This window comes from Streptomyces sp. NPDC002669, from assembly GCF_042889165.1.
Lineage (GTDB): Bacteria > Actinomycetota > Actinomycetes > Streptomycetales > Streptomycetaceae > Streptomyces.
Genome location: NZ_JBIAQQ010000004.1, coordinates 172,208 through 229,113, shown reverse-complemented (window position 1 = coordinate 229,113; position 56,906 = coordinate 172,208). Strand labels below are relative to the sequence as shown.

51 protein-coding genes and 2 tRNA genes (1 of these 53 cut by a window edge) are annotated in these 56,906 nt (G+C 71.0%); 26 read left to right on the top strand and 27 right to left on the bottom strand.

Translation table 11 applies throughout. The features are described from left to right. Positions 1-346: 346 nt before the first annotated feature. The 7 genes from ACFYW1_RS07925 (at position 347) to ACFYW1_RS07895 (ending at position 8,683) form a co-directional block, all read left to right on the top strand. Positions 347-1,993, top strand: coding sequence for a protein kinase (locus ACFYW1_RS07925; RefSeq protein ID WP_388988699.1), 1,647 nt, complete (start codon positions 347-349; stop codon positions 1,991-1,993). A 112-nt stretch (positions 1,994-2,105) separates the two neighbouring features. Continuing rightward, positions 2,106-2,504: a hypothetical protein gene (locus ACFYW1_RS07920; RefSeq protein WP_388988696.1), complete on the top strand. Its 399-nt coding sequence runs from the start codon at positions 2,106-2,108 to the stop codon at positions 2,502-2,504. A gap of 584 nt (positions 2,505-3,088) precedes the next feature. Beyond that, positions 3,089-3,361 carry a hypothetical protein gene (locus tag ACFYW1_RS07915; protein WP_388988693.1) on the top strand — a complete coding sequence of 91 codons (273 nt, stop codon included), beginning with the start codon at positions 3,089-3,091 and terminating at the stop codon, positions 3,359-3,361. An 82-nt stretch (positions 3,362-3,443) separates the two neighbouring features. Further along, entirely contained in the window at positions 3,444-4,058 is a 615-nt protein-coding gene (locus ACFYW1_RS07910; RefSeq protein ID WP_388988690.1) for a PadR family transcriptional regulator, read from the top strand. A gap of 184 nt (positions 4,059-4,242) precedes the next feature. Then, complete coding sequence (locus tag ACFYW1_RS07905) at positions 4,243-5,103, top strand: ABC transporter ATP-binding protein (RefSeq protein WP_388988687.1); 861 nt, start codon at positions 4,243-4,245, stop codon at positions 5,101-5,103. After that, the gene (locus ACFYW1_RS07900) at positions 5,100-7,949 is read left to right on the top strand and encodes an FtsX-like permease family protein (protein ID WP_388988684.1); all 2,850 of its coding nucleotides are present in this window, start codon (positions 5,100-5,102) and stop codon (positions 7,947-7,949) included. The genes ACFYW1_RS07905 and ACFYW1_RS07900 overlap by 4 nt, the downstream gene beginning before the upstream one ends. Before the next feature lie 182 nt (positions 7,950-8,131). After that, on the top strand, positions 8,132-8,683 hold the full coding sequence (locus ACFYW1_RS07895; protein ID WP_388988680.1) for a bacterial proteasome activator family protein: 552 nt from the start codon (positions 8,132-8,134) through the stop codon (positions 8,681-8,683). Positions 8,684-8,876: 193 nt separating this feature from the next. Here the strand turns inward: ACFYW1_RS07895 and ACFYW1_RS07890 are convergent, their stop codons facing one another. The 7 genes from ACFYW1_RS07890 to pdhA all read right to left on the bottom strand — a co-directional run bounded on the left by ACFYW1_RS07890 (position 8,877) and on the right by pdhA (position 17,843). Continuing rightward, a complete protein-coding gene (locus ACFYW1_RS07890; RefSeq protein ID WP_388988677.1) occupies positions 8,877-9,863 on the bottom strand; it encodes an NAD(P)H-quinone oxidoreductase in 987 nt (328 codons plus the stop codon). 110 nt (positions 9,864-9,973) lie between these two features. Continuing rightward, positions 9,974-11,110, bottom strand: coding sequence for a potassium channel family protein (locus ACFYW1_RS07885; RefSeq protein ID WP_388988674.1), 1,137 nt, complete (start codon positions 11,108-11,110; stop codon positions 9,974-9,976). Then, on the bottom strand, positions 11,068-13,107 hold the full coding sequence (locus ACFYW1_RS07880; protein WP_388988671.1) for a molybdopterin-binding protein: 2,040 nt from the start codon (positions 13,105-13,107) through the stop codon (positions 11,068-11,070). Before ACFYW1_RS07880 ends, ACFYW1_RS07885 begins: the two co-directional genes overlap by 43 nt. Continuing rightward, positions 13,104-13,976 (bottom strand): NTP transferase domain-containing protein, encoded by an 873-nt coding sequence (locus ACFYW1_RS07875; RefSeq protein WP_388988668.1) that lies wholly within the window; start codon positions 13,974-13,976, stop codon positions 13,104-13,106. Before ACFYW1_RS07875 ends, ACFYW1_RS07880 begins: the two co-directional genes overlap by 4 nt. A 236-nt stretch (positions 13,977-14,212) precedes the next feature. Next, complete coding sequence (locus tag ACFYW1_RS07870) at positions 14,213-15,652, bottom strand: dihydrolipoamide acetyltransferase family protein (RefSeq protein ID WP_388988665.1); 1,440 nt, start codon at positions 15,650-15,652, stop codon at positions 14,213-14,215. After that, positions 15,652-16,683, bottom strand: a complete 1,032-nt coding sequence (locus tag ACFYW1_RS07865) for an alpha-ketoacid dehydrogenase subunit beta (RefSeq protein WP_388988662.1) — start codon at positions 16,681-16,683, stop codon at positions 15,652-15,654. The genes ACFYW1_RS07870 and ACFYW1_RS07865 overlap by 1 nt, the downstream gene beginning before the upstream one ends. Next, a complete protein-coding gene (gene pdhA, locus ACFYW1_RS07860) occupies positions 16,680-17,843 on the bottom strand; it encodes a pyruvate dehydrogenase (acetyl-transferring) E1 component subunit alpha (protein ID WP_388988659.1) in 1,164 nt (387 codons plus the stop codon). Before pdhA ends, ACFYW1_RS07865 begins: the two co-directional genes overlap by 4 nt. Before the next feature lie 264 nt (positions 17,844-18,107). On the opposite strand from pdhA, the gene ACFYW1_RS07855 reads away from it, so the two are divergent. Further along, positions 18,108-18,614 (top strand): Lrp/AsnC family transcriptional regulator, encoded by a 507-nt coding sequence (locus ACFYW1_RS07855; protein WP_388988656.1) that lies wholly within the window; start codon positions 18,108-18,110, stop codon positions 18,612-18,614. Positions 18,615-18,831: 217 nt separating this feature from the next. Here the strand turns inward: ACFYW1_RS07855 and ACFYW1_RS07850 are convergent, their stop codons facing one another. Further along, entirely contained in the window at positions 18,832-19,425 is a 594-nt protein-coding gene (locus tag ACFYW1_RS07850) for a TetR/AcrR family transcriptional regulator (RefSeq protein ID WP_388988653.1), read from the bottom strand. A 123-nt stretch (positions 19,426-19,548) separates the two neighbouring features. On the opposite strand from ACFYW1_RS07850, the gene paaN reads away from it, so the two are divergent. Then, the gene (gene paaN / locus ACFYW1_RS07845) at positions 19,549-21,249 is read left to right on the top strand and encodes a phenylacetic acid degradation protein PaaN (protein ID WP_388988650.1); all 1,701 of its coding nucleotides are present in this window, start codon (positions 19,549-19,551) and stop codon (positions 21,247-21,249) included. Between the two features lie 194 nt (positions 21,250-21,443). On the opposite strand, the gene ACFYW1_RS07840 is transcribed toward paaN, so the two are convergent. The 3 genes from ACFYW1_RS07840 to ACFYW1_RS07830 all read right to left on the bottom strand — a co-directional run bounded on the left by ACFYW1_RS07840 (position 21,444) and on the right by ACFYW1_RS07830 (position 24,288). Continuing rightward, positions 21,444-22,085 (bottom strand): TrmH family RNA methyltransferase, encoded by a 642-nt coding sequence (locus tag ACFYW1_RS07840; RefSeq protein ID WP_148836915.1) that lies wholly within the window; start codon positions 22,083-22,085, stop codon positions 21,444-21,446. 179 nt (positions 22,086-22,264) lie between these two features. Next, positions 22,265-23,533 (bottom strand): HTTM domain-containing protein, encoded by a 1,269-nt coding sequence (locus ACFYW1_RS07835; RefSeq protein ID WP_388988647.1) that lies wholly within the window; start codon positions 23,531-23,533, stop codon positions 22,265-22,267. Beyond that, positions 23,530-24,288, bottom strand: coding sequence for a DUF5819 family protein (locus ACFYW1_RS07830; RefSeq protein WP_388988643.1), 759 nt, complete (start codon positions 24,286-24,288; stop codon positions 23,530-23,532). The genes ACFYW1_RS07835 and ACFYW1_RS07830 overlap by 4 nt, the downstream gene beginning before the upstream one ends. Before the next feature lie 115 nt (positions 24,289-24,403). Between ACFYW1_RS07830 and paaA the strand changes: the two genes are divergently transcribed. The 6 genes from paaA (at position 24,404) to ACFYW1_RS07800 (ending at position 29,281) form a co-directional block, all read left to right on the top strand. Continuing rightward, positions 24,404-25,435 (top strand): 1,2-phenylacetyl-CoA epoxidase subunit PaaA, encoded by a 1,032-nt coding sequence (gene paaA / locus ACFYW1_RS07825; protein ID WP_388988639.1) that lies wholly within the window; start codon positions 24,404-24,406, stop codon positions 25,433-25,435. Continuing rightward, positions 25,432-25,722 (top strand): 1,2-phenylacetyl-CoA epoxidase subunit PaaB, encoded by a 291-nt coding sequence (paaB, locus tag ACFYW1_RS07820; RefSeq protein ID WP_093548044.1) that lies wholly within the window; start codon positions 25,432-25,434, stop codon positions 25,720-25,722. Before paaA ends, paaB begins: the two co-directional genes overlap by 4 nt. Continuing rightward, positions 25,719-26,420, top strand: coding sequence for a 1,2-phenylacetyl-CoA epoxidase subunit PaaC (gene paaC, locus ACFYW1_RS07815; RefSeq protein ID WP_388988635.1), 702 nt, complete (start codon positions 25,719-25,721; stop codon positions 26,418-26,420). The genes paaB and paaC overlap by 4 nt, the downstream gene beginning before the upstream one ends. After that, the gene (gene paaD / locus ACFYW1_RS07810) at positions 26,414-26,920 is read left to right on the top strand and encodes a 1,2-phenylacetyl-CoA epoxidase subunit PaaD (protein ID WP_388988632.1); all 507 of its coding nucleotides are present in this window, start codon (positions 26,414-26,416) and stop codon (positions 26,918-26,920) included. Before paaC ends, paaD begins: the two co-directional genes overlap by 7 nt. After that, a complete protein-coding gene (locus tag ACFYW1_RS07805; protein WP_388988629.1) occupies positions 26,921-27,979 on the top strand; it encodes a 2Fe-2S iron-sulfur cluster-binding protein in 1,059 nt (352 codons plus the stop codon). It abuts the gene before it with no gap. Positions 27,980-28,093: 114 nt separating this feature from the next. Continuing rightward, the gene (locus ACFYW1_RS07800; protein ID WP_388988626.1) at positions 28,094-29,281 is read left to right on the top strand and encodes an acyl-CoA dehydrogenase family protein; all 1,188 of its coding nucleotides are present in this window, start codon (positions 28,094-28,096) and stop codon (positions 29,279-29,281) included. Positions 29,282-29,440: 159 nt separating this feature from the next. Here the strand turns inward: ACFYW1_RS07800 and ACFYW1_RS07795 are convergent, their stop codons facing one another. The 4 genes from ACFYW1_RS07795 to ACFYW1_RS07780 all read right to left on the bottom strand — a co-directional run bounded on the left by ACFYW1_RS07795 (position 29,441) and on the right by ACFYW1_RS07780 (position 33,827). Next, complete coding sequence (locus ACFYW1_RS07795) at positions 29,441-29,785, bottom strand: rhodanese-like domain-containing protein (RefSeq protein ID WP_388988623.1); 345 nt, start codon at positions 29,783-29,785, stop codon at positions 29,441-29,443. A gap of 46 nt (positions 29,786-29,831) precedes the next feature. Then, positions 29,832-30,917: a J domain-containing protein gene (locus ACFYW1_RS07790; protein WP_388988620.1), complete on the bottom strand. Its 1,086-nt coding sequence runs from the start codon at positions 30,915-30,917 to the stop codon at positions 29,832-29,834. Between the two features lie 184 nt (positions 30,918-31,101). Further along, positions 31,102-32,553, bottom strand: coding sequence for a DUF2252 domain-containing protein (locus ACFYW1_RS07785; protein ID WP_388988617.1), 1,452 nt, complete (start codon positions 32,551-32,553; stop codon positions 31,102-31,104). Between the two features lie 146 nt (positions 32,554-32,699). Beyond that, entirely contained in the window at positions 32,700-33,827 is a 1,128-nt protein-coding gene (locus tag ACFYW1_RS07780) for a hypothetical protein (RefSeq protein ID WP_388988614.1), read from the bottom strand. A 92-nt stretch (positions 33,828-33,919) separates the two neighbouring features. On the opposite strand from ACFYW1_RS07780, the gene ACFYW1_RS07775 reads away from it, so the two are divergent. Next, positions 33,920-34,381: a MarR family winged helix-turn-helix transcriptional regulator gene (locus ACFYW1_RS07775; protein ID WP_388988611.1), complete on the top strand. Its 462-nt coding sequence runs from the start codon at positions 33,920-33,922 to the stop codon at positions 34,379-34,381. 123 nt (positions 34,382-34,504) lie between these two features. Here the strand turns inward: ACFYW1_RS07775 and ACFYW1_RS07770 are convergent. Further along, positions 34,505-34,587: transfer RNA gene (locus ACFYW1_RS07770), tRNA-Leu, on the bottom strand. Positions 34,588-34,902: 315 nt separating this feature from the next. Here ACFYW1_RS07770 and ACFYW1_RS07765 point away from each other — a divergent pair. The 6 genes from ACFYW1_RS07765 (at position 34,903) to pknB (ending at position 42,975) form a co-directional block, all read left to right on the top strand. Next, the gene (locus ACFYW1_RS07765) at positions 34,903-35,772 is read left to right on the top strand and encodes an FhaA domain-containing protein (protein ID WP_388988608.1); all 870 of its coding nucleotides are present in this window, start codon (positions 34,903-34,905) and stop codon (positions 35,770-35,772) included. Positions 35,773-35,782: 10 nt separating this feature from the next. Beyond that, positions 35,783-36,298, top strand: coding sequence for an FHA domain-containing protein (locus tag ACFYW1_RS07760; protein ID WP_148836929.1), 516 nt, complete (start codon positions 35,783-35,785; stop codon positions 36,296-36,298). Between the two features lie 129 nt (positions 36,299-36,427). Continuing rightward, positions 36,428-37,942: a Stp1/IreP family PP2C-type Ser/Thr phosphatase gene (locus tag ACFYW1_RS07755; protein ID WP_388988603.1), complete on the top strand. Its 1,515-nt coding sequence runs from the start codon at positions 36,428-36,430 to the stop codon at positions 37,940-37,942. 22 nt (positions 37,943-37,964) lie between these two features. Continuing rightward, the gene (locus ACFYW1_RS07750; RefSeq protein ID WP_388988600.1) at positions 37,965-39,374 is read left to right on the top strand and encodes an FtsW/RodA/SpoVE family cell cycle protein; all 1,410 of its coding nucleotides are present in this window, start codon (positions 37,965-37,967) and stop codon (positions 39,372-39,374) included. Then, the gene (locus ACFYW1_RS07745) at positions 39,371-40,828 is read left to right on the top strand and encodes a peptidoglycan D,D-transpeptidase FtsI family protein (RefSeq protein WP_388988597.1); all 1,458 of its coding nucleotides are present in this window, start codon (positions 39,371-39,373) and stop codon (positions 40,826-40,828) included. Before ACFYW1_RS07750 ends, ACFYW1_RS07745 begins: the two co-directional genes overlap by 4 nt. Before the next feature lie 167 nt (positions 40,829-40,995). Then, positions 40,996-42,975, top strand: a complete 1,980-nt coding sequence (gene pknB / locus ACFYW1_RS07740; protein WP_388988594.1) for a Stk1 family PASTA domain-containing Ser/Thr kinase — start codon at positions 40,996-40,998, stop codon at positions 42,973-42,975. A gap of 235 nt (positions 42,976-43,210) precedes the next feature. Here pknB and ACFYW1_RS07735 read toward each other — a convergent pair whose 3' ends face one another. From ACFYW1_RS07735 to ACFYW1_RS07710, 6 genes are read right to left on the bottom strand one after another with little or no spacing between them, the layout of a single operon-like run. After that, positions 43,211-43,939, bottom strand: a complete 729-nt coding sequence (locus tag ACFYW1_RS07735; protein WP_388988591.1) for a class E sortase — start codon at positions 43,937-43,939, stop codon at positions 43,211-43,213. 27 nt (positions 43,940-43,966) lie between these two features. After that, positions 43,967-45,457 (bottom strand): class E sortase, encoded by a 1,491-nt coding sequence (locus ACFYW1_RS07730; RefSeq protein WP_388988588.1) that lies wholly within the window; start codon positions 45,455-45,457, stop codon positions 43,967-43,969. Further along, on the bottom strand, positions 45,454-46,092 hold the full coding sequence (locus ACFYW1_RS07725; protein WP_388988585.1) for an aminodeoxychorismate/anthranilate synthase component II: 639 nt from the start codon (positions 46,090-46,092) through the stop codon (positions 45,454-45,456). Before ACFYW1_RS07725 ends, ACFYW1_RS07730 begins: the two co-directional genes overlap by 4 nt. After that, positions 46,089-46,271 (bottom strand): hypothetical protein, encoded by a 183-nt coding sequence (locus tag ACFYW1_RS07720; protein WP_148836937.1) that lies wholly within the window; start codon positions 46,269-46,271, stop codon positions 46,089-46,091. Before ACFYW1_RS07720 ends, ACFYW1_RS07725 begins: the two co-directional genes overlap by 4 nt. Positions 46,272-46,328: 57 nt before the next feature. Then, positions 46,329-47,024: a class E sortase gene (locus ACFYW1_RS07715; RefSeq protein ID WP_388988582.1), complete on the bottom strand. Its 696-nt coding sequence runs from the start codon at positions 47,022-47,024 to the stop codon at positions 46,329-46,331. A 45-nt stretch (positions 47,025-47,069) separates the two neighbouring features. After that, positions 47,070-47,837, bottom strand: coding sequence for a DUF881 domain-containing protein (locus ACFYW1_RS07710; protein WP_388988579.1), 768 nt, complete (start codon positions 47,835-47,837; stop codon positions 47,070-47,072). A 141-nt stretch (positions 47,838-47,978) separates the two neighbouring features. Between ACFYW1_RS07710 and crgA the strand changes: the two genes are divergently transcribed. Then, positions 47,979-48,233, top strand: coding sequence for a cell division protein CrgA (gene crgA / locus ACFYW1_RS07705; protein ID WP_148836940.1), 255 nt, complete (start codon positions 47,979-47,981; stop codon positions 48,231-48,233). 419 nt (positions 48,234-48,652) lie between these two features. Here the strand turns inward: crgA and ACFYW1_RS07700 are convergent, their stop codons facing one another. Beyond that, complete coding sequence (locus ACFYW1_RS07700) at positions 48,653-49,552, bottom strand: rhomboid family intramembrane serine protease (protein ID WP_388989302.1); 900 nt, start codon at positions 49,550-49,552, stop codon at positions 48,653-48,655. Positions 49,553-49,721: 169 nt separating this feature from the next. Further along, positions 49,722-50,249, bottom strand: a complete 528-nt coding sequence (locus ACFYW1_RS07695) for a peptidylprolyl isomerase (RefSeq protein WP_388988576.1) — start codon at positions 50,247-50,249, stop codon at positions 49,722-49,724. Between the two features lie 521 nt (positions 50,250-50,770). On the opposite strand from ACFYW1_RS07695, the gene ACFYW1_RS07690 reads away from it, so the two are divergent. Continuing rightward, the gene (locus ACFYW1_RS07690) at positions 50,771-51,481 is read left to right on the top strand and encodes a DUF5324 family protein (RefSeq protein ID WP_388988573.1); all 711 of its coding nucleotides are present in this window, start codon (positions 50,771-50,773) and stop codon (positions 51,479-51,481) included. Between the two features lie 200 nt (positions 51,482-51,681). Here the strand turns inward: ACFYW1_RS07690 and ACFYW1_RS07685 are convergent. After that, a tRNA-Ala gene (locus ACFYW1_RS07685) sits at positions 51,682-51,754 on the bottom strand. A gap of 170 nt (positions 51,755-51,924) precedes the next feature. Here ACFYW1_RS07685 and ACFYW1_RS07680 point away from each other — a divergent pair. Together ACFYW1_RS07680 and ACFYW1_RS07675 are read left to right on the top strand one after the other, a co-directional pair. After that, positions 51,925-52,473: a DNA-binding protein gene (locus ACFYW1_RS07680; protein WP_356930038.1), complete on the top strand. Its 549-nt coding sequence runs from the start codon at positions 51,925-51,927 to the stop codon at positions 52,471-52,473. A gap of 100 nt (positions 52,474-52,573) precedes the next feature. Then, on the top strand, positions 52,574-53,926 hold the full coding sequence (locus ACFYW1_RS07675) for a serine/threonine protein kinase (protein WP_388988570.1): 1,353 nt from the start codon (positions 52,574-52,576) through the stop codon (positions 53,924-53,926). 148 nt (positions 53,927-54,074) lie between these two features. Here the strand turns inward: ACFYW1_RS07675 and ACFYW1_RS07670 are convergent, their stop codons facing one another. Further along, on the bottom strand, positions 54,075-55,421 hold the full coding sequence (locus ACFYW1_RS07670; protein ID WP_388988568.1) for a hypothetical protein: 1,347 nt from the start codon (positions 55,419-55,421) through the stop codon (positions 54,075-54,077). Continuing rightward, positions 55,421-56,906: the 3' portion of a VWA domain-containing protein gene (locus ACFYW1_RS07665; protein ID WP_388989299.1), read on the bottom strand. It continues 392 nt past the right edge of the window; the window shows 1,486 of its 1,878 coding nt (coding positions 393-1,878); the start codon falls outside the window, past its right edge; its stop codon occupies positions 55,421-55,423. The genes ACFYW1_RS07670 and ACFYW1_RS07665 overlap by 1 nt, the downstream gene beginning before the upstream one ends.

Here is a 56,906-nt window from a genome sequence, read left to right as displayed (position 1 = left end):
CCTTTGGGGGGGGGGGGGGGGGGGGGGGGGGGGGGGGGGGGGGGGCGCGCCCCCCCCCCCCCCCCCCCCCCCCCCCCCCCCCCCCCCCCCCCCCCCCCCCCCCCAGCTGCATTGCCACGCCACGCTACAGCCTCCGCCGGACACCCCGTGGCCGACAGGGGCAGGTCATCCGGCCGCCCGGCGCGCCCTCCACAAAAAATCCATGGTGTTCCTGTAACGCTTCCGAGACGCTTCTTGTGCGTAGGGTCACGGAACGGGCACCTGGCTTGACGTGTCGTACCCCTGGGGCAGACTTGGCGCGTAAATAGGGATGATCGCGTCAGTCGCGCCGAGGGGGAAGCAAGTCATGAGCCAGGACGGCGCACACGGCGCTCAGGGTCGCTATGCGGGCGGTTCGGTCGCCGGTGGGCGCTACCAGCTGCGCGATCTGCTCGGTGAGGGCGGGATGGCGTCCGTGTACCTGGCGTACGACACCGCGCTGGACCGCCAGGTCGCGATCAAGACCCTGCACACGGAACTGGGCCGCGAGCAGTCCTTCCGCGAACGCTTCCGCCGCGAGGCCCAGGCTGTCGCAAAACTGCAGCACACCAACATCGTCTCGGTCTTCGACACCGGCGAGGACGAGCTCGGCGGCGCGCTGATGCCGTACATCGTCATGGAGTACGTCGAGGGCCAGCCGCTCGGCTCCGTGCTCCAGGCGGACGTCCGGAACCACGGCGCGATGCCGGCCGACCGGGCGCTGAAGGTGACGGCCGACGTCCTGGCCGCGCTGGACACCAGCCACGAGATGGGCCTGGTCCACCGCGACATCAAGCCCGGCAACGTGATGGTGACCAAGCGCGGCGTCGTGAAGGTCATGGACTTCGGCATCGCCCGCGCCATGCAGTCGGGCGTCACGTCGATGACGCAGACCGGCATGGTCGTCGGCACCCCGCAGTACCTCTCCCCCGAGCAGGCCCTGGGCCGCGGGGTGGACGCCCGCTCCGACCTGTACTCGGTCGGCATCATGCTGTTCCAGCTGCTGACCGGGCGGCTCCCCTTCGACGCGGACTCGCCGCTCGCGATCGCGTACGCACACGTCCAGGAGGAGCCGGTCGCGCCCTCCACGATCAACCGGTCGATCACACCGGCGATGGACGCCCTCGTCGCCCGTGCGCTGAAGAAGAACCCGAACGAGCGCTTCCCGAGCGCGGCGGCGATGCAGGACGAGATCGCCCGCGTGCTGAACGCGGGCGGCGCCGCGGGCGCACCGATGATCGTCGCGGGCGGCGGCGCCCCGGCGAACAGCGGTTCGGGCGTCGGTTCGGCGGTCTTCCCGCCGGTCGACCAGTCCGGCGGCATGCCCCAGAGCGTCCAGACGCCGTACCAGCCGGGCCCGTACCAGTCGGGCGCCCAGCCGGGCCCGTACGGCCCGACGACCCCGGCCCCGGCCCCCGCCCCGTCCTACGGCTACCCGCAGTCGCCCCAGCCGTACCAGAGCCAGGCCCCGGCCCACCAGACCCCGCCGCCCTACACGGTCTCCCCGCAGACCCGGACCCAGCCGCAGTCCGGCTCGGGCGGCAGCGGCTCGAAGCGGAACATGCCGGTGATCGTGGGCGCGATAGTGGTCTCCCTGGTCGCGATCGGCGGGCTGGTCACGGCGCTCTCGCTGAACGGCAAGGAGAACGACGACCCGAATCCGACCGAGTCGACGGCCGCCGGCGAGCACAAGCCGCCGGAGCGGAACCGGACGATGGACACCGAGAAGTGCACGGACGCCCTGGAGAACAGCGACGATCCGGAAAAGGTGGACGCACCGAAGTTCCTGTACAAGGACTTCCTCTCCGCGAAGGCGTGCGCGGACGCGGCCGGCTGGACCATCAAGAAGATCAAGGTTCCGGGGAACACCTACGCGGAGGACCAGGTCATCGACCAGTTCCCGTCGTCCGGCACCGCCGTGGACAAGGTCGGCGCCCACTTCGAACTGCGCGTCGCGACGGGCGACCCGGCCTGAGCGACGTGGGTGACGGAACGTTGCACTCCGTCACCCACAGCGATTAGGATCATCGTTCGACACTGATCGAATGGGGGGATCCATGAAGCTTCGCAGCAAGTCCATGCTGTTCGTGGCGGCATCCGTAGCGTTTCTCAGCGCCACGACCACCACCTCGGCTTCGGCAGCGGTCGGGGTGGTACTGGCGGCAGAGACCACTGGCGCCTTCGGTGACGCTTACGTCACGTTCGCAAGCAGGACGTACGCGAGCAAGATCGAGTTCCGGTCCGTGGACACTCTGGCCGACGGCCACCATGCCCGGCTGCGCCTGATCACCAAGCGGAGCAACGGAGACGTGGCCAACTGGCCGTGGCGAATCAACTACGGCGGCAAGGGCGCCCAGCCGGAGTGGACGACGAGCCTCACCGACAACCAGGGAATCGCCCAGGTGCGGCTCCAGGTCTGCCGGGGTGAGGGAGACACTCTGCTCAACTGCGCGTACAGCCCCTGGAGGTCCAACAGCCTCGCTTAGGGAATCCACGGAAAGGACCCGGCATACACCCATATGCCGGGTCTTTTCTTTGTCAAAATGCCCGTCATGTTCATGCATGCAACGCTGTGTTCATGTTTGCCGAGCTCATCCGTGCATACCCTGCAAGGCGAGCCGCCTTCATAGCTGCGGCAGGGATGGCTCTGGCCCTGGCACAGCCCGTAGCCCACGCCGGCCAGCGAGCACCCGGCGAGACCCTCGGCCCAGTGCACGAGCCGCTCAACACCTCGGCGGGCGACCCGGCGCACACACACCTCGGCCCTGGTCAGGCAAGCCCCGCGCCGCCTCCTCGTCAGCACCCACCATCGATCACGGCCCCACCGAACGGCCCATCGGCCGTTCCTTCATCGATCTCCCCTCCAGTCGGCCACTCAGCCACGCCGGCGACCACTCCCCCCGCGGGCAGTTCAGCCACTGAGGCGCCGCCGCCCTCCGGCTCCCCCTCCGGTTCCGCTTCCTCCCCCCGGCCGCCTGCGCCCTCTCCTTCCTCGTCCGTCTCCGGCAAGGGGTCCCCGCCTCCCGACGCGCAGCCCCCGTTGGCCGGGCGCGAGGCCGGGGAGGGGCGGTTGCGGCCCGGACGGCAGTTCTCGCCGTGGGAGCTCGCACACGCGGACGGCCTGCTCGATCCGCCCGAGGAGCGGCCCCCGGCGATCGATCCGGAACCGGTCCCCGTGGTCACCCCCGGGGAGATCGCGCCCACCGGGACGACGCCGGCCCCGCGGCAGGCCCTGGACGCGCCGACCGTGAGCCAGGTGAAACAGGTGTCGCTCGGCGCGGGGATCGCCCTGATCGGGCTGGGGCTGGCCTTCCTGGCGTTCCGCATGCGTCGCTCGACCTGACCCTCCGCCCGGTCCCCCGGGAGGCCCCGGGCCTCCCGGGGGAGGCTTGCATCGAACAACATACTCGGTATACATACTGAGTATGTCGATCCGCCACGGGCTGCTGGCCCTCCTGGAGCGGGGCCCCCGATACGGCTCCCAGCTCCGCACCGAATTCGAATCGCGCACCGGCTCCACCTGGCCGCTCAACGTCGGGCAGGTGTACACGACGCTGGGCCGGCTGGAGCGTGACGGCCTGGTCGCCCAGGACGACGAGGACGACCAGGGGCACGCCCTCTACTCGATCACCGACGACGGACGCACCGAACTGCGGAACTGGTTCGAGACGCCCGTCGACCGCAGCAACCCGCCCCGGGACGAGCTGGCCATCAAGCTCGCGATGGCGGTCGGCGCGCCCGGCGTGGACATCCGCGCCGTCATCCAGTCCCAGCGCCGCCACACCCTGAAGGCGATGCAGGACTACACCCGGCTCAAGGCCCAGTCGCTCAGCGCCGCCCCGTCCAACCGCGACGAGGTGGCCTGGCTGCTCGTACTGGAGCAGATGATCTTCCAGGCCGAGGCCGAGGCCCGCTGGCTGGACCACTGCGAGACCCGGCTGGTCCGTCTCGCCGAGGCCGTCGCCACGGAGCCGGAGCCCGAGGTCCGTACGCCCGGCCGCGCCGCGCCCCGTACCGCCCGCGCCCGCAGCCGACGCTGACGCGCACACCACACAAACCGCGCACCACGCACCACGCGAGCCACGCACCGCAGACCGCGCGCCGCGCAAGCTGCGCACCGCGCGCCGGGACCGCAGCCGACGGGCCGCCACCGGTCGCGGTCCCGGCGCCCCACCCGCCCCATCATCGCGCCCCACACCCGTTCCTAGGGGGGAACCACCCGTCATGTCCTCGCACGCCCCGTCCCGATCCGCAGCACCCGCCGGTTCGCCGCCGTCGGCCGGCACACCGGTGCTCGAACTCCGGGCGCTCACCCGCACCCACGGCTCCGGCATCGCCGAGGTGCACGCCCTGCGCGGCATCGATCTCCGCGTGCACGCCGGTGAATTCGTCGCCGTGATGGGCCCCTCGGGCTCCGGCAAGTCGACCCTGCTGACCATCGCGGGCGGCCTCGACACCGTGACCGGCGGCCAGGTGATCATCGAGGGCCAGGACATCGCCGCCCTCGGCCGCAAGGGCGTGGCCGCCCTGCGCCGCCGCAGCGTCGGCTACGTCTTCCAGGACTACAACCTCATCCCCGCCCTCACCGCCGCCGAGAACATCGCCCTGCCGCGCGAACTCGACGGCGTCTCCGTCCGCAAGGCCCGCAAGGAGGCGCGGGCGGCGCTGGAGGAGATGGGGCTCCTGGAGATCGCCGACCGGTTCCCGGACGAGATGTCCGGAGGCCAGCAGCAGCGGGTCGCGATCGCCCGCGCGCTGGTGGGGGACCGGCGTCTGGTGCTCGCCGACGAACCGACCGGGGCCCTCGACTCCGAGACCGGCGAAGCGGTGCTCGCCCTGCTGCGCAACCGCTGCGACCAGGGTGCGGCCGGGGTGATGGTGACCCATGAACCGCGGTACGCGGCCTGGGCCGACCGGGTCGTGTTCCTCCGGGACGGCTCGATCGTCGACCAGTCGCTCACCGCCGGCGCCGACTCACTGCTCGCCGTCGGAGCCACCGGAGCCGCAGGAGGCACAGGAGGCATCGGAGCCGCAGGCACCGACGGCCCCACCGGTACCACCGGAATCACCGGGACCGCCGAGTGAGCGTCTTCACGGGCTGGCGCGCGGCCCTCCGAATAGCCCGGCGCGACGCGCTGCGGGCCAAGGGCCGCAGCGCGCTGGTGGTCGCGATGATCGCCGTACCGGTGCTCGGCGTCACCGCGCTCGACGTGACGTTCCGCAGCTCGAATCCGACCACGGCCGAACAGCTGACGGCCGACCTGGGCTCCGCCGACGCCCTCTTCTGGGACCAGCGGAGCGGCCCCATCGAGCAGCTGCCCGACGGCGACATGTATATGCCGGTCGACGAGGAGGCGGTCCCGGACGAGAGCGGCCCGGCGATCGACATCAGCACCACGTTCCCCGAGGGATCGCGGGCGATCGACATCCGGTCCGCCCCGGCCGACGTCACCACCGCGTACGGCATCACCAACACCGACGTCTTCGAGGTCCGGACCTCGGACAAGATGGTCCGCGGCATGATCGACCTCGTACGCGGCTCCTACCCGCGCGGCGCGGGCGAGGTCGCCGCCACCGAGCCGTTCCTGAAGTCGACCGGGCTGGACGTCGGCTCGACCACCACGGTGCGCAACTCCGGCAGGACGTACCGGATCACCGGCGTCGTCGAGAAGCCGGACGCGCTGAAGACCGAGGCGCTGTACGCCGACCCCGGAGCGGTCCTCGCTCCGTGGAAGGCCGGTGCCGAGCACGACAAGAAGGTGCTTCCGCCCAACGAACGCCCCGTGCAGTGGCTGGTCGAGGCCCCCGAAGGGGCGGGAGTGACCTGGCCGGACGTCCTCCGGGCCAACAAGTCGGGTGTCCTCGTCAAGTCCCGTCAGGTCGTGCTCGACCCGCCGCCGGACTCCGAGGTCCCGCTGGCCGGGAAGGGCTACCAGTCGTACGCGGGCAGCTCCGAGGAACTGAGCGTCGCGCTCGTCACCGTGGTGGCCCTGGCGATCCTGGAGATCGTGCTGCTCGCCGGGCCCGCCTTCGCGGTCGGTGCGCGCCGCTCCCGCCGTCAGCTCGGTCTTCTCGGCACCTGCGGCGGGGACCGGCGCCATGTCCGGGCCGTGGTGCTCGGCGGGGGTCTCGTGCTCGGCGGGGTCGGGGCGGTGACCGGTGCGGTGGCCGGGATCGGGCTCACCGCGGTGTTCCGCCCGATGCTCGAAGAACTGGTCGGGCACCGCTTCGTCTCTCTCGAACTGCGGCCGTTGGAACTGCTGGGCATCGCGGCGTTCGGCCTGGTCACCGGCCTCCTGGCGGCGTTCGCCCCGGCGATCGTGGCGAGCCGGCAGTCCGTGCTCGAATCGCTCACCGGCCGTCGCGGCGTCCGCCGTTCCTCCCGGGTCCTGCCGATCCTGGGCTGCTGCGTCCTGGCCATCGGTACCGTCGTCGCCGTCTACGGCGGCACCACCGGCGACTCGGGTCTGGTCTCCGGCGGTTCGATAGTCGCCGAACTCGGTCTGCTCGCCTGCATCCCGGTGCTCGTCGGCCTGCTCGGCCGGATCGGCCGGAGGCTGCCGCTCTCGCCCCGGATGGCGCTGCGCGACGCGGCCCGCAACCGCGGCCGTACGGCCCCGGCGGTCGCGGCCGTGATGGCGGCCGTCGCGGGATCGGTGGCCGTCGCCACGTACATGTCCAGCACCAAGGCCGAGAACGAGTTCGACTACGTCCCCTCGATGACGCCGGGCACCATCCTCCTGTCCTCCTCCTACTCCTCCGAGGCCGATGTCGCCGAACGGCTCCCGCGGGTCCGGCCCGCCGTCGAGCGGAGCCTGGCCGTCACCGGAAAGCGTGCCGACTACCGGCGGGTCTGGGCGGGCAGCGACTGCAACGTCTACGAGGAGGACAGCTGCGGCTCGCTCGAAATGCTCGTACCCGCCGGAAAGGACCACGCCTGCCCGCTCACCGGCAAGGGCGCCAAGGAACTCGCCGCCCGGCTCTCCGCCGACGAGCACAAGAAACTGATGCGCTCCCCGGCCTGCCTGGCCCGTCTCATGCCGTCGGGCATCTTCAACTCCGACATGAGCAACATCGTCGTCGCGGACGAGACCTTGCTCGACGTCTACGCGAAGTTCGCCGACCCCGCCGCCACCGAGGCCCTGGCGGCGGGCACCCCGGTACTGCTCAACAAGACGTACGCGAAGAACGGTGAGGTCACCCTCAAGGCGGTCCACCGGTACGGCGAGGAGGACAGGAAGAACCGGGCACAGCACCCGGGCAAACCCCGGACCACCACGGCGAAGCTGAAGGTGTACGTGGCGCCCGAGAAGTACGCGGCCACCCCCGGGGTCAGCATGGTCATGCCGCAGAAGACCGCGGAACGGCTCGGCCTGCACACCTCGCCCGCCGGAAGCGTGTACACCGCCGCCCACCCGCCGACGGACGCCGAGCTCCAGCGGGCGCGCGCCGCGATCGACCAGGCCGGCGGCGGCCTCTGGGTGCAGGACGAATCGGGTCCCTACGAGACGGAGGACACCATGATGGTGATCCTCACCCTGCTCGCCGGGCTGGTGACCCTGGGCGCCGCGTCGATCACGACGGGCCTCGCCAAGGCGGACGCCGAGGCGGATCTCAACACGCTCAGTGCGGTGGGCGCGCCCCCGGGCGTACGGCGGCGGCTGTCCGGCTTCCAGTGCATGGTGGTGGCACTCACGGGGGTGGTGCTCGGCACGCTGGCGGGTCTGGTGCCCGCCGTGGCGCTGCGCCTCGTCGACCTGCGCGAGGCGCTGAAGACGATGCGCGCGGAACCCATGGAGTCCGCGTACACCCCGATCGTGCTGCCCTGGAGCACCGTCGGCCTGCTCGTCGTCGGGGTTCCGCTGCTGGCCGGACTGCTCGCGATGGCGTTCACCCGCTCGCGCCTCGCCCTGGCCCGCCGGGCCGGGTGACGGTACGGGGAGGGGCAGCGCGAGCGACGGCCCGGCCGGCGCCCCTGGCCGGAGGGCCGGTGCCGCGAACCGTCGCCGGGTGACGGGCCCGATCGGCCGATCCGGTGCCCCCGCGAACGGTGGATCAGCCGTTCGCGGGGGCACCAAGGTGTTGTACGGCAGGTGTGCGAGACAATGTCGCCATGGAGATGCCGAGGAATGAACGGTCGCAGGAGCACCCCCAAGTCCTCGTGGTGGGACAGGACGGCATGGCGATCGGCGGCGGCGGTGGCACTGACGACGAATCGCGTGAGGTCCCGGTGACGGAAATGGTCGAACAGCCCGCGAAGGTCATGCGCATCGGCAGCATGATCAAGCAGCTCCTGGAGGAGGTCAGGGCGGCTCCTCTCGACGAGGCGAGCCGGGTCAGGCTCAAGGAGATCCACGCCGGCTCCGTGAAGGAGCTGGAGGACGGCCTCGCCCCGGAGCTGGTGGAGGAGCTGGAGCGGCTCTCCCTGCCGTTCACCGACGAGTCCGTGCCCTCCGAGGCGGAACTCCGGATCGCCCAGGCCCAGCTGGTCGGCTGGCTGGAGGGTCTGTTCCACGGCATCCAGACGACACTGTTCGCCCAGCAGATGGCGGCACGGGCCCAGCTGGAGCAGATGCGCCGCGCCCTTCCGCCGGGCAGCGTCCACGAGGACGAGGACGGCAGCGGGGACCCGCACAGCCCCCTGCGCTCGGGCCCGTACCTCTGATCCGCCGCCGCTGACCACCCCTACGACCACCGGGCCGGATACGGAACCGTTTCCCGGCCCCGCGAGCCCCGCAGCCCACGAACCCCGCAGCCGACAGCAACGCACCGCTGAGAGCCGACAGCGAAGCAACGCACCACCGAGGCCCGGCGCACAGGTCATGAACCCGTGCACCGGGCCTCGGGCGGTCCGGGCATCAGCCCGCCGGCGCCCGCAGCAGCACCTTTCCGACGTGCGCGCTCGACTCCAGCACCCGGTGGGCCTCGGCGGCCTCCGGCATCGGCAACGTGCGGTCCACGACCGGCCGGACGATGCCGTCGGCGATCAGCGGCCACACGTGCTCACGCACCGCGGCGACGATGGCGGTCTTCTCGGCGAGCGGACGGCCGCGCAGCGAGGTCGCGGTGACGGCGGCCCGCTTGTTGAGCAGGGCACCCAGGTTCAGCTCGCCCTTGACGCCGCCCTGAAGGCCGATGACGGCCAGCCTGCCGTTGACCGCGAGCGCCTTCACGTTCCGGTCCAGGTACTTCGCGCCGACGATGTCGAGGATGACGTCCGCACCGGCCCCGTCCGTGGCCTTGCGCAGCTCCTCCACGAAGTCCTGCTCCCGGTAGTCGATCAGGATGTCGGCCCCGAGCTCCGCGCAGCGCGCCAGTTTCTCCGGTCCCCCGGCGGTCACCGCGACCTTCGCGCCCACGGCCTTGGCGAGCTGGATCGCCATCGTGCCGATGCCGCTGGACCCGCCGTGCACCAGCAGCGTCTCACCGGGGCGCAGGTGGGCCACCATGAAGACGTTCGACCAGACCGTGGCCGTCACCTCGGGCAGTGCCGCGGCCAGGACCGGGTCGACCCCGTCCGGTACGGGCAGCAGCTGCCCGGCGGGTACGGCCACCTTCTCCGCGTATCCGCCGCCCGCGAGCAACGCGCAGACCTGGTCCCCGACCGACCAGCCGGTGACGCCCGGCCCGACCGCCGAGATGCGGCCCGCGCACTCCAGACCGGGGTACGGGGACGCGCCGGGCGGCGGGTTGTAGAAGCCCTGCCGTTGCAGCACGTCGGCGCGGTTGACCGCGCTGGAGACGACATCGACGAGGACCTCGCCCTCACCGGCCACCGGATCGGGCACCTCTGCCCACACGAGTGCCTCGGGGCCACCGGGTTCGGGAATCGTGATCGCATACATGGCCGCGAGGCTACTCCGTGCCCCCGGACGGGCCACGAAAGCGAACCGCTCGGCGACGAGTCGTGCCGAGCCGCGCCGAAACGCGCCGCACCGAGTGAAAACCGCTCCGTCTACGAACGCGGCATGGTCGGGGGCTGGTTGTCCGGCGGCAGGTCGTTCGTGGCACGCACGATGGTGATCAAACGGTCCGTCAACTGCAACGGGCTGGCCGCCGGATCGTCGTAACCGAGCAGCCGGTGGCCCCGCAGCACGCTGACCACCAGGTCGTCCGTCTCCCGGACGCTCTTGCCCACCTCGGCCTTTATCACCGGCCGTTCGACGAGATCGAGTCCGCTGCCCTGCTGGATCAGGTCCTCCATCACCGTGCCCGCGCTGGGGCTGAGGACGGAGAGGCCCAGCAGCCGGCCCGCCGCGCTGGCGCTGGTGATCACGGCATCGGCCCCGGACTGCCGGAGCAGCGGGGCGTTCTCCTCCTCGCGCACCGCGGCGACGATCTTCGCGCCGCGGTTGAGCTGCCGGGCCGTCAGCGCCACCAGCACCGCCGTGTCGTCGCGCTGGGTGGCGATGATGATCTGACGCGCCTTCTGGATCTCCGCCCTCAACAGGACGTCGCTGCGCGTCGCATCGCCGATCACGCCCACGAACCCTTCGGCATTGGCGATCTCGATCACCTTGGACGCCGGGTCGACGATGACGATCTGTTCCTTCTTCAGGCCGGTGGCGCGCAGGGTCTGGATGGCCGAGCGGCCCTTCGTCCCGAAGCCGACGACGACGGTGTGGTCACGCAAGTTAGTTCTCCAACGCTTCAGCCGAAAGTCCTCCCGGGTCCGTTCCGTGAGGACCTCAAGAGTGGTGCCGACCAGGATGATCAGGAAGAGCACCCGCAGCGGTGTCACGAGCAGCACATTGGTGAGCCGGGCGCCGTCCGCGTACGGGGTGATGTCGCCGTAGCCGGTGGTGGAGAGCGTGACCGTCGCGTAGTACACCGCGTCCAGCAGATCGACCCGGTCGTCGGCGGCATCGTGGTAACCGCCGCGGTCCATCCAGACGATCAGCACGGTCACGGCGAGCACCATCAGCGCCATCAGCAGCCGTTTGGCGACCTGCCGGGCCGGGCCGTCGACGACACGCCTCGGAAGCAGCACCCGCGTGGGCAGGGTCTTCTCGTCGGCACGCCTGGCCATCGCATCGTGGCCGGGAAGTTTCACGTGAAACGCCCTTCCGTCCACGGCAGCGCCGAGGCCCACGGTAGGTCGAGGATCTCCACCTCGGTGCCGGACCGTACCCCGCCGGGCGGTACGACGGCCAGCCCGTCAGCAGCAACGATCCCGCGAAGCATCGCCGGACCGTTGTAGTGCAGTGGTACGACGTACTCGCCGCAGCCGCTCCCGGTTCCCATGCCGCCCCTGCCGTATCCGCCACCGGTTCCCGAGCCGCCACCGTATCCGCTGCCCGTTCGGCCCGTGGAGCCGCGTCCGCCACCCGGCACGTCGGTGAAGTCGGCGGCGGGCGCCGCAGGTCCGGCGGTCCGGCGGGCGACGGGCACGAGCCGGGTGTCGTGCGGATGCCCCCGCACCTCGTCGCGCACGACGGCCCGGCGCACGGGTTCCGGCATCCGGCCGGCCAGCCCGTGCAGCAGCGGTGCGGCGAGGGTGAGGAGCGCGGAGACGGCGGCCAGCGGATTGCCCGGCAGCCCGACGAGATACGTACTCCTCCCGCCCGTCGCACGAAGCCCCGGTTCCCCGTCCTCTTCCTCACGAGCCCCCGGCCCCGGCTTCCTGAACCCGGCCAGGAGCATCGGGTGGCCGGGACGGACGGCGACCCCGTCGACCAGCAGCTCGGCACCGATCTCGGCAAGCACCGGGTGGACATGATCGACCGGGCCTGCGGCCGTGCCCCCGGTGGTGATGACCAGATCGGCATCCGTGCCGGTCAGGGCATGTCGCAGGGCTGCGGCGTCGTCGCCGAGCCGCAGCGGGTCGGACACCTCGGCGCCCAGCGCGCGCAGCCAGGGACCGATCATCGGGCCGAGCGCGTCACGGATCAGGCCGTCGTGCGGCAGCCCCTCGGTCAGCAGTTCGTCACCGAGGACGAGGACGTCGACCCGGGGCCGGGGTGCCACGACGAGCGTGTCGTACCCGGCCGCCGCGGCCAGCCCGAGCACCACGGGGGTCACCACGGTTCCGGCGGGCATGAGCCGGTCCCCGGAACGGCACTCCTGCCCGCGCGGCCTGATGTCCTGCCCGGGCACGACCGAACGCGTCGCGTGAAGCAGCCCCTTGGCCTCGTCCACGCGTGCGTGTTCGCTACGGAGCACGGCGTTGGCGTTCGCCGGGATACGGGCCCCGGTGGCGATCCGCACGGCGTCGCCGTCGGGCAGCGGGGCGGGAGCGCCCTGCCCGGCGAGAATGCCCGGTCCCCGGCCCGGACCCGCCCCCGCCGCCGAGCCCGCCCCGGTCTCCTCCCCGGTCACGGGGGCCCCACGGACGGTCCACGGCCCCGGCCCGGAAACGACCCAGCCGTCCATCGCGGAAGTGTCGAAGGACGGCAGATCGGTGAGCGCGACGAGCGGCTCGGCGAGGACGTGGCCGAGTGCCCGGTCGAGCGCGAGCCGACCGGTCCGTACAGCCGCCCCGCGCCCGGCCCGAGCCGCGAGCGCACGCGCCTCCCGCCAGGGGGCCGACGCCTCGTGCCGGTCACGCCCCGGGACCCGGTCGGCACCCCCGCTCACCGGCCTCGCCCCGGCCGCCCGGAACCCCGCACCCGGCCCCGTCTCCGGTTCCGTTCCCGGGCCCGGTCCCGCCGAGTCCGACCGGCTCGACGAATCCGATCGCCCCGGAAGATCCACCCCGTCCGGGAAATCCGCACTGCCCGAGGGGTGCGCCCCGTCCGAGGGGTGCGCCCCCTTCGTGGAACCCGCCCCGGCCGGGGAATCCGGTTGGTCCTGGCAGTCCCGGTGTTCCGGGGGCCGGGAACCCGTGGGGTCGAGACGCGTCCCGGGATGAGGTCGGCCCCTCGGGCTGGGCTCGTCGGCCGTCCGGCACCTGACCAGTGCGAGAGCCTCCTCTACGGCCCGTTCCTCCTCCGAGGCCGGATCGGGGGCCGGTCCGGGAAACCAGCCGGGCTCGGAGGCGGGATCAAAGGCGGGGCCTGCCCCGGAGGCAGAACCATGAACGGTCCCGGGGACAGACGCGTGGTCTGCCGCCTGCCGCCCGGCACCGGCACCGCTGTCGCGAGCCGTCATTGCGTCTCGTTCTCATCCGCCCAGCGGCGGGCGAGCGCAGCGGCCTTCCGCGCGGCTTCGGCCACCGCCTCCACGGCACCGTCCCCGTCCCCGCCGGCCCCGCCCCCGTTCCGGCTCGCCTTCGCCGCCGCGTAACCGACCAGAAAGGTCGTCAGCGGCGCGGCGGGCCGGGCGACGCCGTGGGCGGCATCACGGGCGAGGTCGAGCAGGACATCGGTGTCGACGTCGAGTTCGATGCCGAGTTCGTCCTTGACTGCGGTGATCCATTCGTCCAGCACGGCCCCATGCTCTCTGATGCGGGCCCGGGCCGATGCGATGTCCTCCCAGGTGTCGCAGTCGAAAGAGGCCAGGGGGTCGGCCGCCACCCGCGCGAGATCGAGTTCCTGCGTCAACAGGCGCAGCGGGAGTCCGGACAGCCCCCCGTGCTCGGTGGCGAGCAGCGCGAGCTCCCGACGCAGCGGTTCGGCACCGTAGACGGCGACGAGCGGCTGGTCACGTCCGTCCTGGTCGACGCACAGCGCTCCCTCGCGCCGCCCGTCCCCCGCGGCCGCCAGCAGCCCTTTGACCGTGTCGGCCCCCAGGAACGGCAGATCGGCGGAGAGCACGAGGACCCGCTCCGCCGTGGCCAGCCGGACCCCGGCGTCGAGCGCGGCCAACGGACCGCCGCCCCGCGGTACTTCGTACGTCCAGGTCACCGCGCGCGTGGTGGGCCGACGCCCGCCCACCACGACCGTCGTCGAGGCGTCGGCACAGGCCGAGAGCACCCGGTCGAGCAGCGCACGGCCACCGACCCGGATTCCCGGCTTGTCGGCGCCGCCGAGCCGCTCGGCGGCCCCTCCGGCAAGGACGATGGCGTCATAGGCGGTCATGCGTCCGAGTATGCGGGCCGCGCTCCCCCGCCGTTCCCCCGCGTCCGTGTTCCGGTGAGCCCGCCGGAACACGGCCCCGGAGAACGCGGCCCCGTGGAAACGCTGCCCCGGGGAGAACACGGACACGGGGGCACACGGACACGGGGGCACACGGACCCGGGCGGAAAGCGGACGCGGAGGAACTCGGACGCGGAGGAGAACGCCTCGGGGGAGACGAGGCCCGTGACTGTTTCCGCCTACAACGTGCGCAGCAGCACTGCCGGTTGTTCCACGCAGTCGGCTATGTAGCGGAGGAACCCACCGGCCGTACCGCCGTCGCAGACCCGGTGGTCGAAGGTCAGCGAGAGCTGGACGACCTGGCGTACGGCCAGCTCGCCCCCGTGCACCCAGGGCTTGGGCACGATCCGGCCGACCCCCAGCATCGCCGCCTCGGGGTGGTTGATGATCGGGGTCGATCCGTCGACCCCGAACACTCCGTAGTTGTTCAGCGTGAACGTGCCGCCGGTCAGCTCCGCCGGGGTCAGCCGCCCGGCCCGTGCCGCTTCCGTCAGCCGGGCGATCTCGGCCCCGATCGACTCCGCGTTCCGGTTGTGCGCGTCCCGCACGACGGGGACCACCAGCCCGCGGTCGGTCTGGGCCGCGAACCCGAGGTGGATCTCCGGCAGCCGCACGATCTCCCGCGCCTCCAGGTCCACGGTGGAGTTGAGCTCGGGGAACCGGGCCAGCGCGGCGGTGCAGATGCGCGCCATCAGGGCGAGCACCGACACCTTGGGCCCGGCCGACGGCCCGCCGGCACCGTTCATCGCGGCTCTGGCCGCCATCAGCTCGGTGGCATCGGCATCGACCCAGCACGTGGCGTCGGGGATCTCCCGCCGACTGCGCGCCAGCTTGTCGGCGACCGCGCCCCGCACACCACGCAACGGAATCCGCTCCGCGCCCGAGGCCACGGCCCCCAGCGCCGCCGACGGCCGCGCCGACGCCGCACCCGCCGTCGTAGCCGTTCCCGCCGTGGGAACCTCGGTCGACAAAGATGTGGCCGGCTCTTCCAGGATCCTGATCGCGGCCTCGACATCGGCCCGCAGGATCAGCCCGTCCGGCCCAGAACCCGCCAGTTTCCGCAGGTCAAGGCCATGCTGCCGCGCCAGCTTCCGTACCGGAGGGGAGACGACCGCCACCGGGCCCGGCTCCGCGACCGGAACCGGAACCGGAGTGGCGTCCCCGGCCGGCGTCCCCGCGGACACCCGCGCCACCGACGCCTCGGGGCGGACCCGCCGCCGACGCGCCACCGGCGCGCCCGTCCCGTACCCGACCAGCACGTTGCCGGAGGACTCCGCCGCCCCGGAACCGGAATCAACACCGGTGACAGTGCCGGCGCCGGCCCCGGAGCCGGATCCGGTGTCAGGACCGGCACCGGATCCCGTCTCCTGCTGCGATCCCACCGCGACCGTCAACAGCGGTGCACCGACCGGAAGTTCGGTCCCTTCCTCGCCGAACCGCGCGGTGACCACGCCCCCGTACGGGCACGGCACCTCCACCATCGCCTTGGCCGTCTCGACCTCGACGACCGGCTGGTCGATGGCGACGACATCGCCGACCTCCACCAGCCAGCGCACGATCTCCGCCTCGGTGAGTCCCTCACCGAGGTCCGGCAGCTTGAATTCGAGTACCTGGGCCATCAGCTCTCCGCCTCCCACTGCAAGCGGGCGACCGCGTCCAGCACCCGGTCCACGCCCGGGAGGTGGTGCCGCTCCTGCATCGGCGGCGGATACGGGATGTCGAACCCGGCGACGCGCAGCACCGGCGCCTCCAGGTGGTGGAAGCAGCGCTCCGTGATCCGGGCCGCGATCTCACCGCCCGGCCCGCCGAACCCGGAGGACTCGTGGACGACGACCGCACGCCCCGTGCGCCGCACCGAAGCGGCGACGGTCTCGTCGTCGAACGGCACCAGGGAGCGCAGGTCGACGACTTCGAGGTCCCAGCCCTCCTCGACGGCCGCTTCCGCGGCCTCCATGCAGACGGGCAGCGAGGGCCCGTACGTGATCAGCGTGGCACTGCGCCCGGGGCGGCGGACCACGGCCCGGCCGATCGGTTCCACGGCCACCGGTGCCTCGGGCGACCAGTCGGCCTTCGACCAGTAGAGCCGCTTCGGCTCCAGGAACACCACCGGGTCGTCGGAGGCGATCGACGCCCTCAGCAGCCCGTACGCGTCCTCGACCGTGGCGGGCGTGACGACGTGGAGACCGGGCGTCGCCATGTAGTACGCCTCGGAGGAATCGCTGTGGTGCTCCACCCCGCCGATCCCGCCGCCGTACGGAACCCGCACCGTGATCGGCAGCGGCATGGCGCCGGCCGTCCGGTTCCGCATCTTCGCGACATGGCTGATGAGCTGCTCGAAAGCCGGGTAGGCGAAGGCGTCGAACTGCATCTCCACCACGGGCCGCAGCCCGTACATCGCCATGCCGACCGCCGTGCCGAGAATGCCCGCCTCGGCCAGCGGGGTGTCCGTGCAGCGGTCCTCGCCGAACTCCTTCGCCAGACCGTCGGTGACCCGGAAGACCCCGCCGAGGGTGCCCACGTCCTCGCCGAGCACATGCACCGTCGGGTCCTGCGCCATCGAGTCGCGCAGTGCCCGTCCGAGGGCCTGGGCCATCGTGGCGGGCTTGGTCCTCGCCGTCCGCTCCCCGGTGGCAGCCGCCGCCGTCGTCATCGTCGCTCCTCCACGTCGTCGTGGCCGTGCCGGTCCTGCTCCGCGTCCAGTTCGACGCTCAACCGGGCTGCCTGCTCCCGGAGTTGCGCGGTCTGCTCCTCGTAGACGTGGGCGAACAGGTCCATCGGATTCAGCACCGGGTCGGCGTTCATCCGCTCGCGCAGGGCGGCCGCCATCCGGTCCGCGGCCTCGCGCGCCTCCTCGATCCCCTCGTCATCGAGCAGCCCCCGCCCGGTCAGCTCCCGTTCCAGAATCCGGATCGGGTCGTGCTCGCGCCACGCCTCCACCTCGCTGTCGACGCGGTAGCGCGTGGCGTCGTCGGCGTTCGTATGGGCGTCCATGCGATAGGTCACCGCCTCGACGAGTGTCGGGCCGTCCCCGCGCCGGGCCCGCGCCACCGCCTCGCCGAGCACCTGATGCACGGCGGCCGCGTCGTTGCCGTCCACCAGGCGGCCCGGCATCCCGTATCCCACGGCCTTGTGCGCCAGGGACGGCGCGGCCGTCTGCTTCGCCAGCGGTACGGAGATCGCGAAGCCGTTGTTCTGCACGAGGAAGACCACCGGGGCCCGCCAGACCGCGGCGAAGTTCAGCGCCTCGTGGAAATCGCCCTCGCTGGTCCCGCCGTCGCCGACCATGGCCAGTGCCACCACGTCGTCGCCCTTGAGCCGGGCCGCGTGCGCCAGCCCCACCGCGTGCGGCAACTGGGTGGCCAGGGGAGTGCAGAGCGGGGCGATGCGGTGTTCCCGCGGGTCGTAACCCGTGTGCCGGTCACCGCGCAGCAGCGTCAGCGCCTCGACCGGGTCCAGTCCCCGCGCCACCGCCGCGAGGGTGTCGCGGTAGCTGGGAAAGAGCCAGTCCCGCTCCTCCAGCACCAGGGCGGCCGCTATCTCGCAGGCCTCCTGGCCCGTGCTCGACGGGTAGACGGCGAGCCGGCCCTGCTTGGTGAGCGCGGTGGCCTGCGCGTTGTACCTCCGGCCGCGGACCAGCTCCGCGTACAGGCGCAGAAGCAGCTCGGGATCGACGTCCGCCACGGCGTCCGTACCGAGCACGCGGTACGGCTCGGGGTCCGGGAGCAGCGGCGCGGGATCGGTGAGCGGCTTCCAGGCCGGGGGCGGCGCGGGCCGGTAAGCAGCCGCGCCGGGCAGCTCCTGGACCGTCATGACAAGCACCTCCTGGCATCGAGGGGTTTCGAGCGGCGTCTGTCGGCATCGGGGGATGGGCCGATGCCGAGGGGTGTCGAAATACATCGAAATGTCGAGCACTGTCCGAGGTGCCGGTGCGGCGTCCCTCACCTACCGATTGTTCGGTCGCGAGCGCATTTTGGCTACAGGCGCCTCCAGCCTGTGGACAAACGGTTCTCCACAACCTGGGATAGAGGCAGGTCGTCCAGGACGGGGAGGCACGGGCACATGTCAACTGAACAAATGGCCGCTGGTGGAGAGGATCCCGGCCGGCTTCCGCCCGCCCGCCCGCTCGACGCCATCGACCGCGACATCCTGCGACTGCTCCAGACGGACGGACGTGCCTCGATCCGGTCGGTGGCCGATCGCGTCCACGTGTCGCGGGCCAACGCCTACGCCCGGATCAACCGGCTCCTCGACGACGGCGTGATCCGAGGTTTCAGTGCGCGCGTGGACCACGAGCGGGCCGGGCAGGGCGCGTCCGCGTACATCACGCTCAAGATCGTCCAGAATTCCTGGCGCACCGTGCGCGAGCAGCTCCAGGCGCTGCCCGGGGCGACCCACATAGCGCTGGTCAGCGGCGACTTCGACGTGCTCCTGCTGGTGCACACCCCGGACAACAGGACGTTGCGCGAGCTGGTCCTCACGAAGATCCAGGCCATTCCGGAGGTGCTCTCGACCCGCACGCTCCTGGTGTTCGAGGAGACGGACCTGGCGCCGGGCCCGGAGAGGCCCACCGAACTCACCTGAGGCGCACGCTCGCGGGCCCCGCCCGGCCGGGAACGCGCCCCGGCCCCGTCCGCATCCGCCGGCTTCCGCCCGGCCGGAAACGTCCGGCGCCCGTCCGTACCCACCGTTCCCGACCCGCCGTTCTCAACCCACCGTTCCCCGACCGGTCGGTTCCGCCCGGTCGGTCGGGAACGAGCCATTCGACGGCCGATGGTTCGACGAATCGGCGATCAGGGCTTCAGTGGCTGGAGCGCATGCCCTCGAAAGCCACCCGGACCAGCGTGTCCGCCAGCCGCTCGCCGTCGACCCCGCCGTCCGGCAGCGGGCGGTACCACTCCACCAGCGAGTTGACCATTCCGAAGAGCAGCCGGGTCACCAGTCGTATGTCCACGTCGGAACGGAGGTCGCCGTCCGCGACCGCGGCCTTGAGCAGCTCGGTCACCCGCTGGTCGAACTCGCGGCGCCGCTCCATCGCCCAGCGTTCCGTGTTCGTGTTGCCCCGCACGCGCAGCAACAGCGTGACATAGGGGAGTTCGGCTATCAGCACGTCGACGGTGCGGCGGGTGACGTACTCGACCCGCTCGATCGCCCGCCCCCGCGTCGCTCCCGGCTCGTCCAGAATCCCGAAGAGCCCGTCCAGCGCCCGGCTGACCGCCCGCCGCAACAGCTCTTCCTTGCCCGCGACATGGTGGTAGATGGACGACTTGGAGATGCCCGCCGCCTTGGAGAGGTGCTCCATGGACGTGCCGTCGTAGCCGCGCTCGTTGAAGACACGGACGGCGACGGTGAGCAGGGTCTCCGGGGTGTACGTGTCCCGCTTGGCCGTGGTCATGTCCGCGATCCTCCCCTACGAGTTGTCCACAGGTTTGGCGGGCCCCCTTGTCCCGACCGATCGTTCGGTTACTCTAACTCTGTCCGCCCGTCCCTGCCCAGCTCGACGAGGAGTTGGTCCGTCATGGCCGCCGAGCTCTCCCCGCAACTGCTCTCCGAGAAGCACCGACCCACGCTCGACCGGGCCCTCGACGCGATCCGCACGCGCGCCTACTGGTCCCCGCACCCCGAGCACCCGAAGGCGTACGGCGAGGGCGGTGCGCCCGGCAGCCTGGGCCCCGCCGAGGGCAAGGCCGCCTTCGACGCCGTGCTGAACACCCGGCTCGACCTCGGCCAGCCCGGCACCGACGGCTGGACGGGCGGGGAGGTCTCTCCGTACGGGCCGGAGCTGGGCGTGGAGTATCCGCACGCCGACCCCGACGTCCTGCTGCCGGCGATGCGCGCGGGGATGGGCGCCTGGCGGGCGGCGGGTCCCGAGACCCGGGCCCTGCTCTGCCTGGAGATCCTGGCCCGGATCAGCGCCCGGACCCACGAGTTCGGCCACGCCGTGATGCACACCAGCGGCCAGGCATTCATGATGGCGTTCCAGGCGGGCGGCCCGCACGCCCAGGACCGCGGTCTCGAAGCCGTGGCATACGCCTACGAGGAGCAGCTCCGCACGCCGGGAAGCGCCGACTGGTCCAAGCCCCAGGGCAAGCGCGACCCGCTCCAGCTGCACAAGTCGTTCACCGCGGCACCACGCGGCATCTCGCTGCTGATCGGCTGCAACACCTTCCCCACGTGGAACGGCTACCCCGGCCTCTTCGCCTCCCTGGCCACCGGCAATCCCGTGCTGGTCAAGCCGCACCCGCGCGCCGTGCTGCCGCTCGCGCTCACAGTGCAGCTGGCACGTGAGGTGCTCACCGAGGCGGGCTTCGACCCCAACCTGGTCGCGCTGGCGACCGAGCGGCCGGGCGAGGGCATCGCGAAGACCCTCGCGCTCCGCCCCGAGATCAAGATCATCGACTACACCGGCTCCACCGCGTTCGGCGACTGGCTGGAGGCCAACGCCCGACAGGCCCAGGTCTACACGGAGAAGGCCGGGGTCAACACGATCGTCATCGACTCCACGGACGACTACCGGGGCATGCTGTCCAACCTGGCGTTCTCGCTCTCCCTGTACAGCGGCCAGATGTGCACGACCCCGCAGAACCTGCTGATCCCCCGGGACGGCATCACCACCGACGCCGGCGACAAGTCGTACGACGAGGTGGCGGCCGACATCGCCGGGGCGGTGACCGGCCTGCTGGGCGACGACGCCCGGGCGAACGCACTGCTCGGCGCCCTGGTCAACCCGGACGTGAAGGCACGCCTGGAGGCGGCGCCGGACCGGGGCGAGGTCGCCCTGGCCTCCCGCGAGGTGGCCAATCCGGAATTCCCCGACGCCGTGGTCCGCACCCCCGTCGTCGTCAAGCTGGACGCCGCCAAGCCGGACGACGAGGAGCACTTCCTGTCGGAGTGCTTCGGGCCGGTCGCCTTCGCGGTGGCGGTCGACTCGACGGCCGACGCCCTGGACCTGCTCCGCCGCACGGTCCGGGACAAGGGCGCGATGACGGTCGGCGCGTACACCACCTCACCGGAGGTGGAGAGCGCGGTGGTGGACGTCTGTCTGGACGAGTCGGCCCAGCTGTCGCTGAACCTGACCGGCGGTGTGTACGTCAACCAGACCGCGGCCTTCTCCGACTTCCACGGCTCGGGCGGCAACCCGGCGGCGAACGCGGCGCTGTGCGACGGGGCCTTCGTGGCCAACCGCTTCCGCATGGTGGAAGTCCGCCGCCAGGCGTGACCACCGGGGGAGGGGGGGGGGGGGGGGCCCCCCCCCCCCCCCCCGCCCCCCCGGCGGCCCGCCCCGCCCCCCCCCCCCCCCCCCCCCCCCCCCCCCCCCCCCCCCCCCCCCCCCCCCCCCCCCCCCCCGGCCCGCCTTGTCCCACCGGGCCCGCCGCGCCGCGCCCCCGCCGGGCCCGGTCCGGCGGCCGGTCCTCAGCCTTCCGGGATCTCCGCGTACCGCTGCACCCACGCGTGCATGGCGATGGCGGCCGCGGCCCCAGCGTTGATCGACCGGGTGGATCCGAACTGCGCGATGGAGCACACCATCGCCGCATGCCTGCGGGCCTCCTCGGTCAGCCCGGGGCCCTCCTGCCCGAAGAGCAGCACACAGCGCCGCGGCAGCTCGGTCCGCTCCAGCGGCACCGCCCCCGGCAGGTTGTCGATCCCGATGATCGGCAGCCCCTCGGCCTTCGCCCACGCGGTCAGCGACTCCGTGTCGGGGTGGTGCCGCACGTGCTGGTAGCGATCGGTGACCATCGCGCCCCGCCGGTTCCAGCGCCGCCGGCCCACGATGTGGATCTCCTTGGCGAGGAAGGCGTTCGCGGTGCGCACCACCGAACCGATGTTGAAGTCGTGGCCCCAGTTCTCGACCGCCACGTGGAAGTCGTGCCGCCGCAGGTCCAGATCGGCGACGATCGCCTCCCGGGTCCAGTACCGGTAGGCGTCGCCCACGTTGCGCCGGTCGCCGTGGGCGAGCAGCTCGGGGTCGTACCGCTCGTCCGAGGGCCAGGGCAGCGGGTGCGGCCCGACGCCCACCTCGGTCCCGAATCCGTCGTCGTACTGCACCGGCTCCACGGACGGCCCGCGCTCCTCCGCCGCAACGTTCTCCGACGGAACGTTCCCCGACGAGGAATCGTGCTCCGCCGGGAAAACAGGCCCTTCCGGGGAAACAGGTCCCGTCCGAGGAGCCTGCCCCGTCACCACTGCGGACGCGTCACCGGTACGGCCGGTACTGCCACTCTCACTGCTGCTGCTCACCCGACGAGCGTATGGCCCCCGTCGCCGCTGCGTTGCGGGGCCTCCTCGTCGTCGGCGGCCCGCCGCTGCTCCGGAAGCCCGTTCCCGCGCGAGAACAGCAGCTTCCGTGCGAGGGTCACCCGGCCGCCGAGCCAGACCAGGAAGACGGTCGGCAGGAAGACCGAGTCGGCGGCGATCATCGCCATCGAGAAGAAGGGCAGCCCGAGCAGCAGGGCGATGCCCGCGTGCTCGCAGATCATGGCGACGAGCAGGACGTTCTTGACCCGTCGGTTGAACAGGGTGAAGGGGAACGCGACCTGGACGATGACGGTGCCGTACGTGATCAGCATCACCATCACGCCGTTGGAGGCGAGGATGTCCGACAGCCCGGGCCACGGCGTGAAGTAGTCGAGCTTGAGCGGGTAGTAGAGCGCCGTGCCGTCCTGCCAGCGCGAGCCCTGGATCTTGTACCAGCCGGCCGTGGCGTAGATGAGGCAGACCTCGGCCATGATCACGACGAGGGTCGCGTTGTGGGCGAGGTTGGCGATGACGTCGAGCAGGATGCGCGTCTGGCTCCGCGGGGCGTAGCGGTTCACGGCCCACCAGGCGCCCTCGCCGATCCACAGGATCCACAGAAGCGTGGGCAGCCACCAGGTACCGCCGAGCCCGTCCGTCGCGCTGGCCGCGACCAGCACCACGCCGAGCGCCACCCAGAGGACCGGGCCGACCACGTCCCCCCGCATCGAGCGCCGCGGAACATCGGCTTCCACGCCTGTTCCCCGCGCCGCTTCTTCCGCTTCTTCCGCACGCGCCGCCCGCCGGGCGTCCAGCGACCAGACCCGCCCGCAGCGCGTGAGCACCAGGTAGATCGCCATCAGGTGGATGACGTTGTCGCCGCCGTCCCCCATGAAGATGCTGCGGTTCTGCAGGGAGAGGACACCGGCCATGAAGAGGACCGACATGGCACGCGTGTGCCAGCCGACCATCAGCAGCGCCGCGGAGAGCAGCGCGACCGCGTAGACGATCTCGAACCAGACCGCGCTGTCCGACCACATGAGGGCGGTGAAGGACTGGTTTCCGGATATGAGCTGCTGCGCCATGTCCCAGCGCCACGGGGCGTCGGGGCCGTACATCTCGTGGCGGTGCGGCAGCTCGCGCAGCAGGAAGAGCAGATAGGTCGCCGAGAAACCGATCCGGATGACGGCGCTCTGGTACGGGCCGAAGGCGGAGGAGGTGATGCGCTGGACGGCGTGGGCGACCTTGCGGTCGAAGGAAAGCGTGCTCACTTGTCCGCCCTCCCGTCGTCCGCGGGAAGGTCGGCCGCGGTGATGTTCCACCAGGGCAGCACCCGGTAGGACGGCTTCGTGCTGATCTTCTCCCCGCTCCATCCGGGTGCCGCGACGGACCGCGTCTCGGAGCGGATCTGGATGCGCTCGACGGTGCCGCCGTAGTCGTGCTCGCTCAGGCGCAGCATCGCGATGCGGCGGATGTACTGCTCGGACAGTCGGCCGCGAAGGCCGTTGGCCCGGTTCTCGTTGTCGTGGGAGTTGAGGTAGAAGTCCCAGCCGCGGCGGAGTTCGTTCTGATGGACGTGGCTGGGGAGGAGGTTGCCGCGGATCGCCTTGCCGTCCTCGCCGGAAAGGCTCATCCAGGGGGTGGTGCGGCGGCCGTCGGCACCCGCTATCTCGGCACGCACGTGCACGGCGATGTTCTGCTGGAGCGGGTTCGGGGCGAAGAGCTTCCAGTTCTGCTCGAACTCGGGGTAGACCCAGTCGTCGACCGCTTCGCCGTGCCGCTTGGTCAGCGTGTTCGAGGGCGCGACGTGCAGGAACACCATGGCCAGCTGGGTGCAGGCGACCAGCCCGATCACCGACAGCACGACCGCGGCCACGATCTGGTACGGGAGCGACAGGGCGGCCATTCCGCCGCGGTTGCTCGCCGCCGCCCCGTCGGCGGTGGAAGGGGCGTCCTCGTGCCGTACTGTCCCCGCCCCGGCGGCTCCGTCACCGCTCTCGGCGCCCCTGTCGTCGTACGAATCCATCCCGCCCCGATCCCCGTCACTCCCCGGCCAGTTATCCACAGGGTTGACACCCTACGGGCCGCCGACTCACCATTGAAGACATTGAACCGAACGATCGGTCGGTAGGGAGTCCGGGATGGCGGCAGTGACTGCGGACCAGGCGGCGCAGGCGGGAACGGGGGGCCCCGAGGGGGCGGACGGAGCCCTGGCGGCAGCGTTCGACGCCGCGGTGGCGGCGGACGAGCGCATCGAGCCGCGCGACTGGATGCCCGACGCGTATCGCGCCTCGCTGGTCAGGCAAATGGCCCAGCACGCCCATTCCGAGATCATCGGGATGCAGCCGGAGGCCAACTGGATCTCGCGGGCGCCCTCGCTGCGCCGCAAGGCCATCCTGATGGCCAAGGTGCAGGACGAGGCGGGGCACGGCCTCTACCTCTACAGCGCCGCGGAGACCCTCGGCACCGGCCGCGAGGAACTGCTCGACAAGCTCCACGCGGGCCGCCAGAGGTATTCGTCGATCTTCAATTACCCGACGCTGACCTGGGCGGACGTCGGCGCCATCGGCTGGCTCGTGGACGGCGCGGCGATCACCAACCAGGTGCCGCTGTGCCGCTGCTCCTACGGCCCGTACGCCCGCGCGATGGTCCGCATCTGCAAGGAGGAGTCCTTCCACCAGCGCCAGGGGTACGAGCTGCTGCTCGCCCTCAGCCGCGGCACCCAGGCGCAGCACGAGATGGCGCAGGACGCGGTGAACCGCTGGTGGTGGCCGTCCCTGATGATGTTCGGCCCGCCGGACGACGCCTCGGCCCACTCCGCGCAGTCGATGGCCTGGAAGATCAAGCGCCACTCCAACGACGAGCTGCGGCAGCGCTTCGTGGACATCTGTGTCCCCCAGGCCGAGACGCTGGGGCTCACCCTCCCGGACCCCGACCTCCGGTGGAACGAGGAGCGCGGACAGCACGACTTCGGCGCGATCGACTGGAAGGAGTTCCAGGAGGTCCTCAAGGGCAACGGCCCGTGCAACGAGCAGCGCCTCGGCCAGCGCCGCCGGGCCCACGAGGAGGGCGCCTGGGTCCGTGACGCGGCGGCCGCCTACGCGGAGAAGCACTCGACAGCACACACGACGGCGCGGACCGCGACCGTACACAACGGGGAGGCGACAGCATGAGCAGCTCGACCGAATGGCCCCTGTGGGAGGTGTTCGTGCGTTCGCGCCGCGGCCTCTCCCACACCCACGCGGGCAGCCTGCACGCCCCGGACGCGGAAATGGCCCTGCGCAACGCGCGCGATCTGTACACCCGCCGCTCCGAGGGCGTCTCCATCTGGGTGGTCCCGTCCGCGCAGGTCACGGCCTCCTCCCCGGACGAGAAGGACTCCTTCTTCGAACCGGCCGGCGACAAGCCGTACCGGCACCCGACGTTCTACGAGATCCCGGAAGGGGTGAAGCACCTGTGACCGCGGCCCTCGCCCTGGGCGACGACGCGCTGGTGCTCTCGCACCGGCTGGGGGAGTGGGCGGGACACGCCCCGGTGCTGGAAGAAGAAGTGGCCCTGGCCAACATCGCCCTGGACCTGCTGGGGCAGGCCCGGGTGCTGCTCTCCCTCGTCGGGGACGAGGACGAGCTGGCCTACCTGCGCGAGGAGCGCGCCTTCCGCAACGTCCAGCTGGTCGAGCAGCCGAACGGCGACTTCGCCCACACCATCGCCCGCCAGCTCTACTTCTCCACCTACCAGCGGCTGCTGTACGAGCAGCTGGCGGCGGGCGACGGCCCGTTCGCCGGCCTGGCGGCGAAGGCTGTCAAGGAGGTCGCGTACCACCAGGACCACTCCGAGCACTGGACGCTGCGGCTCGGCGACGGCACGGACGTGAGCCACGAGCGGATGCAGGACGCCGCGAACGCCCTGTGGCGGTTCACCGGCGAGCTGTTCCAGCCCGTCGAGGACGTGGAGGTCGACTGGCAGTCGCTGCACAGCGGCTGGCTGGAGTCCGTCACCGCGGTGCTGGAGCGGGCCACGCTGACCCTGCCGGCCGGTCCGCAGTCCGGGGCGTGGACGGCGGGTGCGGGACGCCAGGGCATCCACACCGAGCCCTTCGGCCGGATGATCGCCGAGATGCAGCACCTGCACCGCAGCCACCCGGGGGCGTCATGGTGACCGAAACGCTCCTGGAGGAGGAACTGCACCGGCTCGCGGGCTCCGTGCCCGACCCCGAGCTGCCCGTGCTGACCCTGGACGAGCTGGGTGTGCTCCGGGGCGTGGATGTCCTCGGCCCCGGCAGGGTCACCGTGCGCCTCACCCCGACCTACACCGGATGTCCCGCCATCGAGGCCATGTCCGCCGACATCGAACGGGTGCTGCACGACCACGGCATACCGGAGGTCTCCGTGGTCACCGTGCTCTCCCCTGCCTGGTCCACGGACGACATCAGCGCGGAGGGGCGGCGCAAGCTGGCCGAGTTCGGCATCGCACCCCCTCGCCCGCACGATGCCTCGGCCTCCGCGGGCGGCCCGGTTCCGCTCACCCTCTCGGTGCGCTGCCCGCACTGCGGATCGACCGAGACAGAGCTGCTGAGCCGGTTCTCCTCCACCGCGTGCAAGGCACTGCGCCGCTGCGTGACGTGCCGCGAACCGTTCGACCACTTCAAGGAGTTGTAGATGTTCCATCCGCTCCGGGTCCGCGCGATCGAACGGCTCACGGACGATTCGGTGGCCGTCACGCTCGCCGTACCGCCCGAGCTGCGCGAGACCTTCCGTCACCGGCCCGGCCAGCACCTCAACGTGCGCCACGCGGTCGACGGCGAGGAGATCCGCCGCTCGTACTCGATCTGCTCCCCCGCCGCCGAGGAACCGGACGAGCCGGTGCTGCGCGTGGGCATCCGGCTGGTCGACGGCGGCGCGTTCTCCACGTACGCACTGAAGGAACTCGCCGTCGGCGACGTGATCGAGGCGATGCCCCCGATGGGCCGCTTCGTGCTCACGCCCCGAGCCGGGCACTTCGCGGCGATCGTCGGGGGCAGCGGAATCACGCCGGTCCTGTCCATCGCGGCCACACTGCTGGCGCGGGAGCCGAATGCCCGGTTCTGCCTGATCCGCAGCGACCGGACCGCCGTCTCCACGATGTTCCTGGACGAGGTCGCCGACCTCAAGGACCGCTACCCGGACCGGTTCCAGCTGATCACGGTGCTCTCCCGGGAGGAGCAGCAGGCCGGTCTCCCCTCCGGCCGACTGGACCGGGACCGCCTCACCGAACTGCTGCCCGCGCTGCTCCCGATGACCGAGGTGGACGGCTGGTACCTCTGCGGACCCTTCGGGCTGATCCAGTCCGCGGACCGGGCACTGCGCGACCTGGGCGTCGACCGGAGCCGCATCCACCAGGAGATATTCCACGTGGACGACGGCCCGGGCACCCCCGCCCGCACCCGGGCCGAATCACCGGCCCACAGCAGACTCACCGCGACCCTCGACGGCCGCTGTGGCACCTGGCCTGTGGAGAAGGACGAATCGCTGCTGGAGACCGTGCTGCGCAGCCGCGCAGACGCCCCGTACGCCTGCAAGGGCGGGGTGTGCGGGACCTGCCGGGCCTTCCTGGTCTCGGGCGAGGTCCGGATGGACCGGAACTTCGCGCTGGAGCCGGAGGAGACGGAGGCGGGTTACGTGCTGGCGTGCCAGTCGCATCCGATGACGCCGGAGGTGGAACTCGACTTCGACCGCTGACCACCTCCTGCCGCACCCTCCCTCGCGCCCTGTTCCCTTCTCGTAGAACCTGTCCTATCTTGACGAACCGTCAGATTCGGGTACGGGAGCAGCGGTTCGCGGGAGGCAGGGACAGTGGACTTCACCTTCACCGAGGAACAGCAGGCGGCCACGGAGGCGGCACGAGCGGTCTTCTCGGGCACCGCCCCCGACAAGGTGCCCAGCCCCGCGCTCACACCGGGCGCGGTGGCCGAGGACATCGACCGGCCGCTGTGGGCCGAACTCGCCGCCGGCGACCTGCTGGGCCTGCCCCTGGAGCCGCGGTACGGCGGGGCCGGACTCGACCCCATCGCGCTCTGCCTGGTGCTGCGCGAATCCGCCAGGGTGCTCGCACGGGTGCCGTTGCTGGAGACGTGCGCGGTAGCCATGGCCCTCCAGCGGTACGGGCACCCCGGGCTGGCCGCCGAACTGCTGCCCCGGGTCGTCCGGGGCGAACTGGTGCTCAGCGTCGGGGCCAACGGCCGCTCGGGCCATGATCCGGCCGAGCTCGCCGTCACCGCACGCCGGGAGACGACCACGAAGGACCAGGTGCCGGACGGGGGCTCCGGTGATACCGACGACGCCGATTCGGGGTGGATGCTCGACGGAGTGCAGTCGGCGGTGCCGTGGGCGCAGGTGGCCGACTGGATCGCGATTCCGGCGCACACGGACGGGGGAGGGGCCGTGGTCGCCCTGATCCGGCCGGACCAGGACGGCGTCGACCTGGCCGAGCAGGTCTCCACCAACGGCGAGCGGTTCGCCGAGGTCCGGCTGCGGTCGGTGCGGGTCGACCGGCGCGCGCTGATCGACGGTGCCGGGGCCTGGGAGTGGCTGCGGGCCCTCCTCACCACCGGAACGTGCGCGCTCGCGCTGGGCCTGGGCGAGGCCGTGCTCGCCATGACGAGCGAATACACCGGCAAACGCGAGCAGTTCGGCTTTCCGATCGCGACGTTCCAGGCCGTCGCCGTGCAGGCCGCGGACCGGTACATCGACCTGCGGGCCATGGAGGTGACGCTCTGGCAGGCGGCCTGGCGGCTCTCCACCGGGACCGACGGCGCCCTGCCCGCCGAGGGTGACATCGCCGTGGCGAAGATCTGGGCGTCGGACGGCCTCCGCCGGGTCGTGCAGACGGCACAGCATCTGCACGGCGGTTTCGGCGCGGACACGGACTACTCGCTGCACCGCTTCCACGCCTGGGCGAAGCAGATCGAACTGTCCCTCGGCCCCGCAGCGGCCCACGAGGAGGCCCTGGGCGACCTGCTGGCCGCACACCTCCTCGACTGACACCCGCCGCACGCCCCGGCCGGCCCGGCTCCGGAAAGACCGACCGGTTCCGGTCCGGCGCCGCACCGGAACCGCACGACCACTCCGACCGGACACTCTGGCCGACCCTCTCGGCCGAACGAGCCGACCGGCAGGGCGAACCGCCCCGGCCGAGCCGGTTCAGAGCACGAAGGCCGGGCTTTCGCCGTCGGCGACCATCGGGCGTCCGGCACCGTCCCAGGCGAGCATGCCGCCGTCGATGTTCACGGCGTCGACGCCCTGCCGCACCAGGTACTGGGTGACCTGGGCGGACCGGCCGCCGACCCGGCACATCACATGCACGCGTCGGCCGTCGGCGACCGCTTCGGTCAGCTCACCGAAGCGGGCCACGAAGTCGCTCATCGGGATGTGCAGGGCGCCTTCGACGTGCCCGGCCGCCCACTCGTTGTCCTCCCGGACGTCCAGCACGAAGCCGTCCGCCGGAACCGCCGCGACGTCCACCGAGGGCAACGGGGCGAAATTCATGGGTCATGCCTTCTCTCGTACGTACGCTCCAGGGTCACCCGGAACGCTACTGCACCAGGCCCGCCAGCTCGGCCTCGCGCTGCGCGACCTCGCCCAGCAGCTGCTCGGCGATCTCGTCGAGCAGCCGGTCCGGGTCGTCGGGTGCCATCCGCAGCATGGCGCCGATCGCGCTCTCCTCCAGTTCCCGTGCGAGCACGGAGAGCAGTTCCTTGCGCTGGGTCAGCCAGTTCAGCCGGGCGTAGAGCTCCTCGCTCTCGCCGAGCTCCGGCTCCGGCATCGCGGGACCCGCCTCCCACTCCTGCGCCAGCTCCATCAGGAGGGCCTCGTCCCCGCGCCCATAAGCGGCGTTCACCCGGGCGATGAACTCGTCCCGGCGGGCCCGCTCCGCCTCGTCCTGCGCCAGGTCCGGGTGGGCCTTGCGGGCCAGGTCGCGGTAGAGCCTGCGCGCCTCCTCGGTCGGCCTGACCCGCTTGGGCGGCCGCACCGGCTGCTCGGTGAGCATCGCCGCCGCCTCGGGGGACAGCCCGTCCGAGTCGATCCAGTCGTGGAACAGCTCGTCGACACCGGGCATCGGCATCACGACCGCCCGTGCCTCCTGCGCCTTGCGGATGTCCTCCGGGTCACCCGTCCTGGCTGCACGGGCCTCCGCGATCTGCGCGTCGAGCTCGTCGAGGCGGGTGTACATCGGGCCGAGCTTCTGGTGGTGCAGCCGGGAGAAGTTCTCGACCTCGACCCGGAAGGTCTCCACCGCGATCTCGAACTCGATCAGTGCCTGCTCCGCCACCCGGACCGCCCTCGCGAGCCGGGCCTCGGGCCGTTCCCCCGCGGCGGCCTCTCCCGCACCCCCATCGACGGCGCCGTCACCGGCCACGGCCTCTCCGGCGGCATCCGCGGCCGCCCCGTCGGGCGCTCCGCCGACGGAACCGGTCTCGTCCGTCACCGGGCCCCCGCCATCCTCGGCACCGTTTCCCGAACCGGCCCCGGCCGGCTGCCCCTGCTCCTCGATCTGCTCCTCGATCGGCTCGTCCAGGACGTGCTCCTCGTGCCGGGCATGCAGCCCGTGCTGCCGGTCGTTGTCCTGCCGGTCATCGTCGTTCCGGGTGGTCGGCACTCCGGCGGCTTCGTGGGTCACCCGTCCAGCGTATGGCCACGAACCACGCCCCCAGGACGCGCGGTCGGCTCCCGCACTCCTCGAACGCCCGACCGCTCCCGCCCCGCTACCCCGCAGACCTGCCCCAGAGCCGTTCCCGGCGCCGCCCCGCGCCATCGGACGCCCCCGGCACCCCGCAGGGCCGTCGCCGGGTTCCCCGGCCCTCTCAGACACCCAGCTCGGCGGCTATTCGCCCCGACCCGATGGCCCGCACCAGCTCCGTGTGGTCCGCCTCCGTACGGTCCGCGTAGGTCACCGCGAACGCCGCCACGGCCTCGTCCAGCTCCTCGCTCTTTCCGCAGTAACCGGCAATCAGCCGGGGATCCGCGCTGTGCGCGTGGGCACGGGCCAGCAGCGCGCCGGTCATCCGGCCGTAGTCGTCGACCTGATCGGCCGCCAGCGCCGCCGGATCGACGCTGCCCTTGCGGTTCCTGAACTGCCTCACCTGGAACGGGCGGCCGTCCACGCTCGTCCAGCCCAGCAGGATGTCGCTGACGACCTGCATCCGCTTCTGCCCGAGCACCACCCGGCGCCCCTCGTGGGCCACCTCCGGCACTTCGAACCCGACAGTCGGCAGGTAAGGCGCCAGCACGGAGGGCCGTGCCTCCTTCACCTGGAGCACCAGGGGCTCACCGCGGTGGTCGAGCAGCAGCACCACGTACGACCGGGTGCCGACGCTTCCGGTGCCGACCACCCGGAACGCCACGTCGTGGATCGCGTACCGGGCGAGGAGCGGCACACGGTCCTCGGAGACCGTGCCCAAGTAGTCCCCGAGCGCCGCCGCGACCGCCGCTGCCTCCTCGTCCGGCACCCTCCGCAGCACCGGCGGCGCGTCCACGAAGCGGCGTCCGCCGTCCCCCGAGTCCTCGGTCGATCTGGCCGCGAAACGGGCGCTGGTGTTCTTGCGGGCCTTCTCCGAAACCCGCTCCAGGGTCCCGAGGAGGTCCCGGGCGTCCGTGTGCGAGACGAGTTCCTCGTCCGCGATGGCGTTCCAGGCGTCGAGCGCGGGCAGCTTGGCCAGCAGCCGCATCGTCCGCCGGTATGCCCCCACCGTGTCGTACGCCCCCTGCCGACAGGTCTCCTCGTCCGCACCGGCTTCGCGCCCCGCGAGCACCAGCGAGGTGGCGAGCCGCTTGAGGTCCCACTCCCACGGGCCGAACACGGTCTCGTCGAAGTCGTTCAGATCGATGACCAGGCTGCCGCGCGCATCGCCGTACAGCCCGAAATTGGCCGCGTGGGCGTCGCCGCAGAGCTGGGCGCCCACCCCGCTGACCGGAGTGCCCACCAGGTCATGGGCCATCAGCCCGGCCGACCCGCGCAGGAAGGCGAAGGGGGTGGCCGCCATCCGGCCCACCCGGATCGAGGTGAGAGCAGGCACCCTGCCCCTGCTCGACTCCTCCACCGCCCGCACCGCGTCGGGCCGCCCGGCCGGAAGGTCCAGGAAGGCGTGCGAGGCCCTGGGCACCCTCGCCCGCAGCGCCTTGCCCTCCTTCCGCGGCAACCGCGCCGCGCCCCCGCCCGCCCCGGTCGCCCTCCGCGCGAATCCGGGTACGGCCGGAATGCGCGGGCCGCTCTCCGCGCCCCTCTGAACCGGCACGGTCGCTTCGACTTCACCCATGGTGCGCAGCCTCCCCCGCTCCCCCTGCGCTCCCGGCCCTACGCCCTGTCGCAGATCGATTTCGACGAAGGTACCTCCGTGGGCCGAAACCCGTCTGCCCCTGTGGAAAACCTGATCCGCGACCTGTGGACAACAATCCGCCCTGGTCAGACGCCGACGGCTTCCTCCATCTCCTCCTCGGCCTCCGCCCCGGCCCGGGCGGCATTCCTCACGGCGTGCTTCGGCCCGTGCGCCTCCCGGGCGACGACGGATCCGGCCATGACGTCGCCGGACGAGATCGCGGCGGTCTTCCGCCGCTTCGACTCGGCCGCCCCGGCCAGACCCACCAGGACCAGTCCCGCCACGAACCAGAGCGCCAGCACCAGCACGTTCCCGCCGAGTCCGTGCCCGTCGAAGTACACATGGCCGCGCACGCCCTCGACGAAGCCCGCACCGTTCCAGAAGGAGTGCAACGAGGCGAAGAACCCGGACTGCAGCTCGGGCCGGAAGATGCCACCGGAGCTGGTGAAGTTGAGCATCACGAACAGCACCATCAGCCCGAGCGTCGTCCACCGCTTGAGGAACGTGTGCAGTCCGACGCCGATCAGCAAAATGCCCGCCGAGTAGAGCCAGGCCATCGCCCACAGACCGCCGAGCCCGTGGTCGACGAGGCCGAACACCGGCCCCGCGAACATCATCCCGATCACGCTCACCACCAAGGACGCGGCAACGGCCAGCGCGGCCCTGATCCACAGCGCCAGCACGGCACCCGCGCCGCCGATCACCGCGACCGACGCGTACGAGCCGATGCTCACCGCGACCAGCAGGAAGAAGATGCCCTGTCCGGTCGGATCACCGTCCGCCGTGGGCACCGTGTCCGTCACCTTCAACGGCGCGCCCCGGTCCGCCGCGACCTCGGTGAAGACCTTCTCGACCGCTGTGGCGCTGGTGTCGGACGAGGCACTGGCCACCAACAGCTCGGGGTGCTCGCCCGGCAGGTACGCGCCGAAGCTCGCCCGGGCCCTGAGGTGCTCCACCGCCGCCGCGCGGTCGGGGACGGTACGCACGCTCAGCGCCCCGTCCCCCTTGTCCTGCAGCGTCTGTGCGAGCACCTGGGCGCTCGGGCCCGAGCCGACCACGTCCACCCGCAGATCGTGCGGCTCCGGGGCATGGAACGCCCCGAGATAGGCGAGCCCCATACCGATGCACATCAGCAGTGGCGTGACGAAATGGCCCAGCACATGCCGCAGAGCGGCGGCGGTGGACCCGGTGCCGGCACTCGGACCAGCGGACATGCGGACACTCCAATAGTTGGCATTTACAACCTATTACTTGTTGTACTCTACAACTGAATTTCGAGGAACGCGAGCCGGAAGGCGGGCCAGCGATGGGAACCCCCGAGAAGCGCGAAGAGTCGCTGGACGTCATCCAGCGGGAGTTGACCGCCTTCGCGCGCCGGGCGCGGGCCGCCGCGGCCCGCCTCCACCCCGAGCTCCCCCTGGTCTCGTACACGCTGCTGGCACACATCGACGACCGGAACGGATGCCGCGCGACGGACCTGGCCGCCCACTACATGCTGGACAAATCGACGGTCAGCCGACAGGTCGGGACCCTGGAGAAATTGGGACTGATCGAACGCCACCCGGACCCGGACGACCACCGCATCCAGGTACTGCACCCCACCGCGGCCGGAGTCCGGGCCCTCGCCTCGACCCAGGCCAGTCGGCACGCGGCGTACCAGCGGCGCCTGGCCGACTGGACGGAGGACGACCTCGCCCGGTTCGCGGAGTACCTGCTGCGCTACAACTCGGCGGGCGATCCGACCCCGGACACCCCACAAGCCCCGTAAGCCTTGTTAAGCCCCGCTGTCGCCCAACGACCGCCGAATCAGACGTTTCACGTGAAACAGAAACAATGAGGGCCGGGAACGAAGAAGCCCCACAGACCGTTGGCCTGTGGGGCTTCTTACTTGTGCGCGAGGGGGGATTTGAACCCCCACGTCCCTAAGGACACTGGCACCTGAAGCCAGCGCGTCTGCCGTTCCGCCACTCGCGCAAGAGTGGTGTTTCCGGGCTCTCCCACCGTTTGGTGCGATCGCCTGGCGACATCCGGAAGATTAGCACGCTGGACAGGGTGGATTCACATCCGTTGTTTCGCCGGCTGTCAGGAGGGCAACGGGAACGCCGAACGGCCGCCCCCACTCCTCCTGTATGTACCCGGGGTGCGGGACACTGTGAGGAGGCCGCCTCTACGATCCGTGTGAGAGGTGACACTCATCCACAGGGCAGACAAGGGGAACCAGCCGATTTCCCGACGCGTGGATACGATCAGTAAGCAGTACAGGGACGACTACGACGGAGGAGGTGCCCCATGGGAGTCATGAAGCGTTTCGAGCAGCGTCTCGAAGGTCTGGTCAACGGCACCTTCGCCAAGGTCTTCAAGTCCGAGGTCCAGCCGGTCGAGATCGCGGGAGCCCTCCAGCGCGAGTGCGACAACAACGCAACGATCTGGAACCGCGAGCGGACAGTCGTCCCCAATGACTTCATCGTCGAGCTCAGCACTCCCGACTACGAGCGACTCAGCCCGTACTCCGGCCAGTTGGGCGACGAACTCTCCGGCCTGGTCCGCGACTACGCCAAGCAGCAGCGGTACACCTTCATGGGCCCCATCAAGGTCCACCTGGAGAAGGCCGACGACCTCGACACCGGGCTCTACCGGGTGCGCAGCCGCACCCTGGCGTCGAGTTCGTCACAGGACCCCCAGAGCCGGCAGGGAGCGCAGGGCCACCCCGGCCAGCCCCCCCACCCCGGACCGGGACGGTCCCCGCAGCCTCCCGGCGGCGGCTACGGCTACCCGCCCAGCTCCGCCCCGCCCATGCCCTCGGCGCCGCCGCCGGGCGCGGGCAGGCCCAGCGCCGACCGGCACCCGCCGGCCGGTCCCAGCCCCCTGCCCAACGCGCAGGTGCGACGCTGGATCGAGATCAACGGCACCCGCCATCAGATCTCCCGCCCGACGCTGGTGCTGGGACGCAGCACCGACGCCGACGTGCGGATCGACGACCCCGGCGTATCGCGTCGGCACTGTGAGATCCGGACCGGAACGCCCTCGACGATCCAGGATCTCGGGTCTACCAACGGCATCGTGGTAGACGGGCAGCACACCACCCGCGCTACGCTCCGCGACGGCTCGCGGATCGTCGTGGGCAGCACCACCATCGTTTACCGGCAAGCCGAAGGGTGAAGCGGGGGCAATGTCAGAGCTGACCCTGACGGTCATGCGGCTAGGTTTCCTGGCTGTTCTGTGGCTGTTCGTGATCGTGGCCGTCCAGGTCATCCGTAGTGATCTGTTCGGAACGCGCGTCACGCAGCGCGGCTCACGCCGCACCGCGAACGACGCACGACCGCCACAGCAGCGCCAGAACGCCGCGGCACCGCCGCAGCAGCGTCAACAGTCCGGCCGTCAGCGCCGGGGGGCACCCACGAAGCTGGTCGTCTCCGAGGGCAGCCTCACCGGCACCACGGTGGCGCTCCAGGGGCAGACCATCACGCTGGGCCGTGCGCACGATTCAACGATCGTGCTGGACGACGACTACGCGTCCAGCAGGCATGCCAGGATCTACCCCGACCGTGACGGCCAGTGGATCGTCGAGGATCTCGGGTCCACCAACGGCACGTATCTCGACCGGACCCGTCTCACCACCCCGACGCCTGTTCCGCTGGGCGCGCCGATCCGAATCGGCAAGACCGTCATCGAGCTGCGGAAGTAGTACGACAATGAGCGAGCGGAGCGAGCGAGCCGCGGCGGTACGGTCATCGGACCCCGCCCGGTTCCCGACCGGAGGGTGGGCAGTGTGGCTCGAGACCGGCTGTACCCCGAGCCGACGGGAGAGGTGCGCATGAGTCTTTCCCTGCGCTTCGCCGCCGGATCGCACAAAGGCATGATCCGGGAGGGCAACGAGGACTCCGGCTACGCCGGTCCGCGCCTTCTCGCGATTGCCGACGGCATGGGCGGCCAGGCGGCCGGTGAGGTCGCCAGCTCCGAGGTGATCTCCACCCTCGTCCAGCTCGACGACGACGTCCCGGGCTCCGACATCCTGACCTCGCTCGGTACGGCGGTCCAGCGGGCCAACGACCAACTGCGCATGATGGTCGAGGAGGACCCCCAGCTGGAGGGCATGGGCACCACGCTCACCGCCCTGCTCTGGACCGGCCAGCGCCTCGGCCTCGTCCATGTCGGCGACTCCCGCGCGTACCTGCTGCGCGACGGCGTGCTCACCCAGATCACCCAGGACCACACCTGGGTGCAGCGGTTGGTCGACGAGGGCCGGATCACCGAGGAAGAAGCCACCACCCACCCGCAGCGCGCCCTCCTGATGCGTGCCCTGGGCAGCGGCGATCACGTCGAACCCGATCTCTCCATCCGTGAGGTCCGGGTCGGCGACCGCTACCTGATCTGCTCCGACGGGCTCTCCGGCGTCGTCTCCCACCAGACGATGGAGGAGACCCTCGCCAGCTACCAGGGCCCCCAGGAGACCATCCAGGAACTGATCCAACTCGCCCTGCGCGGCGGCGGACCGGACAACATCACCTGCATCGTCGCGGACGTCCTCGACGTCGACAGCAACGACACCCTGGCCGCGCAGCTCAACGACACCCCGGTCATCGTCGGTGCGGTCGCCGAGAACCAGGCCGCGCAGATGACCGCCGCCGAGAGCACGGCCGCCATGCAGACCCCGGCCGGACGCGCGGCCGGCCTCGGCCGCCCCGTCCCGCCGCCCCCCGGAGGGGGCTTCGGCCCGCCCGGAAGCGGTGAGGACGTCGGCTACGGCGGAATGCCGGACGGCTCCTTCGACGCGTACGCCGACGACGACTTCGTGAAGCCCGGCGGCGGCCGCAAGTGGCTCAAGAGGTCCCTCTACACCGTGCTGGCGCTCGCCGTCGTCGGTGGCGGCCTCTACGGCGGCTACCGCTGGACGCAGAACCAGTTCTACGTCGGCGCGAAGAACGACCACGTCGCGCTGTTCCGCGGCATCAGCCAGGAACTGGGCTGGGTCTCGCTCTCGAAGGTGGAGAAGGACCACCCCGAGATCGAACTCAAGTACCTCCCGGCCTACCAGCGCAAGCAGGTCGAGGCGACCATCGCCGAGGGCAACCTCGCCTCCGCCCGCGAGAAGATCGGCGAGCTCTCCCTCCAGGCGTCCGCCTGCAAGAAGAACGCCGAACGCCGCGCCGCCGAGAAGGCAAGATCGGACGAGAGCCAGGCCCCGGGCACGGACTCGGATGCCACCAAGACATCCGGTGGCGCCAAGACGTCCGAAACCGACAAGACCAAGCCGACCAAAACTCCCACTCCTGGTCCCAGCCTCTCGGAGGAAGAGAAAAAGCTGGTCCCGCAGTGCGGTAAGCAGTAAGCCGTAGGGGGCCTTCAGCACCATGAGCGTTGTCACCAACACGACCACGATCGGCGCGATCGACGCGCCGAGCCGCCGCAACACCGAGCTGATGATGATGGGCTTCGCCGTCGCCATCTCGGTCTTCGCCTACGCCAACGTCGGGCTCGCCATCGACGGCAAGCTCCCGTCCGGCATGTTCGGATACGGCGCCGGACTCATCCTGCTCGGCGGCGTCGCCCACCTCGTGGTGCGCAAGTTCGCTCCGTACGCGGACCCGCTGCTGCTGCCGCTGGCAACCCTGCTCAACGGCCTGGGGCTGGTGCTGATCTGGCGGCTGGACCAGTCTCAACGACTGATCCAGCGCGCAGAGTTTCTGTACGGCGAGTACAGCCCCGACGCCCCCAAGCAGCTGCTCTACTCGGCGATCGGCGTCGCCTTCTTCGTCGCCGTGCTGATCATCCTCAAGGACCACCGCATCCTCCAGCGCTACACCTACATCTCGATGGCCGTGGCGCTGATCCTGCTGATCGTGCCGATGTTCTTCCCTGCGGTGAACGGCGCGAAGATCTGGATCAGCCTCGGCCCGTTCACCATCCAGCCGGGAGAGTTCGCCAAGATCCTGATCGCGGTGTTCTTCTCCGGCTATCTCATGGTGAAACGTGACGCCCTGGCGCTGGCCAGCCGCCGTTTCATGGGGATGTACCTGCCGCGCGGCCGCGACCTCGGTCCGATCATCACCATCTGGGCCCTGTCGATCCTGATCCTGGTCTTCGAGACCGACCTCGGCACCTCGCTGCTCTTCTTCGGCCTCTTCGTCGTGATGCTGTACGTCGCCACCGAGCGGACCAGCTGGATCGTCTTCGGTCTGCTGATGTCCGCAGCGGGCGCGGTCGGTGTGGCGTCCTTCGAGTCCCACGTGCAGCAGCGTGTGAACGCCTGGCTCGACCCGTTCTCCAAGGCCACGATGGCGCAGAGCGACCAGATCGCCCAGTCACTGATGTCCTTCGGCGCCGGCGGCACCCTCGGTTCCGGACTGGGCCAGGGCCACTCGGACCTGATCATGTTCGCCGCCAACGCCGACTTCATCCTCTCCACCGTCGCCGAGGAACTGGGCCTGGCCGGGATGATGGCCGTCCTGCTGATCTACGGCCTGATCGTCGAGCGGGGCATCCGTACGGCGCTCGCCGCCCGTGACCCCTTCGGCAAGCTGCTCGCCGTCGGGCTGTCCGGTGCCTTCGCGATCCAGATCTTCGTGGTCGCCGGCGGTGTCATGGGCCTCATCCCGCTCAGTGGCATGACGATGCCGTTCCTCGCGTACGGCGGTTCGTCCGTGCTGGCCAACTGGGCACTGATCGCCATCCTGATCAGGATCAGCGACACCGCACGCCGCCCCGCCCCGGCACCCGCGCCGTCCCCCGATGCCGAGATGACCCAGGTGGTCCGACCGTGAACAAGCCCCTGCGCCGAATCGCGATCTTCTGTGGCGTCCTCATCCTCGCCCTGCTCGTGCGCACCAACTACCTCCAGTACGTCCGCGCCGACGAACTGAACAAGCGGGACGAGAACCGCCGCGTCCGGATCGAGCGCTACGCCCACGAGCGCGGCAACATCATCGTCGACGGCAACCCCGTCACCGGGTCCGTCGAGACCAAGGGCAGCGACTTCAAGTACAAGCGGGTCTGGAAGGACGGCCCCATGTGGGCCCCCGTCACCGGCTACTCCTCGCAGGCCTTCGACGCCTCGCAGCTGGAGAGCCTGGAGGACGGCATCCTCACCGGCAACGACGACCAGCTCTTCTTCGACCGCACCCTCTCGATGTTCACCGGTGACAAGAAGCAGGGCGGCAACGTCGTCACCACGCTGAACGGCGCCGCGCAGAAGGCCGCGTTCAAGAAACTCAACGGCAAGAAGGGCGCCGTCGCCGCCCTCGACCCGCAGACCGGCGCCATCCTGGCCCTGGTGAGCACCCCGTCGTACGACCCCTCGGTCTTCGCGGGCAACTCCGACAAGGACAGCGAGGCCCGGCAGAAGCTCCTGAAGGACAAGGACAAGCCGATGCTCAACCGGGCATTGCGCGAGACCTACCCGCCCGGCTCGACCTTCAAGGTCGTCACCGCCGCCGCGGCGCTGGAGAACGGGCTGTACACCGACATCGACGCGAAGACGAAGTCGCCGCTCCCCTGGCGGCTTCCGCTCTCCACCCAGGACCTCGACAACGAGGGCAACATCCCCTGCGAGGACGCCTCGCTCCGGGAAGCGCTGCGGTGGTCCTGCAACACCGTCTTCGGCAAGATCAGCGACGACCTGGGCAACCAGAAGATGATCGACCAGGCCGACAAGTTCGGCTTCAACGAGGAGATCTACACCCCGGTCCGCGCCGACGCCAGCGTCTACCCCAAGGACAACCGTCCGCAGAACGCCATGGCCGGCATCGGCCAGGCGTCCAACCGCGCCACCCCGCTCCAGATGGCCATGGTCGCCGCCGCGATCGCCAACGACGGCAAGCTGATGCAGCCGTACATGGTCGCCGAGCGCCAGGCTCCCAACCTGGACGCGATCTACACCCACGAGAAGGAGCAGTTCAGCCAGCCCCTCTCCGGTGAGAACGCGCAGAAGCTCCAGCAGATGATGGAGACCGTCGTCCAGAACGGCACCGGCCGCAACGCCCAGATCAACGGCGTCACCGTCGGCGGCAAGACCGGTACCGCCCAGCACGGCCTCAACAACAGCGAGAAGCCGTACGCGTGGTTCATCTCGTACGCCAAGACCGACAACGGCTCCCCGGTCGCCGTCGCCGTCGTCGTCGAGGACGGTCAGGCCAACCGCGATGACATCTCCGGTGGCGGTCTGGCCGCGCCGATCGCCAAGGCCGTGATGGAGGCGGTCATCGACAGCAAGAAGTGATGCCCATCACATCGGGCGGCATACCTGCACATTGGGATACCGGTCGGATATCGAGTCCGGACTTCCGCCCGATCAGGTAGTGCGTGGCCGGTAGCGTATGTGCGAGCAGCACACCGCCGGACCGCACACCGGTGCGGTCGGGACTGACGGAGAGGGCTGGAACAGTTATGGAAGAGCCGCGTCGCCTCGGCGGCCGGTACGAGCTGGGCTCGGTGCTCGGCCGTGGTGGCATGGCCGAGGTCTACCTCGCACACGACACCCGGCTCGGCCGCACCGTAGCCGTGAAGACGCTGCGGGTCGACCTGGCCCGCGATCCGTCCTTCCAGGCCCGGTTCCGCCGTGAGGCCCAGTCCGCCGCCTCGCTCAACCACCCGGCGATCGTCGCCGTCTACGACACCGGCGAGGACTACGTCGACGGGGTCTCCATCCCGTACATCGTCATGGAGTACGTCGACGGGTCGACACTCAGGGAACTCCTGCACTCCGGCCGCAAGTTGCTGCCCGAGCGCACCCTGGAGATGACCGTCGGCATCCTCCAGGCCCTGGAGTACTCGCACCGCGCGGGCATCGTCCACCGGGACATCAAGCCGGCGAACGTCATGCTGACGCGCACCGGTCAGGTCAAGGTCATGGACTTCGGCATCGCCCGCGCCATGGGCGACTCCGGCATGACGATGACCCAGACCGCCGCCGTCATCGGCACCGCCCAGTACCTCTCCCCGGAGCAGGCCAAGGGCGAGCAGGTCGACGCACGCTCCGACCTGTACTCGACCGGCTGCCTGCTCTACGAACTGCTGACGGTCCGGCCGCCCTTCATCGGGGACTCGCCCGTCGCGGTCGCCTACCAGCACGTGCGGGAAGAGCCGCAGAAGCCCAGCAACTTCGACCCCGAGATCACGCCCGAGATGGACGCGATCGTGTTGAAGGCCCTGGTCAAGGACCCCGACTACCGCTACCAGTCGGCCGACGAGATGCGTGCCGACATCGAGGCATGCCTCGACGGCCAGCCGGTCGCCGCCACCGCGACGATGGGTGCGGCCGGTTACGGCGGCTACGACGGTTACGGCAACGACCAGCCCACCACCGCGCTGCACGCCACCGACCCGAACGGCGCGGCCACGTCCATGCTGCCGCCGGTCAACCCGGACGACGGCGGCTACGGCTACGACGACCGGCCCGACCGGCGTCGGCAGAAGAAGAGCAACACCTCGACGATCCTGCTGGTCGTCGCGGGCATCCTGGTGCTGATCGGGGCGATCCTGATCGGCAGGGCGGTGTTCAGCGACACCAAGAGCAGCGGCGAGATCGACGTGCCGAACATGATCGGCACGACCGTGGACCGGGCGCAGAAACTCGCCGACAGCGCCAATGTCACCCTGAAGATCGGCTCGCGCGAGCCCTGCGAGGAGCAGGACAAGGGCAAGATCTGCAGCCAGACCCCGGACCCCGGCGGCACGATGGAGGAGAAGGAGACCATCACGGTCGTCGTCTCCACCGGAGCGCCGAAGATCGAGGTCCCGGACGTCGTCGAGAAGACGGAGGCGACCGCCCGCAAGGACCTGGAGGCCAAGGGCTTCACGGTGACCGTCAAGGCGATCGAGTCCGAGAAGACCGAGGGCACGGTCATCGAGCAGAACCCCCAGGGGAACTCGAAGGCCGAGCGGAACTCCGAGGTCACGATCACGGTGGCCAAGAAGGCCACCCTGGACCTCCCGGACGTCCGTACCCGTACGTACGAGGCGGCCGAGGCCCAGCTCAGGGGCATCGGGTTCACCAACATCTCGCGCACCGACGTCGACTCCGACCAGCCGGCGAACACGGTGATCGAGCAGACCCCGGGGGCCGGCAAGCAGGCCAAGGACGTGCAGATCGTCCTGAAGGTCTCCAAGGGTCCGCAGCAGCCGGAGAAGGCCACGGTGCCCAACCTCCAGGGCAAGACCATCGCGGAAGCGAAGGCCCTGCTGGCCCAGGCAGGACTGCAGCTCGGCCAGATCCAGGGTCCCGGCGACGACAACGCGAGGATCTTCGGCTTCCAGCCCGGCGCGAACCAGCAGGTCGACAAGAACAGCGCGGTCAACGTCCAGACCATGCCGGGCGGTGGGGACGGCAACATCTTCGGCGGGCCGTCCGGCTCGCGGAAGCACTGATACCGACCCGCACCGACCGCCATCGGGCCCCGGTCACCTCACGGTGACCGGGGCCCTTTGCCGTACCCGGCCCCTCTGCTCCCGTCCCGTCCCCGCCCTGCGCCCCGGTCTGTCTCCGGGCCCGCCCGGCCGGTACGCGGCCGCAGTCCCGGCAGCACGCACGAAGGCCCGAAGCCGCACGCCGTGGTTGCGACTTCGGGCCCCTTCTCGGCCAAGCGGTCGATCGGCGGATCGGTCAGCGCAGTTCCGCCGGCTTCGTGCGCTCGTTGTCCACCTTCTCGGTGCGGACCAGTTCGCCCCACACGATGTAGCGGTACTTCGACGTGTAGACCGGCGTGCAGGTCGTCAGCGTGATGTAGCGTCCGGACTTCTTCGCACCCGAGCCCTTCGGCACCGGCTGCAGGACGTCGACGTTGTACTTCGACGTCTCGGGAAGCTCCTTGAAGACCTTGTAGACGTACCAGGTGTCCCTGGTCTCGAAGACGATCGCGTCCCCGGTCCGCAGCTTGTCGATGTTGTGGAACTTGGCACCGTGCCCGTCACGGTGTGCCGCCAGGGTGAAGTTGCCCTTCTCGTCCCACGGGAGGGACGACTTCACCGGCTCGGTGTAGTAGCCCGCGATGCCGTTGTTGAGGTTCTCGGGGTCGGTGCCCTTCTTGACCAGGACCTCGCCGTTCTTCATCGACGGGACGTGCAGGAACCCGATGCCGTCCTTGGTGTCCAGCGCGCCCGGCCCGCCCGCCCAGCGGTCGCGGACGGTTTCGCCCTGCTTGGTGGCCTCGCGGTCGGCGAGGACGTTCGTCCACCAGAGGGAGTAGGCGACGAAGAGCCCCAGCACCAGGCCCGCGGTGATCAGCAGTTCACCGAAGACGCTGACCGCGGCCGCGACGGGGTGGCGGCCCCTGCGCCGGGGAAGGGGCGTGGACTCGTCGACCCGCTCTTCGTCCTCGGTCCTCGCTGTCACCGCACCCGTCCCTGTCGTGATGATGATTCAGCCCACGAGCGCGTCGGGCTTCCCCTTGCTGCGCGGTCGTTCGTCGACCATCTTGCCCCAGACGATCAAACGGTACGTACTCGTGAATTCCGGCGTACAGGTCGTCAGAGTGATGTACCGACCCGGCTTGGTGAAACCGGAACCGGCCGGCACCGGATCGATCACCGAGACGTTGGAGGGCGACGTCTGCGGCAGGATCTTCGCCATCTCGTACGTGTAGTACGCGTCCTGCGTCTCCACCACGATCGGGTCGCCGGGGTCCAGCCGGTTGATGTAGCGGAACGGCTCGCCGTGCGTGTTGCGGTGGCCGGCCAGGGCGAAGTTGCCCTTGTCGGCCGACGGCATCGCGGTGCGGAGCGAGCCCTCGCTGTAGTGGCCGACCATGCCCCGGTCGAGGACCTTCTCCTTGCTGATGCCCTCGGCGATCGGGGCGACCACGTCCAGCTTGGGGATGTGGATGATGGCGAATCCCTGGCCCGCCTCGAACACCCCGGGGTTGCGGTCGCCCTTGGCCCAGTCGTCCTGGATCTTGTGCGTCTCCTTGCCCGCGTACTGGTTCGCGCGCACGTTCGTCCACCACAGCTGGTAGGTGACGAACAGCAGCATCAGCACGCCGAGCGTGATGAACAGTTCACCGGTGAACCGGCTGGCGACCACGGCCGGGCTGTCCTTGGCCGCGCGTGCCGCACGCCGTGCCTCGACCCGCGACATCGGCCTGTCGGACTGCGCCGCGGCCGGCGAGGCCGTCCGCGCCGGTGCGTCGGCGCGGCGACGGCCGCGCCCCTTGGCCGCACGGCGGCGTTCGGCACGGCCTCCCGGGCGCGGTTCCGGGGGCGTGCCCCCGGGGCCCGTCCCGGGCTCCTCAGGGCCCTGCTCGGGGTCCTCGAAGCCCTCCGTGCCCTCCATGTCCTTCGACGGCACCGGGTCCGGGCCGAAGCCCGTCCCGTCGACGACCGGCAGGACGGCCGTCTTGTCGTCGGCCGGAAAAGGGTCCGGCCCGTGGACGGTCCGCAGGGCCGTCGTCCCATCGACGGCCGGGAAGGGGTCCGGGTAGGGGGAGGGGTCGGACCGGGGCGGGGGCACCGGAGCGGGCGCGGACGCCGACGCGGGGCCCTGCTGCCCGTACCAGTCCCGTTCGAACCCCTGGGGGTCGTACCACTCGTTCGGGACGCTCTCCGGGCCGCCCCGCGCCTCCCGTGCCGCCGGTGACGGCCCGGGCGGCTGTGACCCGGAGCCCGCCCCCGCCGCGGGCCACTGCTGCGGGGCCGGATTCCGGTGCCGTCCCCGTCCCTCCTCCGGTGCCGCGGCCTCCTCGGGACGGATGTTGTCCGCCCTGAACCACGGCGAGGCATGCTGTCCGGGCAACGGATCGCTCAGCGGATCCGCCAACCGGTCGACCGCCGCCTCGAACACGCCCGCGGCCTCGTACGTTCCCTGCTCGTACGGGCCGTCCTGTCCTGCTTCGTGTTCGGGGCGGAGGGGGGTCACGCGACGGCCTTGCCCACCACCGGCGCGAGCCCCGCCGACCTCGCGACGGCTCCGGTGTCACCGCACTGCACCAGCCAGTTGGCCAGCATCAGGTGCCCGTACTCGGTCAGCACCGACTCCGGGTGGAACTGCACGCCCTCCACCGCCAGTTCGCGGTGGCGCAGCCCCATGATGATGCCGTCGGCCGTACGCGCCGTCACTTCCAGCTCCGGCGGTACGGTGCCGGGTTCGGCGGCGAGCGAGTGGTAGCGGGTCGCGGTGAAGGGGGAGGGCAGGCCGGCGAAGACCCCCACGCCCTCGTGCGTCACCGGCGAGGTCTTGCCGTGCAGCAGCTCCGGGGCGCGGTCCACCACGCCGCCGTACGCCACCGCCATCGACTGCATCCCCAGGCAGACCCCGAAGACCGGAACGCCCGTCGCCGCGCAGTGGCGGACCATCTCGATGCAGACGCCCGCCTGCTCCGGGGCACCGGGGCCGGGCGACAGCAGGACGCCGTCGAAGCCGTCCTGGGCGTGCGCCGTCGTCACCTCGTCGTTGCGCAGCACCTCGCACTCGGCACCGAGTTGGTAGAGGTACTGGACGAGGTTGAAGACGAAGCTGTCGTAGTTGTCCACCACGAGGATGCGGGCGCTCACTGGCCGCCCTCCGTCCCTGTCGAGCCGTCGACTGTCACGTCACCGAACGGGAGCAGGGGTTCCGCCCATGGGAAGACGTACTGGAAGAGCACGTAGACGACCCCCAGCACCAGTACGAGCGAGATGAGAGCGCGCACCCACGTGTTGCCCGGCAGATGCCGCCAGATCCAGCCATACATTCGGTCCCCTCCATTCGGTACGGGAACCAGACTAAAGGGCCGCGGCACGAGCGGGGGTCAGCTGTGGAAAGCCGCCGGTCTGCCTTCCGCGACGGGCTGGGTGGCGTCGAGGTGCGCCCAGGCGATGAGCCGGTGGCTGCTGCCCCACTCGGGTTCGCAGGTGGTCAGGGTCAGATAGCGGCCGGGCCCGTCGAAGCCGGATCCGCGGGGGACCGGGTCGATGACCCCGGTGTCGCTCGGCACGGTCCGGTGCGGCGGTTTCTCGATCCGGTACGTGAACCACGTCGTCCCGTCCGTCAGCAGGACCGCATCGCCCCGGCGCAGCTTCGGGAAGTCCTTGAACGGGTCACCGTACGTGCGGCGGTGCCCGGCCACCGCGAAGTTGCCCGTCTCTCCCGGGCGGGCGGTGCCCCGGTAGTGGCCGAGACCTTTCTGCAGGGTCCTGACCTCGGTGTTCTCCAGGACGGGCCATTCCCATCCCTTGCCGAAGCGCGGTATGTACAGCATCGCGAACGGCTTGCCGTCCCGGTACGCGGCGGGGGCGGGGGGCCGCGACGGCTCCGGGGAGGGCAGCGCGCCGGGCACGGCGGCCGTCCGCGCCCACTGGCCGCGCAGGGCGTCGAGCTCCTCCCCGGTCGCGTCCGCGGCCTTCACCCCGGTCCAGAACAGCACGTACACCACGAAGAGCACGATGAGTGCGCCGACGGTGATGCAGAGTTCGCTGAACGTCCTGACGACCAGTCGCACCGGCACCGGGTCGGCCTCCCCAGCTGCTCGCTCCCTCACGGGAGCTGCCCGCTACTTCATGGGCTCCGCGTAGTGGAGGTCCACTGTGCCCGAGTAGCCGGGAAGAGTCACCGCATCGTGCTCGTCCACTTTCCAGCCGAGCCCGTACGCCTTGACGTACAGCAGGTAGTTGCTGATCGCCGGGGAGTTGTTGAGCGCCTGCTTGAGGCTGCCCGGGTCGCCGATCGCGGTGATCTTGTACGGCGGGGAGTAGACCCGGCCCTGGAGGATCAGGGTGTTGCCGACGCAGCGCACCGCGCTCGTGGAGATCAGCCGCTGGTCCATGACCTGGATGCCCTTGGCACCGCCCTGCCAGAGTGCGTTGACGACCGCCTGCAGGTCCTGCTGGTGGATGACCAGGTCATTGGGCTGCGGGTCGGGGTAGCCGGGGCCGGCGGTGGCGTCGGGCGGGGCGTCGTCGAGGGTGACCGACACCGACCGGCCGGTGAGCTTCGTGGTGCCCGCGGTCCGTTCGAGCTCCTTGAGCCGGGCGTCCTCCGCCTCGGTGCTGCCGTCGTCGCGCCGGGCCAGGGCGTCGATGTCCTCGCGCGCGGACGCGGTGGTCTCGTCCAGCCGGGCGTTCTTCTCGCTGCGCTGCTGGATGAGGTCGGAGAGCTTGAGCAACGAGGAGTCGGTCCGGATGTTGGTGCCCTTGGCCGTGTTGGCGCTGGTGACGAAGATCAGCCCGGCCAGGGCGAAGACGCCGGCGGTGAGCACTCTGGCCGGGTGCCGGAAGGTGCGCCGGACCGGCCCTTGGGGAGAGTCGGCAGAATTGCTCAACGTACCCTTATCTCCTTAGGCGCCACGGAAGCACTACGCTAACGGACGCCCGGGGGAGGCAGCAGTCCCCCTCGCGCCAGCCCCGGCTGCCAGTCACAGTTCCCTGCGCGGTCACGCAGCGCATCGACAGGAGAGTTCCTCGTGCCGAAGTCACGTATCCGCAAGAAGGCCGACTTCACGCCCCCTCCGGCGAAGCAGGCAACCAACATAAAGCTGACCAGCCGCAGCTGGGTCGCGCCCGTGATGCTGGCGCTCTTCCTGATCGGCCTGGCCTGGATCGTCGTCTTCTACGTGACCGATGGCGACCTGCCCATCGACTCGCTGGGCAACTGGAACATCGTCGTCGGCTTCGGCTTCATCGCCGGTGGCTTCGGCGTCTCCACGCAGTGGAAGTAGTGCCGTCCCGCGTCTGACCGCACGGCGGGGCCCGCTCCCGCAACCCTTGCCCCGAGTTACCCACAGCGTTATCCACAGGCAGGGGAAAAGGTCAGACGATCTGTGGATAACCTTCCGGCCATTGACGCCGATGTGACTGCAGTCTCTCCCTCCTGAGGAGAGAACGCCCCTTGTCCCTGCTGGAAAAACCCAGCTCAGCGACAAGGGGCACAGTTGTTCCCACAGAGTGCACAAGATCCGACACCCGCTGTGGACAACTCTCGCCACAGACGATCACAACTGGTCCAATCCGGACGGCTGCGAACCTGAATCGGGCAGCCGCTGTCCTCGGCCCACGCGATTCCGCCTGCGCGACTTTGCCCACGCGCCTTTGCCCGCACAGTTGCCGGGCCCGGGCGTGGCTCCTGCGCGACGGCCGCTCAGGTCAGCGCGGCCGTTCTGGCGACGACCACGAGGACCACGGCCGCCAGGACGAGGGCACAGGTGCCGTACTGCACCAGATCGCGCCGCTCGCGGGGGGCGTGCACCATGCCGATCGCGATCAGCGTGCCCGCGATCAGGCCGCCGACATGCGCCTGCCAGGCGATTCCGCCCCAGGGGTTGAACGTGATGACCAGGTTCACCGCGAGGAGCACGAGGACCGGGCGCATGTCGTAGTTGAGCCGGCGCATCAGCACGGCGGTGGCACCCAGCAGACCGAAGATCGCGCCGGAGGCACCGAGCGAGCCCTGCACGGGCGCGGAGAGCCAGTAGGTGAGGGCACCGCCCGCCAGCCCGGAGATCAGATAGAGCGCGAGGTAGCGGGCGCGGCCGAGCGCCGCTTCCAGCGGACCGCCGAGCCACCACAGACCCAGCATGTTGAACACGATGTGCCACATCTCCTGATGCAGGAACATCGAGGTCACCAGCCGGTACCACTGGCCCTCGGCCACGCCCTCCAGGGGGCCGCCGAAATGGGTCGTGGCCCGGCCGAGCAGCATCAGCTCCTCGACCAGCGCGTCGCCCTTCGCCAGCACCGCGAGGTACACGGCGACGTTGAGCCCGAGGAGAACCTTGGTGACGAGGCGGGGATCGGCCGTGATGCTGCCGCCCGCGACGGTGCGCGGCCGGTCGGCGGCCGGGCCGTGCCCCGTGCCCGCCCCCTGGCGGACGCAGTCCGGGCACTGGAAGCCGACCGCGGCGTCGACCATGCACTCGGGGCAGATCGGGCGCTCGCACCGGGTGCAGCGGACGTTCGCCTCGCGGCCGGGGTGGCGGTAACAGCCGAGCGCGCCCTCCGGGGCGGACGGGTCCGGGCCCCCCGGCGGCTGCTGGTCCATCGGTCCCATCGCTTCCCGGTCCCTTCGGTCCTCTGCGCGGCAGCACGCACGACGCCGCCCTGCTCGTCCCGGTACGTGACAAGTACCGCTCTGCAACAAGTACGGACGAGCAGGGCGTTTGGTTCCCGAAAGGATGATCAGAGCGTGATCATCCGATGGCCCGTGGTGATCAGCGGGTCTCGATGACCACCGACTCGATCACGACGTCTTCCACCGGACGGTCCGTGCGGGGGTTGGTCCGAGTGGCGGCGATGGCGTCCACGACCTTCTTGCTCGCGTCGTTGCTGACCTCGCCGAAGATGGTGTGCTTGCCGGTCAGCCAGGCGGTCGGCGCCACGGTCACGAAGAACTGCGAGCCGTTGGTGCCCGGACCGGCGTTGGCCATGGCCAGCAGGTACGGCTTGGTGAAGGCGAGGTCGGGGTGGAACTCGTCGGCGAACTCGTACCCCGGGCCGCCGGTGCCGTTGCCCAGCGGGTCGCCGCCCTGGATCATGAAGCCGCCGATGACGCGGTGGAAGACGGTGCCGTCGTACAGCTTGTCCGTCGACTTCTTGCCGGTCTCGGGGTGCGTCCACTCCCGCTCGCCCTTGGCGAGCTCGACGAAGTTCTTGACCGTCTTGGGCGCATGGTTCGGCAGCAGCTCGATCTCGATGTCGCCCTGGTTGGTCTTCAAGGTGGCGTAAAGCTTCTCGGCCACGATCTGCCTTCCGTAAGTCTTCGGTGACGTGCAAGCCGTCGGTGACGTCCGGGGCATCCGTGCCGTTCACCGCAGGGCCCCGACGTCCACCGTTCACCGCCCGGTCCTCGGTGACGTTCCGATCCTCGCACGGACCACCCACCCCGTCGCCCGACCGCCGCCGACGGGGTGCCGCGCTCACCTCCCTGCCCGATTCCGCGCCCCGTACGGAGTCACGGGCACGGCCGGGCCCCTCCACTCCGTCGCGGCATCGCCACACCACCCGGACCGCTTCCCCGGCACCTCCCCTGCCGCGACGAATGCGGCCAAGTGCGTGACGAAGCGGCGCGGACCGGATCGAACCATGGCATTGTCGGCAAAGACTCCCCTTGCACCGCCTGGTCCGGAGGCATCCCCCCGCGACCTGGATATCCCGGATGCCCCGGATGCCCGCCCCGCATGCCGTACCGGAATCCGGCAGGCATGATCTCGGAATGGGTGGAAAGGCGGAGTACCCACCCGCCACCAAGGAGGAGGATCCCGTGACCCGCATCGACAGCGTGCGCGCCGCAACCGACTCGGCGAAGGACAGCGTGCAGCACGCCGCGGAAGTGGTGGCGCCCTACGCCGGAACGGCCAAGGACCAGGCCGCACACCTCGCGCACGAGGCCCGCACCCGGCTCGCGCCGAAGGTGTCCAAGGCGGCTCAGCAGGCCCGTGTCCAGTACGACGCCCATCTCGCCCCCCGTATCGAGATGGCCCTCACCCACGTGCCGCCCAAGGTCGACGAGGTCGGCCGGCGCGCGGCCCTGCACACCCGCCGGGCCGCCCGCAGCGCCGCGGACTACACCGTGCCGCGCGTCGAGCACGCGATGGCCGTCGCCCAGCCCATGGCCGAGGAGGCGACGGCCCGCAGCGCCGCCGCGCTGGCGGCACTGCGCGGACAGGTCACCGCGCAGGAGATCCGGAAGCTGGCCAGGAAGCACGAGCGGCGGGCGCGGGCCGGGCGGCTCTTCAAGGGCTTCGTCGTGGTCGGCATCGTGGCGGGCGCCGCCTACACCGCCTGGCGGTGGTGGGACAAGCAGGCCAACCCCGACTGGCTGGTCGAACCGCCCGCCCCCACGGAGGTCTCCGACCGGCCGCCGCTGTCCTCGGTCGACGGCAGCGGCCCGGGCCCGTTCGGCCCCGACGCCCGTACCGAACAGGACGAGGACGAGGGCAACGGGACCGGCGGCCCGGACGAGCGCCGCTGATCCGCCCCCATCCCGCCGAAGCCGTACCCATGGAGGCCGCGCCCCCGAAACCGGCCCCATGGAAGCCGTGCCCGCCGAAGCCGTGTCCCCATGGAAGCCGTGTCCACAGGACCCCGGCTTCCTGTGGGCACGGCTTCGCCCCTTCGACGCACGAAACCCCCTCCCCCCGTGTTTCCACGGAGGGAGGGGGTTTCGACAAGTGGAGCCTAGGAGATTCGAACTCCTGACATCTGCCTTGCAAAGGCAGCGCTCTACCAACTGAGCTAAGGCCCCGAAAACGGACAGCACCGGACGCTCCGGTGTCTCGGTCACCGCCGCAGACCCACAGTACCGGGTACCCCCCGCATTCCTGCAAAAGGATAGGGACTCCCGGTCGGCGACCACTCTCCGTAAGATGCTCGACGAGGTTCGCAGCAGCGAAGCCGCAGCGAAGGGGAGACGCCATGGACGCAGCGCAGCAAGAGGCCACCGCAAGGGCCAGGGAACTTCAGCGCAGTTGGTACGGGGAGCCCCTCGGCGCCCTCTTCCGCCGTCTGATAGACGACCTCGGTCTGAACCAGGCCCGGCTCGCCGCCGTCCTCGGGCTGTCCGCCCCCATGCTCTCCCAGCTGATGAGCGGCCAGCGGGCGAAGATCGGCAACCCCGCGGTCGTCCAGCGCGTCCAGGCGCTCCAGGAGCTGGCCGGCCAGGTCGCGGACGGCAGCGTCAGCGCGGGCGAGGCCACCGACCGCATGGAGGAGATCAAGAAGTCCCAGGGCGGCTCCGTCCTCACCGGCACGAGCCAGACCTCCCACACCGGCGGCGCCCCCACCGTCCGGCGCGTGGTCCGCGAGATCCAGTCGCTGCTGCGGTCGGTCGCGGCGGCCGGCGACATCATCGACGCCGCCGACTCCCTCGCCCCGACCCATCCCGAACTGGCAGAGTTCCTCAGGGTGTACGGCGCGGGACGCACCGCGGACGCGGTGGCGCACTACGAGGGGCACCAGAGCTAGGACCGTCCGCCCGGATCGGGCCGGACACTGCCTCCGAAGAACCGGTCGTGGAACCGGACGTCGTGGGACCGAAACGGGAACTGGGAGCGGGCACAGCGCAATGGGTGAGGTCTTCGCCGGTCGGTACGAACTGATCGATCCGATCGGACGTGGTGGGGTCGGCGCCGTCTGGCGTGCCTGGGACCACCGGCGCCGCCGTTACGTGGCGGCCAAGGTCCTCCAGCAGAGCGACGCGCACACGCTGCTGCGCTTCGTGCGCGAACAGGCGCTGCGGATCGAGCACCCGCACGTGCTCGCCCCGGCCAGCTGGGCCGCCGACGACGACAAGGTCCTGTTCACCATGGACCTGGTGAGCGGCGGTTCGCTGGCCCATGTCATCGGCGACTACGGGCCGTTGCCTCCCCGTTTCGTCTGCACCCTCCTCGACCAGCTGCTGTCGGGGCTGTCCACGGTGCACGCGGAGGGCGTCGTGCACCGGGACATCAAACCGGCCAACATCCTTATGGAGGCGACCGGTACCGGCCGCCCGCATCTACGGCTGTCCGACTTCGGCATCTCCATGCGCAAGGGCGAGCCCCGGCTCACCGAGACCAACTACGTGGTGGGGACGCCCGGTTACTTCGCCCCCGAACAGATGATGGGCGCGGAGCCCGACTTCCCCGCGGACCTGTTCGCGGTCGGGCTCGTCGCGCTGTACCTGCTCCAGGGGAAGAAGCCCGACGCCCAGGCGCTCGTCGAGCACTTCGCCGCGCACGGCACCCCGGGGGCCCCGGAAGGGATTCCCGAACCGCTGTGGCAGGTCCTGGCGGGGCTGTTGCAGCCGGACCCGCAGGCCCGCTTCCGTACCGCCACGGGCGCGCGCAAGGCGCTGACGGCCGCGGTCGAGATGCTGCCCGAGCCCGACCCCGACGACGAGCCCGTCGAGGTCTTCGACCAAATCGGGCCGCTGCCCGAGGGGTTCGGCCCGTCCGGACCGGTCACCGCCCCCGCGCAGGGGCAGCAGGGCACGCAGGACGGCCGGTCCGCCCAGCAGGGGCCGGTGAGCGGGCAGTCCTACGCCCAGCCCCCGGTCTCGATGTCGGAGACGGGCAGCTTCCACCTCCCGCCGCCCCCGCAGCAGCTCACCCCACCGCCCCAGCAGGCCCAGCAGCCTCAACAGGCCCAGCAGGCCCAGCAGGCGCACCCGGCTCCCCCCTACGCCTCAGCCGCGTCGGAGTTCTCCCAGGCCCCCACGTCCGCCGTGCGTCCCGACCCGGTGGCCACCCGGGCGTACACCGCCGGGCAGCCGCAGGTCCCCGCGCCCGGCGCCGCCCCGCACTCCGCGGTGCCCGCCCCCGCACCCGCGCCCGTCCCGCAGAAGCGGCCGGGACCGCCCCCGAAGGTGGCGGTCCCGATCCTGGTGGTGGCGTTGATCTGCTTCGCGGTGGGCATCTGGGCGCTGACCCAGAGCTAGGGCCTCTCGTTCGGATCATGCCGGGCTCGCGCGCCCCGGCACGCACGCTGATCCGGCCTGATCCAGACGAAAGACCCTGGGGCCTCGCGTACGACTCGGGCCGTCCTTCCCCGGTGGGGGCAGGACGGCCCGAGTCGTACGCGACCGGCTACCAGCTCTGCGGCGGCCCCCCGTACGGCGACTGCCCGTTCCCGGCCGGGCCGGCCGGGGCAATGGCCGCGCGGCGACGTGCCAGCAGCGTCCACACGCCGAGCCCGAGCACCAGCACCGCACCTGTACCGATCCCGACCGCGCCGATCAGCTTCATCCGGTCGCTGCCGGCGGCCTGGGAGGTGCTCTTGCCGTCCCGCGCCATGTCCCTGTCGTCCTGCGTGACCGAGAAGGGACCGGCGTCCCCGGTGTACGGCGAGGCCCCGGCCTTCCCCTCGACCTTGATCCTGAGGGTCAGCGGAATCGCCTTGTCGCCGTACGCCTTCGCGACCTTCGGGTTGAGCGTCACCGAGAGGTAGTACCAGCCTGCGAACCGCATGGCGCTGACACTCCCGTCGGAGTCGTAGCGGTTCTCGTACGCCACCGGGGGCAGCGGGTCCAGCGACACGGACGCGGGCTTCCCGGAGTACGACAGCGGCGACGCGGAGTCCACGTGGCCGTGCGCCGGATTGTCCAGGGACATCGCGAGCGCGCTGCTGACGTACTCGTCCGAGGCGTTGTTGTTGCTCAGGTCGGCGGTGGCGAAGACCTGCTGCCCCCAGTCCACCGGAATCCGGTAGAAGAGGGTCTGACCGGGCCGGATGCCGTCCTTCTCCTGCCACTCACCGGTGTCCAGGCCGGTCGCGTCGTAGTAGCTGGTGCCGCCCGACCGTTTCTGCGGGGCGGCGGTGGGCGGCACGGGGGAGGCCGACGGCCAGTCGTCCGGCGCGTCGGTCGGCATCGAACCGGCCGACTTCAACTGCGGCTCCGACGTGTGACGCAGCTCCAGCTCCCACGCGTCGGGGGTCGACGTCGCCTTGCTCTCCCGCTCGATCAGGACGTTGTACGTCCCGGCCTCCTGGCAGGTGCTGCTGTCCTTCTCCATGAGCCGGTGGGCGTACGCCGCGATCGGACGGGGAAACTCCGCCGACTCGAACCGCGCGTCCTCCGAACTGCACTGCAGGTCCGCGCTGTCCCGGATGCTGACCGTGATGCCGTCCCCGTAGGCGACCTGGCCACCGCCCTTGGGCACCGCGACCGCCGAGACGTAGGCGTTCGTCTTGGCGTCGAGGTTCAGGCGGTAGTAGAGCTTCTCGCCGGGCTTGATCGAACTCCGGTACACCGATCCGGCCGTCAGCGCCGGGGCCTCGGTGCTGACCTCCGCACCGTCGATCTTCTCCGCCCCGGGATCGAAGGCGTACGCGCCGGCCTCCCCGGCCGCGTACGCCTGCCCCGGCAGCGCCACCGCCGCGCACATCGCCGCGACCGCGGCCAGCGCCACCCGGCCCCTGTTGCGCTGCCTCATCACGCGCTTCCCCTCGTCGTCCGTGCGGCCCGTCCGCGACGCCCGCGCACGAACACGAACCCCACGGCCACCACCACCGCGGCGCCCGCCCCGACAGCGGCCGCAATGCCGGTCCATCCTGCCCCGCCCGTACCGCCGCTGTCTCCGGCCCCGGTCGAATTGCTCTCCTTGTCCGGCTTCTTGGCCGCGACGGGTGCGCCGTGCTCGGGGCCGGCCAGCTCGTCACCGGGCACCGACACCCGCAGCACCAGCCCGATCTGCGGATTCTCCGCGATCTCCGCGGCCTGCGACCCCAGCGTCACCGAGATGTAGAAGTCGCCCCCCACGTGCACGGGACGGACCGCGGAGGAGTACTCGTAGCGATTGGTCCAGGCGACCGGCACACCTCCCATCCGGATCACCGCGGGGCGCCCGCTGTACAGCGTCGTCGGGCTGAACTCGCCGCCCCCGGGTACCGGGAACCGGGCGGGCGTGAACAACTGGCTCGCCCCGTACGAGTACGTGGTGGCCATCCGCCCCACCGTGGGCTCGTTCGCGAACTCCACGTCGTAGCGCACCTGCTGGCCCCAGCCGACCGGGACCTTGTACCAGAGGGTCTGCGCCGGAAGGATGCGGTCGCGCCACACGCCGCGGCCGATCCTCCTCGCGTCGTTGAAGCCGGTGCCGCCCCGCACGTCCCGGGGCTCCCCCGTGGGCAGCACGGCGTCCTCGCCGCCCTTTCCGTACTCCGGCCGCGACTGGGCGGGGACGGCCCCCTTCCGCAGCGGCGCCTCCACCCCGTGGACGATTTCGAGCGGCCAGCGCGCGGCGTCCGGGTTGTTCCTGGTCTCCCGCTCGACCTTCAGCCAGTACCGGCCGGCCCGGTCGCAGGTTCCCCCTCCCTTCTCCGAAGGGATACGGGCCACCGCCGAGGTCAACGGGGTCGCGCCCTCGTCCGGCTGCGGGAAGTGCGCGCTCTCCGACTGGCAGAAGCCGTCGGCGTCGTGCACGACGGTGGTGCGCAGCACGTCGAACATGTCGACGGCCGTTCCGGGCTGCGGCACCGCCGTCGCCGAGAAGTCCGCCGTCGAGACGGCATCCAACTCGGCGGCGTAGTACCGCGTCTCGCCCGGCCCGATGGTGTCCAGGTACTGCCCGGGGGCGAGGACGGGCGCCTTCTCCCGGGTCGCCGTCCCACCGATCCGCTCGCCCCGCAACCGGTAGCCGTCCGCGGAGAGTTGCGCCGCCCGTTGCAGCTGCCGGGCCAGGGCGGCCGCGTCCGGGGCGTCGTAGTAGCGGCCGTTGCCCGCGGCCGCGACGCATTCGAGCTGTTCGCGGGCGGCGCCCCTCACCTGGAAGCCCACCGTGTCGATCCGCAGCCCGGCCCCCTCCTTGCCGAGCCGCTCGGCGACCTCGCAGGGCTCCGGCGCACCGCAGTTGTCCTCGCCGTCGGAGACCAGCAGGATCGTGCGGGTGCCGGCGGCCCCGCCCGAGGGCTCCGGAAGG

Bases quoted from the DNA above. Each gene is read 5' to 3' on its own strand.
- ACFYW1_RS07925 (WP_388988699.1), top strand. From the start codon at position 347: ATGAGCCAGGACGGCGCACACGGCGCTCAGGGTCGCTATGCGGGCGGT.
- ACFYW1_RS07910 (WP_388988690.1), top strand. From the start codon at position 3,444: ATGTCGATCCGCCACGGGCTGCTGGCCCTCCTGGAGCGGGGCCCCCGA.
- ACFYW1_RS07905 (WP_388988687.1), top strand. From the start codon at position 4,243: ATGTCCTCGCACGCCCCGTCCCGATCCGCAGCACCCGCCGGTTCGCCG.
- ACFYW1_RS07895 (WP_388988680.1), top strand. From the start codon at position 8,132: ATGGAGATGCCGAGGAATGAACGGTCGCAGGAGCACCCCCAAGTCCTC.
- ACFYW1_RS07890 (WP_388988677.1), bottom strand. From the start codon at position 9,863: ATGTATGCGATCACGATTCCCGAACCCGGTGGCCCCGAGGCACTCGTG.
- ACFYW1_RS07880 (WP_388988671.1), bottom strand. From the start codon at position 13,107: ATGACGGCTCGCGACAGCGGTGCCGGTGCCGGGCGGCAGGCGGCAGAC.
- ACFYW1_RS07875 (WP_388988668.1), bottom strand. From the start codon at position 13,976: ATGACCGCCTATGACGCCATCGTCCTTGCCGGAGGGGCCGCCGAGCGG.
- ACFYW1_RS07870 (WP_388988665.1), bottom strand. From the start codon at position 15,652: ATGGCCCAGGTACTCGAATTCAAGCTGCCGGACCTCGGTGAGGGACTC.
- ACFYW1_RS07865 (WP_388988662.1), bottom strand. From the start codon at position 16,683: ATGACGACGGCGGCGGCTGCCACCGGGGAGCGGACGGCGAGGACCAAG.
- pdhA (WP_388988659.1), bottom strand. From the start codon at position 17,843: ATGACGGTCCAGGAGCTGCCCGGCGCGGCTGCTTACCGGCCCGCGCCG.
- ACFYW1_RS07855 (WP_388988656.1), top strand. From the start codon at position 18,108: ATGGCCGCTGGTGGAGAGGATCCCGGCCGGCTTCCGCCCGCCCGCCCG.
- ACFYW1_RS07850 (WP_388988653.1), bottom strand. From the start codon at position 19,425: ATGACCACGGCCAAGCGGGACACGTACACCCCGGAGACCCTGCTCACC.
- paaN (WP_388988650.1), top strand. From the start codon at position 19,549: ATGGCCGCCGAGCTCTCCCCGCAACTGCTCTCCGAGAAGCACCGACCC.
- ACFYW1_RS07830 (WP_388988643.1), bottom strand. From the start codon at position 24,288: ATGGATTCGTACGACGACAGGGGCGCCGAGAGCGGTGACGGAGCCGCC.
- paaA (WP_388988639.1), top strand. From the start codon at position 24,404: ATGGCGGCAGTGACTGCGGACCAGGCGGCGCAGGCGGGAACGGGGGGC.
- paaB (WP_093548044.1), top strand. From the start codon at position 25,432: ATGAGCAGCTCGACCGAATGGCCCCTGTGGGAGGTGTTCGTGCGTTCG.
- paaD (WP_388988632.1), top strand. From the start codon at position 26,414: ATGGTGACCGAAACGCTCCTGGAGGAGGAACTGCACCGGCTCGCGGGC.
- ACFYW1_RS07805 (WP_388988629.1), top strand. From the start codon at position 26,921: ATGTTCCATCCGCTCCGGGTCCGCGCGATCGAACGGCTCACGGACGAT.
- ACFYW1_RS07795 (WP_388988623.1), bottom strand. From the start codon at position 29,785: ATGAATTTCGCCCCGTTGCCCTCGGTGGACGTCGCGGCGGTTCCGGCG.
- ACFYW1_RS07785 (WP_388988617.1), bottom strand. From the start codon at position 32,553: ATGGGTGAAGTCGAAGCGACCGTGCCGGTTCAGAGGGGCGCGGAGAGC.
- ACFYW1_RS07780 (WP_388988614.1), bottom strand. From the start codon at position 33,827: ATGTCCGCTGGTCCGAGTGCCGGCACCGGGTCCACCGCCGCCGCTCTG.
- ACFYW1_RS07775 (WP_388988611.1), top strand. From the start codon at position 33,920: ATGGGAACCCCCGAGAAGCGCGAAGAGTCGCTGGACGTCATCCAGCGG.
- ACFYW1_RS07765 (WP_388988608.1), top strand. From the start codon at position 34,903: ATGGGAGTCATGAAGCGTTTCGAGCAGCGTCTCGAAGGTCTGGTCAAC.
- ACFYW1_RS07760 (WP_148836929.1), top strand. From the start codon at position 35,783: ATGTCAGAGCTGACCCTGACGGTCATGCGGCTAGGTTTCCTGGCTGTT.
- ACFYW1_RS07755 (WP_388988603.1), top strand. From the start codon at position 36,428: ATGAGTCTTTCCCTGCGCTTCGCCGCCGGATCGCACAAAGGCATGATC.
- ACFYW1_RS07750 (WP_388988600.1), top strand. From the start codon at position 37,965: ATGAGCGTTGTCACCAACACGACCACGATCGGCGCGATCGACGCGCCG.
- pknB (WP_388988594.1), top strand. From the start codon at position 40,996: ATGGAAGAGCCGCGTCGCCTCGGCGGCCGGTACGAGCTGGGCTCGGTG.
- ACFYW1_RS07720 (WP_148836937.1), bottom strand. From the start codon at position 46,271: ATGTATGGCTGGATCTGGCGGCATCTGCCGGGCAACACGTGGGTGCGC.
- ACFYW1_RS07700 (WP_388989302.1), bottom strand. From the start codon at position 49,552: ATGGACCAGCAGCCGCCGGGGGGCCCGGACCCGTCCGCCCCGGAGGGC.
- ACFYW1_RS07680 (WP_356930038.1), top strand. From the start codon at position 51,925: ATGGACGCAGCGCAGCAAGAGGCCACCGCAAGGGCCAGGGAACTTCAG.
- ACFYW1_RS07675 (WP_388988570.1), top strand. From the start codon at position 52,574: ATGGGTGAGGTCTTCGCCGGTCGGTACGAACTGATCGATCCGATCGGA.
- ACFYW1_RS07670 (WP_388988568.1), bottom strand. From the start codon at position 55,421: ATGAGGCAGCGCAACAGGGGCCGGGTGGCGCTGGCCGCGGTCGCGGCG.